Genomic DNA, 57,671 nt, shown 5'->3' with positions numbered 1-57,671 from the left:
AAGGGACATCCAGACCTCAAGGAAAGAATCATTGGCGGGAAGGATTTTACCAATACCGGGGATTATCAAGATGATAACGGACATGGGACACATGTTAGCGGTACGGTTGTAGCTGCCATTAATAATGCCGGTGTAGTGGGAGTGGCTCCGAAAGCAAGCATATTAGCGTTAAAGGCCCTAAATGGTCAAGGACAAGGCGATATAGATTGGATTAATGGGGCTCTAGAGTATGCAATCAATTGGCGGGGACCTAATGAAGAAAAGGTTTCGGTTATTTCACTTTCACTTGGCGGACCTCCGGATGAGACTGAACACAAACTCATTCAAAAGGCCCTTCAGAACGATATCCTTGTAGTTTGTGCAGCCGGAAATAGCGGTGATGGGCGTCATGAAACGGATGAATTGGATTATCCAGGAGCATATCCCGAGGTAGTGGAAGTCGGAGCTGTGGATTTAAGCAGAAATTTAGCGGATTTTTCAAATACAAATGATGAAATTGACTTGGTGGCGCCAGGGGTTGATATTCTCTCTACGTATCCAGGCAATAAATATGCGAGGTTGAGCGGAACGTCAATGGCTACGCCCCATGTAAGCGGTGCAGCAGCTCTCTTGAAAGTGATTGCTGAAAAGGAATTTGAGCGCAATTTAACTGAAGCGGAATTATATGCACAGCTGGTGAAAAGTACGGAAGATCTGGGAATAAGCAAAAAAGCACAGGGAAATGGATTGCTTAACTTAACGATAACGGACCAAAGAGCTGAAAAATCGATTAAGATTACGATAGAATCAGAGAACCTTAAGTTACCGAGTAAATCGGTTGTCATGGAATATTAGAAAAGAAAAAGGTGCCTCAAGAAATTGGGGCACCCTTCCAATGATTATTTTTTATTTTTCCTTAGAGCTGCTAAAAGCGCTACAATGGAAAGAATTAGTGATATGACAGCCAGGGTGATGATCAGCGTTTGGTTGCTATCATCTTCTGTTGTTGCTGACTCCTTTGAATTGTCAGTTGTCGTGGAATCATTAGTGTCAGCTTCATCTTTGTGACCATGGTCCGCTGGTTCTGCACTATCATTAGGCACAACCGTAATTTCCGTTACAGAATGCGGTAGGTCTGAGCCTTCTTCACCGCTCCATTCAACAATTTCACCATCTTCGTAATATTGAAATGCATCCCAGGCAACTTTCGTTTCTTCTTTAGGATTTTGTGCTACGAAAGAGAATTGCTGGAATTGTCCTGCTCCGATACCTTCATCAGTTGCTGCCCAAGTTACCGTTTTTACATGCCCATCTTTGTCACCTTCTGTAGTTACTTTCCATCCCGGTACAGGTTGATAGCTCTCAAAAGTAACCCCTTCAGGAACTTTTAAAGTCACCTTTGTAGTGGCAGCTTCTTTTTCGACGGGTACTTTAAGTGTATAGGTTTCCCACGCCTCAGGGGCAGATGAACTAGGCTTGACTGTAACATGAGCATACGCTGAACCGGAAAAAATGAATAGTGCAGTAAATGTAAAAATAAGAAGCTTTGAAATGCTTTTCATTAGTATTAATTCCTCCAGTTATGAATTTCCTATGAAAATTATAAAATCAGCATTGATTGAATCCAGGCTTTCAGTTAATCCGTGAACATGGATACTCCACTTTCCTGGCATGGTTAATATAGACTTTGATGTAAATGTACCTGTGTTTTTCTCCTTCATCTGCAGCTTTATTTCACCATTTGGCGTATCCAATGACTGCATTGTGATTGTAAGCTGCTCTATTTCAGCAATTGGCTTGCCTTCATTGGAAAGGTTTACTTGAATCAGGTTATCCCCTACTTCATTGGGGGTCACCATTAATGTAACCTCATTATTTTCTTCAGTCAGTAACGTCTTTTCAATGGGCCCGGGAGAAGACATGGCAGTTTGGACATTTGTCAATAGAGCTGCAACGACAAGTATGACGATCCCTAAACCAAACTCCATTCCCACACTATAACCAAGTTTTTTCGTTTGCTTTTTCCCTCGGAGAAAATGAAAGCCTCCTAAAACGATCATGACTAACATGAGACCGATTTTCGCTAGTAACAATTGGCCATATGTTGTGTTAAACAATGAATGGATAGTCGGTACATGCTGTAAACTGCTATATATCCCACTGACAATCAGTATGATTACAAACAGAAATGACCATTTGGAAAACCTGGAAATGATCGACCAGTAAAACGTTCTCTTATCTTCTTGGACTGCCTGACCATTGGCTAGCCCAGGCAAAATTACCAATAAGGCCATAATGCCGCCGAGCCATAAAGCCATGGACAATAAATGAAGGAAATCCATCAAAACGGCCAGGACCTGATTAGGAACGGCTGCTGTATGTCCAGTTAAAGCCTTACAAATCATCAAGCAGGCAATTATGATGAAAGAAAGGTAAGGTAGTGATTTATTCAGGGTGTTCTCGAGCATGAAATAAATCACTAAAAATAGAAGCAGCAATATTAGAATTTCAATGATCCAGACCGATCCAAAGTTTGTAGCATTCAATACTTCTTTTATATAACTAACTTTAAATGCATCAGTCCAACCTACGCCAGCATCAAGCGTAACTTTTAAAGGCAGACTGCAGAAGATGGAAAATGCTAAACCTGCATATGAACTCCAAAGGTATAGACGAGTTCTTCTGCTAGCTTCAAAAAGTCGAGAATCCTTCATTAACGATAATCTGAAAAAAAGGATTCCGGTTAGGGCAGCGAAGCATATGTATTGAAGACTTTGCAGGATTACATTGATGGAATTCGGAAAACTTGCATTCACTTCGGAATTTTCTTGGCCTGAAAGACCAGCTGAATCTCCGAATTGAAAGGGTATTGTTCCTTCGATGGGATGGCCATCACTCGAAACCACTCTCCATTTAATGTAGTAAATCCCTTCATCGATAGTGTCCTTCCACTTAGCTTCCAGTACTTTTTCACTTTGTTCCGAGATTGCACTGTCTTGGATTTGAATTTTGTCCCCATCTTGGCTGAATACCTCAAGCGAATGGAAAGCTGGCTGGATATTCTCACTGAATTGAATGCTGATTTTTTCAGGAAGAGCATCCATTGCTTCATTCGGGCTAGGATTAGAGCTTATTATTGTAGCATGACCAAAAGCCATTGCCGGGTTTAAAAGCAAAACGAACAGGCTGACTATCAGCCAAAAATATTTTTTCATCTTGGTGTGCCATCATCCTTTCATCAGATTATGTAAGTTTATTATAAAAGGAAAATGTGAAAAAACAGTGAAAATAAATTAGTTATCTAAAGGCAGTTTAAGAGGTTCGCTAGAAAGGTGATAACAATATGGTTAGATGACCTGCCTCCCTCCATCCATTATAACCATAGTATTGGTTGGGGATTCCGCTTTGCACCAAAGAATCAATAGGTATCCTCCGAAAAAATCCATTAAGAAATAATTAAGGTTCCTTTGGTAACCTGGCCCTATCATGTTTGCAGGAATTATAGGAGGGATAGGCTTTGCTAAAGAAGGGGTTAAAAGAAAAAAGCGTGAAGGTGATCTTGGTTGGTTCTCTTGTAGGGATGGGAACATCCACTTATATGCCCGAGGCATGGGCTGCGGAAGGCGCGTCTGTCATTCAGGAAGAGGCACAAACGGTAAATAGTCTTTCAAAGCTAGAAATAGAAGGGATAGAACTGGATCAAAAATTTTCGGAAGATGTACACGATTATAGTTCGGCAGTGGGGAATGATGTGGAAAAGATCACATTGCTTGCAGCAAGTCCTAACGAGAATGCAGGCATATACGTGAATGGTGTAAAAATGACAGATGGTAAAGTGAAGGATATAACTCTTCAAACTGGCATGAACACGTTTAAAATCACCGTCAGCGATGGGGAAAATGAAACGGTTGCGTATACTCTCAAGGTCGAAAAACTTGAAAGTGATGATAACCTTTTAACATCGATTGGATTATCAAAAGGCTCATTAACATTCGATTCTAAAGTGACAGCTTATAATGCTTCAGTTGAAAATGAAGTCCAGTCCGTTACGGTAACTCCAACATTGAGTGACAGTACCGCAATTGTAAAGGTGAATGGAAAGGATGCTACCAATGCCGGTGTAAAGGTCACACTTCCAGTCGGTAAGACAACGGTGAAGATTATCGTTACAGCTGAAAATGGAGATGAAAAAACCTATACGCTAACGACTACACGGGCTGCAGCCAAGGTAACCGAATCGAAAGATGCTCCTAAAGAGAGTGAAGTTCAAAAGGAGCCATCCACAGAAACAAGTAATGCTCAACCTTCCTCGGATAATGGGAATAAATCATCTTTAACATCAACAGAATCCTCGGATAAGGGGAATAAATCACCTTTAACATCCGAGGAATCCTCCAATAATCTAAAACTAAGCAGTGGTGTCAGCCAAGTGCCGAAAGCACAGCAAATTGAAAGTAATTCAACACAAAAACTGAAAACGGATTCTATAGAGAAGGCAGCGTCAGCAGATTCTTTAGGCGAGGAAGGCAATAATGCACCAGTGTTAAACAATCTGACAGTATCAACCGGAGTATGGAACAAAACTTTTGAATCTAATGAGCATACCTATCATATCGAGGTCGATAATGATATTTCTTCAGTCGAAATGGATGCAACGACAAATGCCAGCGGAGCAACGATTGAATATGACGGTGAGAGCAGTAAACAAGTGAAGATCAATGATAAAGCGAAGACGGCCATATCCGTTACCGTTTCAAAGGATGGGGAGCGCCGTACTTACGTCCTTGTTTTCGAAAAGGATATGGATGTGGAGATGGATGAGGAAGAAACCGTGGATGATGTCAAAACAAAAGAGGCGGAGGAAGTTGAGGCTGTACAAATGAGTACGGCTGGCAAGAATGTGAGCGATACATCGAAAGATACAGAAGGCCAGGTTAATGTGATACAGCCTGTCGAGACTGTGTCATTCTTTGGGAATATAAAGGATTTCTTCACCTCCCTGTTTAAATAGAATCGTTCTGAATCCTGCAAAAAAGGACAAGGTTTAGGCTTGTCCTCGGATTCAAAATTTTATGGGCAAAATGATTTGGATCTCGGTTCCATAGTTTAGTTCGCTGTTAAAGCGGACCTTTCCCCGATGCGCTTCGATGATTCGGCAACTGACTGTCAGTCCTAATCCGGTTCCTTTTTCTTTAGAAGAATAGAAAGGTTCTCCGAGATGCTTTATCCGGTTTTTTTCAATTCCGCTTCCATTATCTTTGATGGTGATGGAAAGGTTATTATCCATGCGTTCGAAATCAATCCAAATGTGATCGGCGGATGCCTCCATTGAATTTTTGAGCATGTTTATGAAAACTTGTTTTAATTGGTTTCCCTCACATAAAAGAAGCGGTATTTCGTTTTTAACAGATATTGATATTTGGGTGGGGTACGAGTCCGCCTCTGGTTTCAACAAGGTTTTGACATCATTCATCAGGTCGATGATTTGATGTTTGCTGAATGGAAGTTCCTGTGGTTTCGCCAGAACGAGTAACTCACTTACAATAAGATTGATTCGGTCCAACTCACTTAACATGATTGTGTAGTATTGTTCATAGGGATGGTCGCTCTTTTTAAGCAGCTGGACGAAACCTTTTAAAGAAGTCAACGGGTTTCGTACCTCGTGGGCCACACTTGCGGCAAGTTCGCCGACTATCGATAATTTTTCGGTTCTTCTTAAGCGGGCTTCGGTTTCCCGGATTTGAGTGACCTCTTTAGCATAAGTAATGATTCCGACTAAATCCTCGCCAACCATCATCGGGACAAACGTACAAGAAAGTAAGATGGAATTCCCGTACTTCGTCAGGAATTCTATATCTTTACCTTTTTTGATTCCCTTATGGTTTTCCATGACATATTGGCAAGATGTACGGATCAATTCCGCGTCTTCTGCTGAGAAGTTCAAATTAATGAATGAGGCTCCATGTATTTCTTCCTGTTGAAAGCCTGTTACCGTTTCAAATCTAGGATTCACCGTCGTGATCATTCCGTTTAAATCAAGCATCAGCATCGGATATGGGTTGTGTTCAAACAATGATTTATAGCGTTGTTCACTTTCGAATAATTGATTCTCCGCGACAACCCTTTCAGAAATATCCCTGCCAATGACGACTAAGCCTTTTCGTGAACCATCCTCATTGAACAGGGGAACTTTAATCGTATCAAAGGTCTTGTGATTGCCATCGGGAAGAGGGATGATTTCCTCACACCGTGTGATTTCCCCTTTTACCCACGTTTCTTCATCGGAAACTTCACAGTAGATCAACGACTCTTTATAAAATTCGGAGTATTCGGCGAGCTCACTGTCTCTTTTTCCTTTATAATCTACATGCTCCAATTGAAATAATTGCAGCCCGAAGGTATTGGATTCAAGCCATCGGCCATCACCATCCTTGAAGTTAACGAAATCAACCATCGAATTGATGAGTGTACGCCGACGTTGTTCCGCCTCTTTTAATCGTTTGAATTCTTCCCTTTTAGCTAAATAAAGATATAAGACCAAGCCTATTGATAAAAGGAAAACAAAGCCTTCCACTCTTTGCAGTTGAACGAAGACTTCCTTGTTTTGGATATTTGTAGTTAAAAAATAGTCGAATACGACTAATGTAAGAATCCCGGATAGGATATATATTGCTAAGATGGAGCGTTTGGACATGGAGATTCTCCCTGATTTTAGACATTTCAAAGGTAAAATTACATACACATTTTAACAAACTATCGAAAAAAAATATATGCAGAATCCTAAATAAAAAAACAGGGGCCAATGTGGTCACCTGTTTTTTCTGAAGAAGGTAAGTTTCTTTTTCTTTTTTGCACGCTTATAGATAATGAAAAATAGTAAGAAGAGGAGTGCGAGTGCAGCTAGCGTATATTGGTTCATTTCAACAGATAGCAGTCCATAGGGAATCAGCGATAGGAAGAAAAAGTATATAAGGTTGCCAAGCGCCGTCGCTAATAAAAAATCCTTGAACGTGACAGTGCTGACTCCAGCTGCCAAGTTAATTAAGCTTGTTGGGATAAGCGGGAAAATCCTTCCTGTAAAAACGTACATGAAGCCATGCTCCACAACGGTTTCCTGCCATTTTTCACCAATCTTCTTTAAGAGAAGCTCCTGAAACCAGTTTCTTGCTGCATAAAAAATGAATCCTGAGGCAACAACACTTGTAAACCAACTCCATAGATAGCCATATATGAATCCGAATATCGTGACATTGATAGTCAGGAGCAAAATTAAGGGGATGATTGTAAAAGAATTTTGTACAAACATCAATACGAATGTCACAATAAATGTAAGCAGAAGGTTTTCCTTCAATATACCAATAACAGAATCCAGGTCACTTTTCCAAACCAAAGTGAACAGCTCAGCATTAGAGTATATAAATATTGCGATTACAAGTAGACCTAATATGGTCAGGACTTTTTTCAAAGGGCCACCACCATTCTTACTAATAGTTTATCATTTTCGAGTTCATTGGTGAAAAAAAAGAGCTGCCGCATCATGCAGACAGCTCTTTTCCATTATAGTGGCCTAACGGCGCGAAGATTCCTTTTAAAGCCACTTTTCAAACTGAATTCTTTTGTTCATTCCATAAATGATTGGCGCTCCGATCAGGAGGACGACGAACTCACCGACAGCTGTAGTCATCCAGCTTAGCCAGAATGGCAAGCCAAAGGCAAGGTTCAGTTCAATTGCAATTAAAAACATTGTGAACGTGAAAAAGATAATCGTGGCGATCATCCGTCCTTTAATGCCTTTTATGAAACGAGAAATATAAATGACAAGCAATAAGGCGAGCAGGGATTGCCCCACCCCAAAAATCAAATCATATGGCACCATCGGCGAAAAGAGCAGATTCGATATGAAGACCCCGCCAACGATACCGTAGATATACTTTTTATTGAATACAATCAGATGATTCAACATTTCCGGTACACGGAATTGGAACATCTCAAAAGCTATTGGTTTAAACACCAATGAGACCGCCACATACAAGGCAGCCAATAACCCGTTTATCACGAGTGTACGAACATTCATTTTACTCTCTCCCTAGTTTTTTATCGTGGGATGGTTACGAACCACGTGTAGGCGTTTACCCGATTATTAATAGTATCCCATGTACGCTTGTTTCGTCAATTTGTAAAGAATGGTTTTAATTTATTAGTTTCCAAGCAGTAGAAGTGGCACAATAGGATTTTGATTTATTGCAATGAAGGATGATATTATTTCAATATGTACGTCAAAGGAGTGAATATAAAATGTCGATCGAGAGTGTTAAAAGCCATTTTAAACAATGGAATCGGGAAGGCGACGTAAAGGAGTTCGAAACATCGAGTGCTACGGTGATTGAGGCAGCGGAAACCATCGGTGTTATCCCAGCGCGGATTGCTAAGACTCTTTCCTTTAAAGGGGAAGGTGAACACGCGATTTTGGTAGTTGCCGCAGGGGACGCTAAAGTGGATAATAAGAAATTTCGTCAGTCATTCGGCTTCAAGGCACGAATGCTTTCGCCTGAAGAAGTGCTTGCACAGACCGGCCATGCAATCGGAGGCGTTTGCCCGTTTGGTCTGGCAAACGATTTAGCTGTTTTTCTTGATGTATCGATGAAGCGCTTCGAGTCATTGTTCCCGGCTTGCGGCAGTGCGAACTCTGCAATAGAACTTACACTCGCTGAATTGTTTGAATATTCAGGTGCGAAGGAGTGGGTGGATGTTTGTAAGGGTTGGGAAGAAAAGGAGAATGAGGAAACGGCGGTAGGCAATGCAGTTGATGTCATTTGATTAATGTGTCAAAAAATTAGATTCACATGATTGGGATTGAGTCCACTGCAGTGGACTTTATTTGTGGGGGCCGCATGCATTTCCATGATTAAAGCGGAAAACGGGCAGAAAGTGTTCCTGAGCGGAGGTTGAAAGATGTTAAATGGAAGCGAAAGAAAAAGCAATAGCAGCTATCTTAGTCTTAAAACTCTTTATGAAGAAAATATAACGGTTAAGAGCATTGCCCAGGAGCTTGAGTTTTGCCATAAAAATGATCAGGCGCTGGATATTCAGAAAGCATTGGAGAAAAAGAATTTTGATATATTGGCTGTCCAAGATCAAGGGGAAATCATCGGGTATATCGAAAGGGACGAACTAGGTGAAGGAAGTATTTCTGAATATATGAGAAACTTTTCACCAAGGGAAATGGTTTCGGATTCAACTCCTTTGATCCAGCTTCTCCATATTTTCAAGAATAAAACAAGGGTGTTCGTCTTGGAGAATAATTCAATTAAAATGCTGATTACCCATGCCGACCTTCAAAAGCCTCCGATCAGGATGCTGATATTCGGATATATTACCTTATTGGAAATGAGGATGAGCGATATCATCCTGGATAGATTCGGCGATGGCAGCTGGTATCCAATGATCAGCGAAGACCGTTTAGAAAAGGCAACCGAATTATATAGAAGGAGAATCGATAAAAATGAGGATATCAATATAATAGAGTGCCTGCAAATCAGTGATAAATTCGATATCATACATAAAGATAAGGAATTGAGGTGCTTCTTCCAAATCCCTTCGAAAAGTAAAGGGAAGAAGGATGCGAATGCCATCCGGAAATTACGGGATAAGATTTCCCATGCTAATGAACTGGGTCTGGACATGTCATGGATGGAAATCATCGAGGTTGTCGAGTCCTGCGGCCGACTGCTCGAAATCTCTGAATCCTATCCTTACGAAAAATAAGATCCGGCTAATCATGCTGGTTCTTTTTTAGCTCATCCAGACAGAAAAAAACTGCCCATATCAGGCAGTCTCCCCGAAATTTCAAAACTCCGGCAGTTGATCCAGGTTATTTTCCTTTATCCCATCGGGCTCACTCCGCAATATGTCACGTCCATATTTATGAAAGACGTCAACATTGGCCAGGTTGCCCGCCTTTGCTTCCGCAAGGGCTGTGGGGTAGTCGAGTTCGCGGCCGGAGTTCGTCTTGATGGCGATAATATTGTCCTCTTCATTTTTCCTTACGGCGATGATTTCTTCTTTTCCTGCTGAATCAGGTTGGTTTGCTTGCGGTGTTCCCTGCTGTTTATATGATTCATAGGCTTTTTCAAATTGGTCCATGTTTTAGACACCTCCTATTTATAGGGTGAGCCATTTTTTCTGCAATATACAAACCGGATTTCGTCCAACTTGAGCCGTTAATTCGTCCAAATGGGCCGATTTTTCGGCACTTTTTTTGTGATTGCTGTCTTATTGGCCTTTTTGCAGTGGCATGGCACTTGCATCTATTTTAAGTAGTGCAGTAGTGCAAGTTTAAGTAGTAGCAAGAAATAATATCCACTGAATTAAGGGAGGAATATGAATCATGAATGTAAAACAAGGGGCAAGCACTGTAAATGCAAAACAACAGGTCAAGACAATGAAAGCGGCGGTCGTCAATGAATTTAACCAAAAACTTGAGATTAAAGAAGTGCCCATTCCGGAATTGGAGTATGGTGAGATATTAGTGAAAATTAAAGCCTGTGGCGTGTGTCATACCGATCTACATGCGGTACATGGTGATTGGCCGGTAAAACCCAAGCTTCCGCTTATCCCCGGACATGAGGGTGTGGGCATTATAGAAAAGGTGGCAGAAGGCGTAACTTCCTTGAAAGTGGGTGACCGTGTTGGGATCCCTTGGCTTTATTCAGCCTGTGGCGATTGTGAATATTGTCTGACTGGCAGGGAGACGCTTTGCTTGGATCAATTGAATGCAGGCTATTCCGTGGACGGCGGGTATGCGGAATATTGTAAAGCACCTGCCAAATATGTGGTGAAGGTTCCTGAAGGGCTTGACTTTGCGGAGGTATCGCCGATTTTCTGTGCAGGTGTAACGACGTATAAAGCGCTTAAGGTATCAGAAGCAAAACCTGGTGATTGGGTAGCGGTTTATGGAATTGGCGGATTGGGACATGTTGCCCTGCAATACGCGAAAGCGATGGGCTTTAATGTCATTGCTGTCGATATTCAAGATGATAAGCTTGATCTGGCAACGGAACTGGGGGCGGATTACACGGTTAATGGGCTTAAGACAGATCCTGTACAGGCCATAAAGGATAAAGTTGGCGGTGTGCAGGCATCCATTTCTGTAGCGGTTACGAAAAAAGCATTCGAACAGGCTTACAGTTCTGTCAAGAGGGGAGGCACACTTGTCGTAGTCGGATTGCCGAATGATGAACTTCCAATCCCGATTTTTGATACAGTGTTAAATGGGGTAACTGTAAAAGGTTCCATCGTCGGGACGAGAAAAGATCTACAGGAAGCTGTTCAATTTGCGGCTGAGGGTAAAGTCAGAACGAATATTGAAACAAGAAAGCTTGATGAAATCAATGACGTGTTTTCAATGATGGAAAAGGGAGAAATCAACGGACGCATCGTATTGACGCTAGAATAGTAACAGAGGAGGAAGCCCTGGAACGGGGCACCCTCCTTTTTATTATGTCTGGCTCTTCTCATTTAATATATAGCGCAATTTCCTTATGGATATTTGCAAGCGTTTGGCAGCTTCATTCCGGTTGCCGTAGGTTTTTTGCAGTGCCTGCATGACGAGCTCCTTTCCAATTGTCGATTGAAGCTGTTTGATTTCCGTAAGGATTTCTTCAAGCATCAGTTCATCCTTCTCATTAAAATCGGCCACCAGTCTTTTTCGCCACTCTTCAAGAAGGTTTTCTGTTGACTGAATCTCATTAAGGGACACATTTTTGTCAGTGGTGATCTGGCTGTTGGATAGAGAGATATCATTGGCGGTTATTACCGACTTATTGTCTGCAAGAGTTAGCGTGCGCATGACCACATTAGAAAGTTCGCGTATGTTGCCTGGCCAGTTGTATTGCTGTAATTTTTCAATGGCTTCATTGGAAAATGAAATATCTCCATGACCATTTCTCTCAATCAAGTGACGGACAAGCAAGGGAATATCCTCTTTTCGGCTCCTTAATGGCGGGATATCCAGAGTCACGACGTTCAGTCGGTAAAATAGGTCTTCCCGAAATTTATTCTTATCCACGGCCTGCTGCAGATTTTCATTGGACGCCGCCACTAACCGGGCGTTCGTCCGTAATGTCCCGCTGCTGCCAACCCGCATGAATTCCCGTGTTTCCAAAACCCGAAGCAATTTGACTTGAATGGCGGGACACGCATCCGCAATTTCATCAAGGAAAAGCGTCCCGTTCCCTGCAATTTCGAAAAAACCCTTTCGCAGCTGGGTCGCTCCTGTGAAAGCGCCCTTTTCATGACCGAATAATTCGCTTTCCAGCAGGGATTCAGAAATCGCTCCGCAATTGATGCCGATAAAAGGTTCATGGTTCCGGGGGCTGGCAATGTGGATGAAGCGGGAAAGCACTTCTTTTCCGCTTCCGGTTTCTCCTTCAATTAATACATTGACGGATTTTTGGGCCACCTTGAAAGCCGTTTCAATCAAATTCTTCATTAAAGGACTTTCTCCGACAATGAGTCCTGAATCCTCGGCTAGCTTATGAATGAAATGCTGATTCAAAGCTTCATTTTCATTTAATAGGTTGTCAATCTGCCTTTCCAGTACTTCAATATCCACGAAGGGTTTTTCCATGTAATCACTCGCGCCGAGCTTCATTGCATCAACAGCGGTCTTGACGGTGCTGTATCCGGTCATGATCAGTACCTTGCAACGTGGCTGCAGTTGTTTTAGATGCTGCAGGAGGGAAAGTCCATCACAATCCGGAAGCTTCAAATCTATCATTGCGACATCAAAACGCTGCTGATTCCAATCGATCTCATGAAACTCCTTGCCGCTATTCACAACTTGTACGAGGTAACCTTTCATCGTAAAAAGGCGGGATAGAAAAGTCCCAACCTCTTTCTCATCGTCTACCACAAGTAAATGAACCACCTTATCATCCCCTTTCCTCTCCTTGTAAGGGAAGCCTCAGGAAAAAAGTGCTTCCTTGTCCTGGCGTGCTCAATACGTCGATCTTTCCGCCATGGTCTTTGGCGATGCCGAGGCTTACAGACAGCCCCAAACCTGTACCTTTTTCACGGTCCTTAGTCGTATGAAAGGGATGGAATATGAAGGGCAGGCGTTCTTTTTCAATCCCCGTTCCGTTATCAGTCACCTGAACCACCATGAACTTGTTTTCTGTATAGGTAGTGATCGCAATTGATTTTTCCGTTTGGGCGGACTCATCCAATGCGTCCTTGGCATTCAATAGCAAGTTGATGATGATCTGTTCTATCTGCGGCTGGCTGCCCTTTATGAAAGGAAGGTCTTCCTGAAGGGTAAGATGGAGGGAGATTTGCTTCTTCCCAAGTTGGAACTTCAATAGGTTCAGAACCTGGTGAATGGCTTCGTTAATAGAGTAATAGTGAAATCTATACTCATCCTGCCTTGAAAAGGTAAGCAGGCTTTTCACTATTTGCCTGCATCGGTCTCCGCAAATCTTGATATCGTCCAATAGCATATAATCCAGATTGTCCTGTGGGGTTTTCCGTAGTAAAATTTGCGAGTTACCAAGAATGGCCGTTAATGGGCTATTCAATTCATGGGCAATCCCTGCTGCCATTTCACCAATCGCCCCAAGTTTCCCGGCATGCAATAGCTGGACTTCCATCTGTCTTCTTTCGGTGACATTTTTATAATAAGCAATGACCCCATATACTTGATGCTCCTTATTCTGAATCGGGTAAGCATGCATTTCCAAGATGGTATCATGCTGAAGGAGAATTTCCTGAAACCCTGGCTTATTACACGTAAAGGTATCTTGAATCAAAGATTGGGATTTTACAATTAAAGCAAGCAGGTCGGAAAAGTCCCTGGCTGAATCATTGGATTGATAGACCGTTCCTTTGTGATCAAAGACGATGATCATATCCTCAACTGCCTTGAATGTATCCTCCCACTCCTGTTTGGAATGAAGAATTTCCTTATAAAGCTGGGCATTCTCCAAAGTTAACGCAAGCTGGTTGGATAGTTGCTCAAGAAATTCGAGTTCATCTTCATGCCATGTTTTCTTTTTCTTCCTGCCGAAAGTCCAAATTCCGATTTTTTTACTTTTTCCGTATAAAGGGACTAATAGAAGTGATTCGATTTCAAGGGATAATAGACGTTCCTTTTCTGGGAATTCGGGTAACCGTTTAACTTCCACCTGAATCGGCTGTTTGTCCTTCAGGGCTGATGAGAAATCCTGAAAAGGGTGTAACAAGTTTTTGGGATCCAGCTCAAGTTCGCAGTGACCATTAGGGCAGATGTGGAGCAGGGCAGGTTCTTCCTCATACAATATGACAAAATGACTGTCATCGAAGGTAATGAGCTGCTTAAGTTTTGCAATAACATTTCGGAGAATCTCTTGGATGTCGATGTCCATATTCATATTTTTAGTGATGTCATTCATGATTTCAAGCTGCATATTTTTTTTCTTCAGCTGATCCACGGTTTTCTTTAGTTCCGTGTAATACGTTTTCTTTGAAGATTTAACGCCTGTCATTAAATCTATCATTTCAAGTTTGTTCATGCTTTTCACCTCTTATAGGGCTGTAAGAAGCAGCTGATTTATCTGTTCTAATGACATATCACGAGGATTTGTGATCATGCAGGCATCCTCAAGAGCGGTCATCCCAATGGGATCTATCATTTCTTTCGTAATGCCGACATCACTTAAACTCTTGGGAGCCCCTATATCCTGTGATAATTCCCTTACAAAGCTAATGGCTGCCATTCCTGCTTGCTGCTCGGTCAATGCCCGTGTATCGATGCCCATGATGTCGGCAATCTCGCTGAATCGCCTTGGTGAGGCAATTCGATTGAAATCCATGACATGGGGAAGGAGTATCGCATTGATTTCACCATGTGGAAGGAGGTACTTGCCGCCTAGGGCATGTGAAATGGCATGGGCAGCTCCCAAAATGGCATTGGAAAAAGCCAGTCCAGCCTGCAGGCTCGCCATCGCCATCGCTTTTTTTGCTTCCTCATTATGCCTGGATGCAACAGAGGGGCGTAAGTGGCGGGAAACGATGGAAAGCGCGTTTTTAGCTTGTACATCTGTCAAAGGTGTCGCAGCGATTGAAACATAGGATTCAATGGCGTGTGTTAAAACATCCATTCCCGTAGCTGCTGTCAAATCCGGTCCCAAGGTGGTTAAGGTACCAGGATCGACTATTGCAATATCGGGAACGAGTGATTTTGAAATGATCGTCATTTTTTTCTCGCGGAATGAATCGACGATCACCGAAAACTGGGATACTTCCGAACCCGATCCTGCAGTGGTCATGATCATCACCATGGGCGGGAGGGGAGAGTGGACTTTATCAACACCTTCATAATCACTGATGATGCCGCCATTCGTTACTAAAAGGGCAACCCCTTTGGCAACATCCAAAGCACTGCCTCCACCCAACCCGATGATGGCATCACATTCTTGTTCTTTAAATGCCAAACAGCCGGCCTCGATCTCCCTGTCCTTCGGATTGGTCGTCATTTCAATGAAGGTAGCAAAAGCAAGTCCTGCATCTTGGCAGGATTCAATGACTTTATCTAACCAGCCAGCATTGGCCACCCCGGAATCGCTTACGATCAGCGCCTTTTTGGCACCCAGCCGCAAGCAGGCCTCGCCAGCTTGTTCAATCGAACCTTTTCCAAAAATCACTTCCGGCATCACGAATTTAGTTATCGACATCTTTGCGCCTTCTCCCTGTAGAAATTCTATCTCTTCTGTATTATTTTCCCGAAAAAGAGCGAAAATCCTGTTTGGATTACAGGTATTTTTATATAATATGACAAAATATCGATTGATATAGAACTTTCGGCACGAATCAAACCTCCTGTTAATTTCTTGAATTTGTAAATTAGGTACTTTAGACATGCATGAATAGGGATAAACCTACCTAGTTAGTATTTTCTATATATTGTAAAATTATGGAGGAATCTATTAAACTGGGAGGCAATCTATGAAAAAACAATTTCTGTCGGTAACCTTAATCGCAGCATTGACACTCGGGACAGCCGGGACAACAACCGCATTAGCAGCGCCACATTCATCGCCGGTGCTATCCGCGCCATCCACGGACAAGCAAGTCATTAAAAGAATCGATGCCGATAAAATCTACAAGAATATTGAATACCTCTCACAAACACCTCGGGTGGCCGGTTCGGATTCTGAGTATAAAGCCGTCCAATTCATCAAAAAGCAGTTCAAATCTTATGGCTATAAAGCCGATATTGAAGAGTTCAATTTTTTATCTTATACAGATCCAAATCTGGTCGAGCTATCCGTTGCTGGATTCGATGGGGAAATCCAAGCGAACAATTTAACCTATTCAGTTAATGGGGACCTATCCGGTGAAGTGGTATATGCCGGTTTAGGAACGAAAGAAGAGCTTGGGGAAACCGATGTTGCAGGGAAGATTGCCCTTATACAAAGAGGCAGCCTCACTTTTGCAGAGAAAGTATTGAATGCAGCAGAAAAAGGGGCAGCGGGAGTCATCCTATTCAATAATGCAGAAGGGGAATTAAACGGGACACTCGGAGAGGATAATGACAAGTATATTCCATCCGTCACGATAACCAAAAAGGATGGAGAAGCACTTCTGGAAAAACTGAATGCTGGAGTTAAATTGACAGCATCATTAAAAATTGAAGGAGCTTATTCCGGAGAAAAAACCTCTTATAATGTAGTGGCTACGAAAAAGGCAACAAAGAGCAATAAAGCAAAAAAGAACGATATCATTTATATTACTGGCCATCATGATTCCGTCGCAGGAGCACCCGGAGCGAATGATGATGCATCAGGAACATCCGTCACCCTTGAACTTGCACGTGTTCTGAAGAATCTTCCTACAGATACGGAAATTCGTTTCGTCACCTTTGGGGCAGAGGAAAATGGATTGCTGGGTTCACAGCATTATGTGAGCAATCTCCCTGATGATGATATCAAGCGGACCATTGCCAACTTCAATCTCGATATGGTGGGAAGCAAGGATGCCGGAGATTTGGTCATATTGACTAATGATGGAGAAATGAACCTTGTAACCGAGCTGGCCCAGGCATCAAGTACAAGATTGAATGGTGAGCCGACTCCATATGGACAAGGCGGGAGAAGTGACCATGTATCCTTTGCTGAGGCTGGGATACCCGCTGCTTTATTCATCCACAGTCCATCAGAGCCTTGGTATCATACCCCTGATGATACCATTGATAAAATCTCAAAAGAAAAGCTTCAGGATGTTGCTGAAATTGTCGGTACCGCTGTATATGACCAAGCTAAAATCGAAGCTAAAAAACCTGATCTCAATCATAAAAAAGGGAAAAAGGTGAAAGTTCCGCATTTATTTGACGAAAAGGAATTCAAATAATGCTGTAAATATTCAGAGGGTGCAGCCTGCACTCTCTTTTTATGTTTAAAAATGGAAAATCAGGGGTGAAAAGTCTAAGCTGTAATTGGTGCGTGTGGGATGAATTCCCTAAACACCTAGCATAAATAGCTTATTTATCCCTATTTAACTCTAAGACTATAATCCTTATAATAAAAATTATGAAAAATATGACAGTCTACATAATGAGAATAGTATGTTTGAGGTGATTTTTTAAGTGTATGCAAATTCATTGAGTGAAATACACTCAGCCCTTTCCAGTAAAATGTCCGATGTGAATGAAAAAATCAACCGTTTGGAGCATGCAAAAAGTCAAATCAAAGTAGAACAGAATGCTTGTCTTGGGGAAATCGCTAAAATTAAAAATCCGGACTTGGCAAAAAGCTGGACGGGAAACCGTGCAGAAGACTTTCAAGATGCCCGTATTGATGCATACAAGGCAATGTCAACGATCATTCATGATGATTATGACGACTATCAAGAGAAAATCGACGGTAAAATCATGATACTTAATATAGAGAAAAAGGCTCTGAGTGCAGCAGGTACGATAGCACATGAAGCGGATGTTCTTTTAGGCAAAGGAGAAGCCGTCATAGATCAATTGGAAAGCAAAATATCATATTTAAAAGGGTGGTTGTTTTAATGACGACAATCAAACTGAATCATCCTGCCGTAACGAAGCAAGTCGATCAGGTGAAGACGGCACTTGGTACAGTCACGCTTGGAAATTTGCCGGCAGGCGAGCTTGGCAATAATAAATTGGAATTCACCTCGAAATGGATCGACCGCGAAACGAACCTGGAGAAGGTCTTCGAGCAATATATCAAAATCGTCCAGAAAAATGTGGAAGATACCCGTGCCAACATTGACTTATTAAAAGAACAGGATGAAGCCATCGCCCATACGTCTTCACATGGGTATCAGCGATGAAGATATATGAAGCCGAGACATTGACGGCCGCAACCAAGTCGCGCGCCAAGCAATATGAAGAACTAAAGAAGGAAGTCACAGCCCTGAAAAAGGAATTTCAGGGCATCGTCGGCCTGGATAACGAGTTTCAGGGAGCCGGTGCTGCCGCCATCAAAAGCTTCTATGAAGCACAAATCGAGGTGGCGGACGCCTGGATGGAACTATTCACGACCCAAATCAGTTTTTTGGAAGGCATACCGGCCACCCTGGAAGAGGCGGACCTCTCCGGAAATACGGTGGTCGAGGTTCCCTTTTTAGACGGCGAAGTGTCAAACGGCATCAACCAAGCGAAATCGCTTGTCGATGAGCAAGCGAACGACCTCCAAAGAATCCTGAACAGCATTGACGATATCCTGCCTCTTGATATGTTCGATCAAAAGGACTTTAATGAAAAAATCACGCTGGCCGGACATAGACTGGATGACACCGTGACAAAGGTCGAGAATGTCGACCGGCAATTGGTCGAGGAATATGATGTGTCCGTTGGACAGGAAAACGTGGCCGTTGGCCTCTTCCGTGCCTTGCTTGATGCCACCAAACAGGACGGCAGCGTTTCGCCGATGACGTTCGATCAATCGGCATTCAAGAGCAGTGACGTCTATCAAGTGAAGGATGAAGTCGCCGGTCAGATGAAAGACTATCAAACCTTCAAAAAGCAGCAAGCCGAAGCCCGGAAAATCGAACAGGAAATGGAAGAACTCGAAAACCGCCCATGGTATGAAAAAGCCTGGGATACGACAAAAACCTTTACAGGGGAATTCACGGGATACTATGATTCTATCAGGGCCTCAACCGGAGTCGATCCAGTAACGGGCCGCAAGCTGTCCGATGCCGAACGAATCGCCGCCGGCGCCATGGCAGCCGCTGGATTCATCCCCGTCGTCGGCTGGGCCGGCAGGGCCATCAAGGGCGGCAGCGCCATCTACAAAACGGCCAAAGGGCTCAACGCAGCGGACCACGCGCTCGATGCCTATAAAACGACAAAAGGCTTTAGCCTCCTCCAGAAAACCGAATACGGGATATACGGACTCCTCGCAGCCAACGGCCTTGGTGAAGCGGCCACAGGTAAAGACATGTTCGGCAACCAGCTAACCGAGGAACAGCGCCAGAACGGGCTGTTGATGGCACTTGGCATCGGCGGTGTGGCAGGTGCGGCAAAGGTCGCTGATAAAGTAGCGAGTGGTACAAAGTTCGTCCCTTACAGCAAGGAATTTGCACAAAATCAGGTTCAGAAGGTTCAAGCCATCATCAGCGGTATGGGCAAAGCCACATATGAAAATGTGATAAAGGTGGGCAAAGCCACCGGGCAGGTTGCTAAAACAACCGGCCGCTTCATTGCCAATGAAACAAAAACCTTTAAGGATATTGCCGTTTCCCATGGGAAAGCGGCTGGCCGGGCTATAGGTGAAATCAAAATGCCTGTTCTCAGACCGTCCCTTCAACCTGCTGGGCATAATATGGTTGGACTTGAAACCGATTCAGTAAAAGTGAAGGAGCTCGTGCAGAAATTTAGTGTTAGAGGTGGGGCCAGTGAAGCAACCCCTACATTTAGTAATATACCCGAAGCTCATGAATGGGGAGAAGCGTACTACTCTAAGTGGTTAGATTCCTTGACCGAAAGAGAAAAGGTAGCTATTAAACAATACACAGGAAATGATTACCAATATATTAATAAATATTTGAGAGGAATTGAAAATTCTTTATATGGAATAGATAAGCAGGTTATTGATGATATTAAAAGTGGCCTGAATAAAGCAGCAGTTCCACATGATATGCAGGTCTTTAGAGGAACTGACCTCACGCCATTAGAAAGTATTTTAAAAATAGACGACCATGGTAATATAGATTTGGGTTCATTAATAGGAAAGACTTTTAAGGATGAAGCATTTGTGAGTACTGCGATTGTAAAAGAGTCATCATTTGATTATAAACAGGTTTCTTGGACTATAAATGTTCCAAAAGGAGCGAACGCTGCTTATGTTGGGAAAATTAGTGAATTTCCTGATGAGGCCGAGTTACTTTTAAATGCTGGTCAAGAATTACTTATCAAAGAAGCCAATGAGGATGCGTATGGTAAGCTGCATCTTGTATTAGACTTAAATAAAAAGTAGGTGTAAAGAATGACAGGCAGAAGAATGGTAGACAGATGGGAAGACGATAACAAGATTTTTATGAGTTTAGCCATTAAGAAAAGATTATTACCGAGTATGTATGGCGGTATTATCGGAGACATGCTGGGTGTTCCTGTTGAATTTAAAAAAAGAGGGACTTTCACTATTAATGATATATCGGGATATGGAACCTATAATCAGCCGCCAGGCACCTGGTCGGATGATACTTCGTTAACTTTATGTTTAATTGAAAACTTAATTGAAAAAAGCGATTCAGCGGAGCTCATGCAAAAATTCGTTCAGTATATGGAATCTGGTTATTGGACACCACATCATGAAATGTTCGATATTGGCAGAACGACCAGTGAAGCCATAATCAAGTTTAAAAATGGAGCCCCAGCGCCAGAATGTGGCGGAAATGCCATGTTTGATAATGGAAATGGGGCGTTGATGAGGATCGCTCCAGTAGCATTTATCCTTATTAATAACTTTAATTTCATTGAAAAAATTCAAACCATTAAAAAGTATACGGAAGTAACACATGCACATCCGCGTTCTGTGGTAGGTTCCATTATTTATGTCGAGTTTTTACTTAGACTTTATTATAATAATTCTCCTGAAGATGCAATAAGACAAACAAAAAAACTTTTTGATGAGAATTTTGAGAAAGATCATATATACCAAAAAGAGCTGCAATCCTATTCAAGGATTTTTGAGGAAGATTTCTTTTCATTACCACAAGAAGAAATTCAGTCAGATGGTTATGTCGTTCATACGTTGGAAGCAGCTATTTGGTGCTTAGGAACTTCAAATTCGTTTAGCGATGCCGTTTTAAAAGCAGTGAATCTAGGGGATGATACGGATACAGTAGGTGCCATTACAGGGACAATGGCAGGTATGTACTATAAAATGGACGACATTCCTAAAGAATGGCTTGAGAAAATCATCAGAAAAGAAGATATTGATGAATTAATCAACCAATTCCATAGTTTTTGTGCAGATAAAGCCATTAAAGAAAAGTATGGGGCTTGATGTAAATCCCCAATATAAACAAAAAAACTCCTATAAAATTCCTTTATAGGAGTTTTTTTATGTCCAGAGTCCAGTTTATGCGATGTTAAACGGAAAGCAAGCAGTTTGAATTGGGTGATGGGAAATTAAATAATGGAGTGAGTGGGAAAATGCTAAGAAAAGGTGAGTATACGATCTATAATGGTAAAGAGTATAGATTCATAGAATCTGATTTAGTAGAAGCTATTGAATTAATTAGTAATGATAAAAATGAAATGGACAATGGTTTTACTTATTATAAAAAAATATTTACACGAAAATAGTAGGTGTAAATGAAGTTAAAGACTTATATTCTATTAATCCCTATGCTGTATATAAGGGAGAGATCTTTCCAGCATCTGAAGAAAGAAAAACTGGAAAAGTATTGTTGGATACAACAAACACTGAACTTGCTAAAAGGATGGGTTTTGAACGGACAGATAAATATATGTACTCTAAATCTGTAAAATGGGATGAAGTTGAGATAATCGAGGAGAGGAAGCCTTATTCATTAGATTAATTTCTTCATTTCAAACGCGATTATATTTATTGTACTATCCCCCTAATGAGCTTTGGCACTGTTTTGTTAAAGGTCTCCTTTGTAGGCGAGTAGATAGGAAGATGAAATTAATGGATAAGAAAAAGCAGTTAATCGATCAAATAAAAGTTGTGATAAATAATCTTGAAAATGATTATTATAATGAAATTACAAGGGGCGTGTTACAACTTATATATAAAAGATATAAGGACGCATTGGATGTAATGGAAAATAATGGAGATATAAGAGAATTAAATATTATTGGCGGCGTAAGGGCTTATATGGATAGTTATAATGACTATCTAAATCCGTTATTAGGAGAATTACATAAAGCTGAAAAAATAAATAGAGAATTATTCAATGCTTGATAAAGTTTGAAAATGGAGGTACCTATGATAAGAAAAGGAAAGGAAAGTATGCAATACATAATGGTAGTGAGTATAGTTTTTATTCCACTGAAACATAAGTCTATAAGGTTAATAAGTAATAAATATGCTGATCTATCTCAAGGTTTCAGACATTTAGATGAAAATATTTATATAAAAAATGTTTCTGTAGAAGAGGTAGAAAATTTATTTAAGATAAATTCGAAGGCAATATATAAAGGCGAGATGTTTCCAGCATCTGAAGAAAGAAAAACTGGAAAAGTATTGTTGGATACAACAAACACTGAACTTGCCAAAAAGATGGGGTTTGAAAGAACAGATAAATATATGTACTCCAAATATGTGGAATGGGATGAAGTGGAGATAATCGAAGAGAGGAAGCCCTATTCGTTAGATTAATTTCCCCGTTAAAAAGCCCTTGAGGTTAAGGGCCTTTTTTATGAGGGTATAAACTAAAGGCAAGAGATCGCCCCAGTTGATTTAGTAATGACAGTATTCTTCCGTTACAATGTCGGCAAAGGTGCCTGGATTATAATAGCTTAAGCAGAGCCTGTGCACCTGTTAAGATAAGTCCTATTATAAAACCACAGACCGCTCCGTTCACACGAATCCATTGTAAATCTTTTCCTACACCATTTTCCATCATATCAATCAGCGTTTCGTTGTCTAGCTTATCTAAATTTTCTTGTACAAGATTGCCGATCTGCGTATGATTATTTTCAATGAGAACAGTAATTTGTTTCTGTATCCAATGATCGATGTGCGTGCTATTTTCTTTTATGTTGTCCAGTACGTGATGAATCATTGGAGTCAGATAAGCATCCATGAAATGTTCATCTTCGACGAAATCCAATGCTTCTTGTTGAATTTGTTGTAGAGTTCCCTTTATTGTCGCCTCAGGCTCCCATTTTGTCAGAAGTTGTTTTTTCCATTTTTCAACTCCTTCTAACAATTCCCGGTTATGGTTAATGCCTTGTATCTCTTTCCTGATATATAAGATTAAAGCCTCTCTATTTGGTTCTTTCTCGTTTTGTAAATTATTTACAACACTTAATAACAGGTTTTGTATGATATTCCCAAGTTTCTCTTCGTTAAGTAGACTTTGAATGGATTTAACGGCGAACTGAAGCATACCTTCCAGTTCAATCTTACTGAGTACATCCATGGAAACAGTGCCAAGTCGGTGACTGGTTTCTTTTTTTCCTAACCAATCTTCAGCTTTTTTCAAAACATGATCCAAAGCCTTTTTATCAAACTCTTCGTTAAGTAACTGTGAACTTACTAAATGTAGAATCTTGCTCATGTCTATGTTAGAAAGTGATATTTTAATTTTTTTAGCAACGAAAGGTGTAATCTTTTCTATATCTATATAACCAATCATTTGCTTGATTAATTTAATCAGGACTTTTCTAAAAGTCTCACTTTGAATCTCTTTTACTAAAATAGGGATCAATTTTTCAGTAAAAGGAATATGTTTTACTTTGTCCTGAATGCTTTCCTTAGAAAGCCAGTCGTTTTTTAACATCGAAACAAGTGCATTTGTCATTCTTTTACGATTGTTGGGCAAAAGCGCTGTATGGGGGATCGGTAATCCAAGCGGATGGCGGAATAATGCAGTGACTGCAAACCAATCTGCCAATCCGCCGACTAAACCAGCCTCAAACCCTCCATGTAATAAATCTAACGGCAATGAACCTTGAAATGGAGTGGTTGCAATATAACCTGCCCCCATGATAATTAGTGAATATCTAGCTATTTTTCTTGAAGATTTTATTTTTGGTGACATTATATTCCCTCATCCTTAAAATGATAGTCAATTACTATAACCCGAATCATTAGCAAATTTTATAACTTACTTTCATCTAGTAGTATAGCAGGTAGTTCAAAAAAATAACCACAACAAGGCAGTAAGTTCATTAATTTTGGGCATAGAATATTTGTCATTTTCCCTTGAATGTTCAATATTCAGATGATAAATGCACAAAAAAAAGCCGATTCACTCAATCGGCTTCTTTTATTCATCCAACAATATTATGATACTTCTGTTTTTATCGAATTATTTGTCCCTGTATTTTTTTTATCTTTCATGCGACTGAAAATAAAGGCTAGAACGGAACCTGATATATTATGCCAAACACTGAAAATGGCACTAGGTACAGCAGCCAAAGGCGAGAAGTGGGCTGTTGCTATGGCTACACCTAAACCAGAGTTCTGCATACCAACCTCCATTGCGACAGCTTTCTGTTTCGCTAAATCCATCCCGCATAAACGAGCAAAGAAAAAGCCGAGTAAAAAGCCAAGAACATTATGAAGAACGACTACTGCAAAAATCAGCAAACCTGTTTTAGCCAGCTGAGCTTGGCTGCCAGCCACTACGGCAGATACGATCAGAACGATGGAAATGACAGATACTAGAGGCAGAGCCTTTGCACCGGCCTCTGCCTGTTTGCCAAAAAACTTTTTGACGATGAATCCAAGCAGCAGTGGGATAATCACCACTTGAATGATCGAAATGAATAACGACCCAATACTGATATTGACCCATTTACTTGCAAAGAGCAGAATAAGCAGGGGCGTTACGATAGGCGCTAGAATAGTGGAAACAGAAGCAATGGCAACTGCAAGCGCAACATTTCCTCTCGCAAGAAACACCATGACATTTGAAGCTGTTCCACTAGGGCAACATCCTACCAAAATAACACCAACAGCCACTTCTTTGGGCAAATCGAACCCTATTGCTAATCCGAATGCCAATAAGGGCATAATGATAAAATGACCTGCTACCCCTAGTGCGACCTCTTTTGGCCGTCGGAATACTTCTTTAAAATCCGCTGCTGATAATGTAAGTCCCATGCCAAACATGACAATTCCTAGTAATGGAACAATATAGTCTCCAATCCATATAAACTGATTAGGTAAGATATACGCAATAACTGCAAATAAAATGACCCATAAGGTAAACGTTTTACCAGCAAATCCGCTGATTTTCTCTACTACTCCCATAGTGACCTCCTAGATGTTTTAAAATAAAACAATTATAGTTTATATTCAGAATATTTAAAACCCTTTTAGGAGAAAAAAATTCAATACGGCTGAACTAGTGTGAATATGACGATTTACTATAGGGAAAAAGCGGACAGGGTTTTAAGATTCTGTTCGTTTTTTTACTTATCTTTTAATAAAAAATTAGAGAGTGCTGTATATTAGTGGCAAACTAGTTTATAAGGAACCGGAAATTGAATTAGTATTTGTTGTTTTACAGGTTTAATTATTGCTATTGTATGTTTAGCCAGAGCCTATAAAAGAAGTGGAGATGTGGTTTCTTTGATACATATTTTAATTGCGGATGATGATCGGCATATTCGGGAGTTGCTTGAATTTCACTTGGAAAAGGAAGGGTACATGGTATTCGAAGCCAAGGACGGTAATGAAGCCTCCTTGCTACTGGAGAAGGAACGGGTCCATCTGGCTGTTGTCGATATTATGATGCCGTTTAAAAACGGACTGGATCTTTGTAAGGAAATCCGGGATCAATATGATCTGCCCGTCATTTTATTGACAGCTAAAGATCAACTTATCGATAAGGAAAAGGGGTACTTTGCAGGTACGGATGATTACCTCGTAAAGCCGTTTGAGCCACGGGAACTTCTATTTCGGATAAAAGCGCTATTGCGAAGGTACCGTATGGTGAATTCTGAATCCATCTCATTGAATCAAACGGTGATTGACCGTAGAAGTTACGAAGTGCGAATAAAGGGGAATACGCTGCTCCTGCCGCTTAAGGAATTTGAGCTGCTGGCTCAGCTTGGGAGTTTTCCAGATCAGGTCTTTACGCGTGAGCAGCTTATTGAACTGGTTTGGGGTGCTGATTTTGAAGGGGATGATCGAACGGTTGATGTTCATATTAAACGGTTGAGGGAACGTTTTGCCGGACGGACCGATGATTTTGTCATAACGACTGTCCGTGGCTTAGGTTATAAACTGGAGGTCAACAAGAAGTGAAAACACTTTATTTCAGGATAGTTATTCAAACCATTTTGATCATGGTGCTTGCAAGTGTCATCGCTTTTTTAATTTCCAATGTTTATTATCATCAGGTTCAAAAACCCAACAATGGTAAGAAGATAGGCAAAGTCGCAAGTGAGATAGTCTCCTTATATGAGGAGAATCCTGATCAGGATATTGATGCGTATTTAAACCATATTGCAGGTTTGCACTATCAAATGTATCTATTTAATGAGCAGGGTGAAGGAACTTTATATGGTGAGCCGTTTAGGGATACGAGTTTGGATCGTGACACGATTTCCGGAGTTTTGAATGGAAATACCTATCAAGGGATCGTCAATTATAATAATGGGTTATTTATTACCGGTTTTTTTGAAGATGTTTTAATTAATAGCATTGGGGTCCCGTTAAACGTGAATGGCGAAAAGCATGCATTGTTTGTAAGACCGAATATAGAGCTACAGTTTGGTGAATTTCGCTTTTTCCTTGCGGTTTTGCTCGTACTGACGCTACTTCTTAGTTTTTTATTTGTGATCATTAATACGCGTTTCATCGTTAAGCCGATTACGAAATTAACGGAAGCTACAAAAAGAATCGCCGATGGGGATTATAGTAGTGAATTGAATGTCACCCGAAGAGATGAAATAGGGGACTTGGCACAGCATTTCTCGAAAATGACTCAAAGCATACAGAAGTTGGATGATATGAGGCAGGAGTTCGTATCGAATGTATCTCATGAAATTCAATCTCCGCTTGCATCCATCCAAGGTTTTTCTCAAACCCTCCAATCGGAGGAATTAACAAAAGAACAAAGAAATCAGTACTTGTCCATCATTGAAAAAGAAAGCAGGCGCATGTCGTCGTTAAGCAAACAGCTGCTCATGCTTGCTTCGTTGGATAAAGAAGAAGATCCGCTACAACGGTCAAATTTTGATTTAGCGCAGCAAATCCGGCAGGTGTTGTTCATGCTGGAATGGAATTGGCGGGAAAAAGATATGGTGATCGAAATGGATTTGCCGTTAACCGTCATTTCTGCAGATGAGAAACTTTTAAATCAAGTTTGGACGAATTTGATAACCAATAGCATTAAATACTCGGAAAGCGGCAGTTCGATCAATATTCGGATTAAAAGTATAGGAAGTGCTGTTGAAGTGATGATCGCGGATACGGGCATGGGAATTCCAGAAGAAGACCTTCCTTATATCCTTGAACGCTTTTATAAAGTCGACAAAGTGAGGAATAGGAGTGAAACAGGCAGCGGGTTAGGACTTTCGATCACGAAGAAGACGGTTGATCTTCATGGAGGAACGATCGAAGTTCAAAGCGAACTTGGTAAAGGGACCACTTTTTATATACGGCTGCCCCTTATGTAATCAGTTGTTCATCTTCCATTCATATTGATTGTTTACAATCGAGTCATACCGATTGAAGCAGGACTCGATTGGTAAACAAAAGAAAAGGGAGATGAAATGATGTTTTTGGCAATACGTGAACTAAAGCATTCAAAGTTACGTTATCTGCTGATTGGACTGATCATGGTATTGGTCGCTTTGCTTGTTTTTATCATTTCAGGATTAGCTAATGGACTTTCATCAGATAATGCTTCATCCATACAAAACATGAAAGCCGACTATTTCGTTATGGAGCATGACTCTAAAAATAAATTGAATCGATCCATCATATCCATGGAAAAGCTTGATGACATCCAGGCTTTATCGGATGTTAAAGCAGCCGAAGGGCTGGGGCAAATGATGATCACATTGAATAAAACCGGATCATCGGAGAAAACGGATGTCACCATTTTTGCGACCGATGCCAGTGGGATACTAGCACCGAAGGTCATAGAAGGAACGAGCTATGACAATAAGAAGCAAGGTGAAGTAGTTGCAGATCGTTCTTTAAAAGAAGTGGGTTATAAATTGGGTGATTCACTTAAAGATGACCTATCAGGTAAGGTTTTCACCATTGTTGGTTTTACTGAAAAGCAGTCTTACAGCCATTCACCGGCAGTTTACATGAATGTTAAGGGGTGGCAGGAGATTAATCCTGGATTGAAAAATCAAGGAAAAGACTCAATCAGCGCAATAGCCGTGCAAATGGATTCGAAGGCAGAAGAGAATGTACGTGAATCATTGCCAGAAGGAGTAACGCTCATTTCGAAAGAAGAATCACTTCAGAGTATACCAGGGTTCAAAGAGGAACAGGGTACATTGACGATGATGATTGCCTTCTTGTTTGTCATTGCAGCATTCGTTTTGGCTGTATTCTTTTATGTGATTACCTTGCAGAAGACTAATCAATTTGGAGTCCTTAAAGCACTCGGGGCCAATACGGGTTACCTGGCAAAAAGTATTGTTGGTCAAGTAATGCTGCTTGCAGTGACATGCATAGCCATCAGTGTTGCACTGACATATGTCGTCACTTTAATCATGCCAGAGGGAATGCCATTCGTATTGAGTACCGATTTGGTCATTAAATATTCCGTGTTACTTTTGGTTGTATCCGTATTGGGTTCGCTGCTATCACTATACCGAGTAGCGAAGATAGATGCGATCGAAGCAATAGGGAGGGTATCATGATGAGGGATAAACTATTATTTGAAAACGTCAGTAAGATTTATGGGGAAGGCGTTAATAAGGTGACTGCCCTTGATAATATTTCCCTGAATGTGAAAGCGGGGGAATTCGTCGCGATCGTGGGTCCTTCAGGCTCAGGAAAAAGTACTTTTCTTTCAATAGCGGGTGCGTTACTATCTCCGAGCGAAGGTCGCTTACTGCTGAATGATGAAGATATAACAACACTATCACCAAAGGAATTGACTAGAGTTCGCCTCGAAAAGATCGGGTTTGTATTCCAATCATCGAACCTTGTGCCATATCTAACCGTACGAGATCAGCTTCTGCTACTTTCTGAACTGATTGGCAAGAGAGATAAAAAAACTGTGAAAAAAGCGGACGAATTGCTTAGCCACCTTGGACTTGGACATCGGGCAGATCACCTGCCAGAAGCACTGTCGGGCGGTGAGCGGCAGCGTGTAGCCATTGCCCGTTCGCTGATGAATGATCCAGAAATCATTTTAGCGGATGAACCAACCGCAAGTCTTGATTCCAAAAGAGGCAGGGATGTTGTTGAAATGCTTGCACATGAGGTGAAATCAAGAAATAAAGCGGCCATCATGGTAACGCACGATGAAAGAATGTTAGATTTATGTGATCGAGTGGTCAATATTACAGATGGCAAGGTATTTGGATGAAGTTATAGGTAAAAGGCCGCTGCCTCTCCAAAGGAATTAGGAGTGGCGGCGGCCTGAATTGCTTGAATGGGAACCTGGTAAGCGGTTGGTATACTAGTCGTTACTTTATCTAAACGATTTGCATTTATGTATAATATATTGCTAGTATCCCAGATGGTTATCTTCGGATTAATCATGTTTTTTCATTTTAAAGAACAAACAATGATAGGTTGCTTTTACACCTGATTCATCTCGGTATTCTGTGTCGTATATGTTGATTAACTCTCGAAAAAGGGAAGGGCGCTGGCAGTAGTTTTCTTTGTTGCTGTTAGCTGCACCAATCTTCTTAATTGAAGTGAAAAATTCACGTACTGTCTGAAAGTACTCCAGTTCAAGATTTTCCATTTTTGTTATCTCGATTGGAGATGCTGATGAAAAGGGGAGCGCTTCTTCACAAATTTGGGATAATTCTTCTAGTGTGTAAAACATTTGGCCTGGTGAACTATCAATGGAAAGCTGAAGCTTTTCTTTCGCCTGTTCATACGACATATGAAGCTCTTGAAATGTATCTATTCCGAACGTTGAAAATATCAGGCTTCCTTCAGCCGTTAATCGTGTACATAGTTTTTCTAGGGTTGCAGGAAGATCATTCAGCCATTGAAATGTTGCATTGGAAATAATCAAGTCGAAATTTTCATTTAGCGCCATTTCTTCGATGTCCGTACATAAAAATGTAACACGGTCCTCCTTTGTCATTCCTTTCGCCACTTCAACCATTCCGGGTGCAATATCAACAGCCGTAATGGCGGCATTAGGGAATGCTTTGACGAGTAACCTGGTTAAGTAACCAGTGCCGCAGCCGATTTCAAGAATATTGATTTTATGATTGGTGTTTTTTTGAAGAAGCAAATCCACTAATTTTCTTGCCATGTTTTTTTGAACATTGGCATACGCATCATATGTTTTCGCGTGTTCACTAAACCGCTTGCTTAACAATCGTTTATCAATCATGAACGTACTCCTTTTGAATAAATGTTTTTATATGCTCCATACATTTCTGTGGTTTTGTGAAAAATGGAATATGACCAGCACCTTCAATAATATGAAGCTCGGCTTGCCCACCCAGGTTTTCTTTAATGAAGGAGGAGGCTTCAAGTGGACAAATTTTGTCTTCCCTCCCATGAAGCAATATAAAGGGGGCTTCAATCCGGTCGAGTCTTGCTCTAGCATCTTTCTGAAGTAAATAATCCAAACCAATCAGAAGCGAAAACACATCATCTCCATGAAACTCGCGTTGAATTGTCTTGATGAATTGATCATAAAAACCTGCTTCTTTTTCAGTATCGGAAAACATTGCTTCATAGAAGGAAGTCAAAGTCTTCTCTTTATTGCGCTGCAGTTGTTTCTTCATGCGCTCGACCATTCGTGGATCCCAGCCAAATGTGTAATTTTCTCCGGTGGTGAACCGACTTGTTGCGCCAAAAAGGATAAAACCGTTTATTTTTTCTCGAAAGGAACTTGAAAGTTCAAGTGATACTATTGATCCTAATGACCAGCTCAGTAAATAAACAGGACCATCTATGGAAGTGATTGTTTCTATGACTCGTTCTTCAATGTCATTTAGTGCTTTCATATCTCTCCAGTCTATAAATGAAAGGTGAAATAGTTCTGACAGCGGTTGGATTAACAGTTGAAACGCATCTTTTTCCATTCCCCAGCCAGGAAGCATGATTAAATTCGGCTGTTTCATTTAATAACACCCATTTCTTTTCCAATAATCGAAACTCTTTCAACTGCCCAATCAAGATCTTTTTTATCGTGGAGAGCCGTAACGGTAAAACGGATTCTCGCTTCATTTTCAGGAACGGTCGGCGGCCTTACAGCAATAGCGGCAATTCCTTCTTTCTGCAAACGTGCAGCAAATTCCATCGCTTTTTCGTTTTCCCCGATGACGATAGGAACAATTTGTGATTGGCTTCCGCAAATATTAAACCCGTAATATGTGAGTTCTTGTCTAAAGTGTTCTGAGTGTGTTTGGAGCAGTGAGCGGCGTTCTGGTTCTTGCTGCACAAGTTCAATCGCTGTTTTTATAGCACCGAGTATGGCCGGGGGAAGTGCAGTTGAATATATGAATCCGCGCATGCGATTTTTTAAATAGTCAATGAGCCATTTTTTCCCGACGACATAGGCCCCGAATGAACCGAGCGCTTTACTGAATGTTCCCATTTGGATATCTATTTTATTTTGAAGATGGAGGTGACCGGCATAGCCTTCACCATGTTTACCGTAGATGCCGCTTCCGTGTGCTTCATCTGTCATTAACAGTGCGTTATAACGTTCCTTTAGCCGAACAAGTTCTTCGAGAAAAGCGAAGTCACCATCCATGCTGAAGACCGTATCCGTCACGATTAATTTCCGTGCTTCAATCGGTGATTTTTTCAAAAATGCTTCTAAATGATCTAAATCATTATGACGATAGCGTATATGCTTTGCTCTGCTTAAAAGAGCTCCATCGACAATGCTTGCATGATTTAATTTATCGCTATAAATAATATCGTTACGGGACAGCAGGGTGGAGATTATTCCAAGGTTTGCGTTATATCCACTATTGATGATGAGTCCTGCTTCGGCTTTCTTCCAATTGACAAGAGCTTGTTCCGCCTGCTCGTAAAGAGGATGATTGCCAACAATTAAACGTGAAGCCGTTGCTCCTGCACCATATGTATGTACTGCATCAACCATAGCCTTTTTCAGCCGCTCATCTCCGGCATACCCTAAATAGTTATTAGAAGCTAGATTAAGCATCCTGCACCCGTTGATTGTAAGCCAAGGCTGCTCGGCACATACGGTTGATACGAGTTCACGCTTTTGCGAAATCTCTTCTAAATGAGCCAGTTCTTTTTTTATTTTTTCTTCCCAACAAGGCAATTGTTTTTCACTGTGCATGGCCATTCTCCTTTTTATATGTCAACTAAAATTAATATAGGTTAACATATAAAACATTCTAATCATGACTCAATGAAACTGTCAAGCTTTGAAAAGGAGCATGAGAATAAACTAATAATCATTAATCTGGAGAAATCAAGGGTCAAAAAAAGCTGGTTGGTTATTTTGAATAAAGGAGAATCGGGCAGCGACTTTGTTAAGCTAATGTATAAAAAAGCTTAGTGAAAATAGTGACTTCTTATGTATTAAGCTCATTCATTGAAGATAATCTAACTTCAAAGGTAGTCTTTTTGTTAAACCTTCAAATCTTTGAAGGATTAAATGGAATTCCATGTTACTATAGAGCAGTGAAATTTAACAGAATTCACATTAACCATTACATAAAGGAAGGTATAAATATGAAAAAGATTTCTTTGGATGTTTTCTTTATATTAATAGGAGCTTTTATTTTCGCTTTGGCAATAAATCTTTTCGTCATTCCCAATGAGCTTGGTGAGGGGGGAGTCACGGGGATAACCATCATTCTGTTTTATCTTTTTGAATGGTCACCAGGGCTGTTAAGTTTGATCATTAACGCTGTCCTGCTCATTGTCGGTTATAAATTTTTGTCGAAAATGACAACGGTATATACAATCGTAGCCGTTGCCTTCAATTCACTTTTCCTTCATTTAACCGAAAGCTGGACGATATCTTCAGATGAATTGGTCATCAATGCGATATTTGGCGGGGTTTTTGCCGGTGCAGGAATTGGCATGATCATTCGTGTTGGGGGCACTACTGCCGGTACGACAATCCTTGCCCGAATTACTAATAAGTATTTGGGATGGAGCTTAAGCTATGGACTTCTGTTTTTCGATTTAATCGTTGCGTTCTCATCTTATTTCATCATTGGTGCAGAAGGTCTGATGCTCACTATCCTTATGCTTTATATTGGAACAAAAACGATGGAATTCATCATTGAGGGATTGAACCCGAAAAAAGCGATTACCATCATTTCAAAAGAAGCGGACCAGATTGCAAAGCAAGTAACCGAATTGATGGACCGGGGTGTCACTGTTTTTAGCGGCCATGGATACTATACAAAGGCATCCAAGGATATTTTATATATCGTTATAAGTAAGCAAGAGGTGCTAAAGTTAAAGAGAATAGTGCAGTCAACGGATAGCAATGCGTTTATAGCCATACATGACGTTCGGGACGTATTTGGTGAAGGATTCCTGGATATCTCGAAGTCCTGACGCGAATAAAGTATAAACGAAATGAAAAGGCCTTGATAGGCTTTTTTATTTTGCACTGCAAAAAATCTGTAAATTCATAATAATTTGTTATATTATGTAAGTAAGAAACCACACACCCTGAGGAGTGCAGCCATTAAATGTGGAGGTGTCCAAGATGATCCTTTTAAAAGTGGATGACAGAAAGTTTGGGAAAAGCAATATCAAGTACAGTGTCGTTGATAAAGAAACGAATGAATTGATCATTAGCGGTGTGTTTAAGGAATTTGGACAAGCAAGCGATAAATATTATGAATTGAAGGATGAATACGGTCCTTCCAATGTGAAGATGATATTGAAGTGATAAGAGGGAAACCGACGGGTTTCCCTTTTTTCGTATAATGCCAGGAATGAAAATGGCCCGTACAATAAATAATCGGATAAAGGAATAATCAAAGGTTTCCGAATCATATAATTAGATTAAGAGAGTTCTTAACATCCTTTTTTTACAATATACTACAATTTTATTGTAAAGTATGGAATTTGGTGGTAATATAAAGCGCATAAATGTAAACGTTTGCAACATTTTTTTGTGAGGAGGTGATGTAAAAGAAGTACGCTAGACTATGAATTTTATAGAATGAATGGCTTTTATTTTACTAATTTTATGCAAACGTTTTCTTAAAATTGCATGAATATTATGAGAAAAAGGGAGAGTGGGTAGGCATGAGGCGTAAAAAATGGTACGGGGGAATTCTTACTGTTTTATTAATTTTTAGTGTAATTTTGGCAGGATGCTCTTCTTCAACTGGCGGAAACAGCGACTCAAAGGATGTCGTGACGCTCGATATATTTCAATTCAAGGTAGAATTCAAGTCGCAATTCGAGACATTGGCAAAACAATATGAAAAAGAAAATCCAAATGTGAAGATCAAGGTATCGACAGTCGGCGGCGGTAATGATTATAAATCTGCCATAACGGCAAAGTTCGCTTCAGGTGAGGAGCCAGCGGTTTTTAACATTGGCGGACCGGTAGATGTCGCACAATATAAAGATAGATTAACAGATTTAAAGGACACTAAAGCTGCTGCTGCAGCGCTTGACGGTACTTTGGATGGCGTGGAAGAGGACGGGCAAGTCCTTGGACTTCCATTTAACCAGGAAGGATACGGCTTGATCTATAACAAACGAATATTTAAAGAAGCCGGAATTAATCCTGATGAAATTACAAGTTATGAAGCCTTAGAGGCGGCAGTTAAGAAAATCGATTCACAAAAAGACAAATTGAAGCTCGAAGCAGTTTTCGCATATCCGGTAAAAGAGAAGTGGGTGACAGGAAACCATTTATCCAATGTATTCTTATCACCGGAGTTTGATGGAAATGTGTTAGAAGCAAGTAAAGCACCTACGGTTAAATTCACGGATGGTGACAAGTTTAAACAATTGGTCGATATCCAAAATGAGTATTCCGTCCAGCCGACAGCAAGTCTTGATTATTCCCAACAAGTGGAGGAGCTGTTCTCGCTTGAAAAGGTTGCGATCATTCAGCAAGGTAACTGGGTTTATAACACAGTCTATGATATGGATCCTGAGTTAGCTGAAAAGGGAATTGGCATCATCCCGATTCCAAATGGAGACAATGCAGGCATGCCAGTCGGCGTACCGAACTATTGGGCAGTGAACAAGAAATCGGATGAAAAGGTACAGGAAGCGGCGAAGAAGTTCCTCGATTGGATGTATACATCCGAAGCAGGGAAGAAAGCCGTTTTGGAAGACTTTAAATTCATTCCTGCTTATGAAGGATATGATGTAGAAAAAATTGCCGATCCAATTTCAAAAGAAATTTATAAATACTCCCAAGAAGGAAATACGATTGGGTGGGTGTTTAATGGATATCCGGTCGGTTGGAATGATGATCTTGGTGCAAGTGTCCAAAAATACGTAACTGGTAAATTGACTTGGGAGGAACTTGTCCAACAGAACATTGAAAATTGGGAGAAGATTCATAGCAAATAAGCGTTGGGAAATGCAAGTGACCAATCGGCATGAAAAATGTGTCGATTGGTTGTTCCTTATTATAGAAAAGTCGCTGAGGGAATTTGCCTCAACAAGGGATTCATCAAATAACACAGTCATGATCTAAACCCATTAACTATTAAATCATTTGAAGGAGGTCGGTTTCGTTGAGAAATCGGGATGCTGCATATTGGCTGTTTTTGACACCTGTTCTTGCTGCACTCATTTTGGTTGTGATCGTGCCGCTCATCTACGGATTTTATTATTCCTTTACGAACTGGAACGGTTTAGGGACTCCGGATTTCATTGGTCTTAAGAATTATATAGACTTGTTTACGGACAAAGGGTTCCTTGATACATTTTGGTTCACCATTAAATTTTCCGTAGCGGCAATTGTGGTAATCAATATCATCGGATTAAGTTTGGCCCTCATCGTGACTTCGAAAATTAAATCAAGCAACATATTGCGGACAGTTTTCTTTATGCCCAATTTAATTGGCGGCTTGATACTCGGCTTTATTTGGCAGTTCATTTTTATTAAGGTCTTCGGTGCGATTGGTGATTTGACTGGGATCGAAGCATTTAATGGGTGGTTATCAACGACTGATACAGGTTTTTGGGGATTGATCATTTTAACGTCTTGGCAGATGGCCGGATATATCATGATCATTTATATTGCCTATCTGCAGGCTGTTCCTGAAGACTTGATAGAAGCGGCAAAAATTGACGGAGCGAACAGCTTCCAGCGTTTTCGCCATATAACTTTTCCGCTAGTGGCACCTGCTTTTACCGTCAGTTTGTTTTTGACGCTTTCCCACTCGTTCAAGATCTATGATCAAAACCTTTCCTTGACGAATGGAGCTCCCTATAATTCAACTGAAATGGTTGCGATGAACATTGTAAAATCCGCCTTCACCGAAAACGATATGGCATATGCACAGGCAAAAGCCGTTATCTTTTTCGTAATCGTGGCGGTCGTTTCGCTGACACAAGTCTATTTCAATAAAAAACGGGAGGTTGAGCTGTAATGAGGGGAAAATGGAAATTGTGGCTGATTGGATTCATCGGATTCATATTGGCCATATTATGGCTCACTCCGTTTTATTTAATGCTTGTCAATGCTTTTAAAATGAAACGGGATATATTTGCCGATACATTGGGACTGCCTGAAACCTGGACATTCGAAAACTTCACTCAAGCTTTCGAGCAATTGGATTTCCTCCGGACTTTATTCAATTCTTTATTGATATCGGGCGTCAGTGTAGTCATCATCATCATCTTTTCTGCGATGGCAGCATACGCTCTTTCCCGAAACAAAAGTAAAATAAGTTCCCTGCTTTTCTTTGTGTTTGTAGCAGCCATGCTGATCCCGTTTCAGTCTGTGATGATACCGCTCGTTGCCCAATTCGGACAGCTGGGGATGTTGAACAAGGCCGGACTGATTTTCATGTATTTAGGTTTTGGCTGCAGTCTTTCCATATTCCTTTATCATGGTACTTTAAAAGGGATTCCCCTCTCACTTGATGAGGCAGCAAAGATTGATGGTGCAAACCGCTTTCAAGTATTTTGGTATATCATATTTCCATTATTAAAACCGATGTCCATTACCGTTGGGATCTTAAATGTCATTTGGATATGGAACGACTATTTGCTGCCATCCCTTGTTATTGGCGGTGCAGGATCGGAGACCATCCCGCTTAAATTATTCTTCTTTTTCGGTCAATATACGAAGCAATGGCATCTTGCCTTGGCTGGACTTACTTTATCCATCATTCCAGTCATCATTGCGTACTTTTTTGCTCAGAGGCAAATTATCAAAGGAATTGCAGATGGAGCAGTTAAATAACTATTTAAATATAGGGAATATTAAGCCATGTGCGGTGAACGGGGAGTGTTGATGAATTTGTCTGTTACTATAAAAGACGTTGCAAAAAAAGCAAATGTCGCTCCATCAACGGTATCGCGTGTAATCCATAACAGCCCGACAATCAGTGAAAAGACAAAGCGTAAAGTACGCAAGGTATTAAAGGAAATGGGCTATCATATGAATGAAAATGCCCGGAACTTAGTCACGAAGTCAACTAAGGCCATTGGGATCGTCATGAAAAGTTCGGCAAGGGAATCACTTTATAATCCCTTTTTTCCAGAAGTGATCCGAGGCATCGGGGATTTCTGTAATAAAGAAGGGTACAGTCTTTCCCTGACAACCGGCGAGACGGAGGATGCAATATTTGAGGATGTCGTGAAAATGGTTCAGGGCAGAAGAGTGGATGGCATGATTGTTTTGTACTCTAAAAAGGACGATAAAGTGGTGCCGTATTTATTAAAGCAGGGCTTCCCGTTCGTTTTGATCGGGAAGCCAAGTACGAACATGAGCGGAATCACGTTCATTGATAACGATAATGTTCAAGCGGCCAGGGAAGTATCGGAGTTTGTAATAAGTCTTGGACATGAGCGAATCGCCTTTTTAGGGGGCAGTCCCGAGTTTGAGGTGATCCAGGACCGCTTGACAGGTTTTCAACAAGCGATGGAGCAGGCCGGGCTGGATGTGCGACAGGAATATATCAAATTGATTCCTTTAAATCGAACGGATGGAATAAAGGCCATTGATGAATTGCTGGAACTGAAAGAGGCACCAACCGCATTTTTGGTTATGGATCTTTTATTGGGTGTTCTCTTGCTTGGGGTGTTAGCTGAAAAGAACTTGAAAGTGCCAGAGCAAATAAGCGTCGTCTGTTTTAACCACTCAGAATTCATAGAATTTTTAAGTACGCCGCTGACAACGGTTGATATCCATACGTATCAGTTAGGGTTTGAGGCGGCAAAATGCGTGTTCGATCTAATTGCAAATCCGGAAATGATGGAAAAGAGTATCAGTATTCCTACCAAAATCATAAAGCGGGAGTCGCATTTTGTTGCTGAAAAGGAAATTAAATGAAAAATGTAGAAATGTTTTACCAATTAAAGCTTGATTTTTGCTAACATAAATTTACAATATAGATTATCACTATTATTTTTGAAAATTCATACTTACTGAAGTCAATAAGTATGTTCTTATATTTTGATCACACCTAACGCAAACGTTTGCGTTATGGATAAAGAGGTAATAGTTAAACATGAAAAGCAAGTTGCCGTGAAATGAATCTAGAATGGAGGAGGTTGTTCATGAGAGTCCTGGTATGGAATGAGTATCGCCACGAGAAAACAAAGCCTGAAGTGGCAAAAGTATATCCAGATGGTATCCATGGTGCAATTGCTAGCTTTTTACAAAGTGAGCAGGTCGAGGTGAGGACCGCTACTCTCGATGAAGAAGAGCATGGATTAACTGAAGAAGCGCTGGAACGAACCGATGTACTTCTTTGGTGGGGGCATGTTGCACATGATGAAGTTCAGGATGAAATCATTGCAAGGGTCCACAAGCGAGTACTCGAGGGTATGGGTCTCATCGTCCTCCATTCCGGTCATTTTTCAAAAATCTTCAAACGGCTTATGGGCACGACTTGCGATTTGAAATGGCGGGTCGCGGATGAAAAGGAACGGCTTTGGGTTGTCGATCCCAGTCATCCTATTGTTAATGGAATTGGAGAATATATAGAGCTTGAGAAGGAAGAGATGTACGGGGAACATTTTGATATTCCTGCACCAGATCAATTGATATTCGTCAGTTGGTTTGAAGGCGGGGAGATATTCAGAAGCGGCTGCACGTATCAGCGGGGAAAAGGGAAGATTTTCTATTTCCGTCCAGGTCATGAAACATATCCTACTTTCCATAATCCGGAGATTCAACGAGTAATTAAGAATGCCGTTGATTGGGTCAAGCCGGAATCTGGAGTCGTAACGAACTATGGGAAAGCCGAACCGTTGGAATCCATCTCAAAGAGATGAAGTGAAGGAGAGAACAAAATGGGCAAAGTGAAGGTAGGAGTCATTGGATGCGGGAGTATCGCAAAAAACAGGCATTTTCCGGAGTATGATGCACATCATGAAACGGAGATCATTGCTGTTTGTGATATTGTGCAGGACCGGGCGAATGCAGCAGCACAAAGGTATGGCGCCCAAGCATATACTGATTATATAGAACTTTTGAAGAATGAGGAGATTGAAGCGATCAGTGTATGTACACCGAATTACCTGCATGCACGCATCACGGTTGCGGCTTTGGAAGCTGGTAAGCATGTCCTTTGTGAGAAACCAATGGCTACTTCTTTGGTGGACGCTGAAAAAATGAATGCAGCAGCAGCGAAAAGCGGCAAAATACTAATGATTGGTCATAATCAGCGTTTTGTTCCTTCTCATCAAAAAGCAAAACAGCTTATTGAGAGCGGGGACCTAGGGAAGGTCTATAGCTTCCGGACGGCTTTTGGACATTCCGGGCCGGAAACCTGGAGCGTGGACGGACTGGAAAGCTGGTTTTTTAAGAAGGATCAGGCAGTCATTGGTGCAATGGGCGATTTAGGCGTTCATAAAGCTGATTTAATACGGTATATCCTTGGAGAAGAATTTGTTGAAGTGGGAGCCTTTGTGGAAACGACTGCCAAGAAAAATACAGACGTTGATGACAGTGCGGCCTGTATCCTCCGGACGGAGAGCGGTATCATCGGAACTCTTACCGCCAGCTGGTCTTATGCAAAAGAAGACAATGCTACGGTCATTTATGCGGAAAAAGCGGTATTGCGCCTTGAAGACGATCCGAAATACTCACTGATCATCCATCATGATAATGGAAAGACAGAAACCATCCAATTAGGAAGCATCCAGACTAATGACTCAGAAGGACAGCATGATTCCGAAGTGATCAGCCACTTTGTAAAATGTGTGGTGGACAATGAGGAGCCTCTTGTCTCAGGAGTTGAAGGGTTAAAATCATTAAAAGTCATTCTTGGCGCGATGGAATCAAATGCATCCCGAAAAATCATCCGCTTATAAAGGGGTTAAAAGTCATCATGTACAAATTAAAAATGGGTATTATCGGTGCTGGCGGAATTGCCCAAAAAAGGCATATCCCAGCTTTTCAAAAATTTCAAGATAAAGTGGTTTTATACGCCATTCAGGATATAGATGAAATGAAGGCGCGAGAAGTGGCGCGTGAATTTCATATCGAGAAGGTTTTCACCAATTATGAAGAAATGTTTGCTGAAGTGGATGCTGTTACGATTGCAACGCCTAATAAGTTCCATGCGGAGATTTCCATTGCTGCTCTGCAAGCGGGTGTTCATGTGTTATGTGAAAAGCCGATGGCCATTACAACTGAGGAATGTTTAGCAATAACCGAGGCTGCAAACATATCAGGTAAAGTGTTATCGACTGCTTATCATTACCGCTTCATGAAGGAAGCTCAGGCTGCCAAAAAAATGATTCAGGCCGGTGAGATCGGTGAACCGTATGTAGCGCGTGTACAGGCAATCAGACGACGCAAAGTCCCTGGCTGGGGTGTTTTTACAAGCAAGGAATTGCAAGGCGGAGGAAGCGTGATCGATTACGGCTGCCATTTGCTTGATTTGGCATTATGGCTGATGGATGACCCAGAACCGATTGAAATCGTAGGTTCCACATATAATTATGTCAGTAAGGGTGTCGATCAGGTCAATTTATGGGGGAATTTCGATGCCTCGGTATTTGAAGTGGATGACCATGCCACTGCATATATCAAATTTGCCAACGGAGCATCGCTATTATTCGAAACATCCTGGGCCGCGAATATCCGTGAAGAAGCAACTGTTTTGAGTTTATCCGGAACGCAGGGCGGACTTGATGTGTTCCCTCTAGTCTTGAATCAGGCTAAGCACGGCATGCTTTTAAATAGTGAAGCAGTATGGATGCCAGGGGAAGATACACCAGACCTGCAACAGGCAGAGAACTTTATTAATAGCTGCCTAGGATTGGCAGAACCATTGGTAAAACCATCGGAAGCCATGAAAGTTTCAAAAATAATCGAAGCCATTTATCAAAGCTCGGCAAGTGGGAAGGTCATGAGCATAAATTAATGAAAAAGGTGAGGTGGGGCATGTGAAATTAGGGATCTTTACAGTGCTATTTGCTCAAAAATCATTCGAGGATATGCTTGATTATGTCGCGGATTCCGGATTAAAAACAGTTGAAATCGGTACAGGCGGGTATCCAGGGAATATCCATTGTCCACTCGATGAACTGCTGGAAAGTGAAGAAAAGCGCCAAAAATACCTCGAATCCGTTCAAACAAGAGGGTTAACGATCAGTGCATTCAGCTGCCACGGCAATCCGATCTCTCCAGATGAAGCATTCGCTAAAGAAAGTGATGAAACACTGATTAAAACAATCAAGCTTGCATCCTTACTGAACGTCCCGGTCGTCAATACCTTTTCCGGTACAGCAGGTGATCACGAAGGAGCTAAATATCCAAACTGGCCCGTCGCCCCATGGCCGAATGAGTATACAGATGTGCTGAAATGGCAATGGGAAGAAAAATTGATCCCCTATTGGAAAAAGGCGGCCGCCATTGCCGATGAACACAATATAAAAATCGGCCTTGAACTGCATGGGGGCTTTCTTGTGCACACACCCTACACCTTGTTAAAACTTCGGGAAGCTACATCTGATGCAATAGGCGCCAACCTTGATCCAAGCCATCTTTGGTGGCAGGGCATCGAACCAGTCGGGGCCATCAAAATCCTCGGGAAAGCGGGAGCAATCTACCACTTCCACGCAAAAGACACATACTTGGATCAGGATAACATCAATATGTATGGGTTAACCGACATGCAGCCATATGGAAATATCCAGAGCCGTGCCTGGAACTTTCGCTCGGTAGGATGCGGCCACAGCCTGCAAGAGTGGTCCGACATCATGAGTGCCCTTCGCACATACGGTTACGATTACGTCGTCAGCATCGAACACGAAGATCCGCTAATGTCAGTTGAAGAAGGCTTCCAACGGGCCGTAACCAATCTGAAAACTGTACTCATAAACGAAAGCCCAACTGATTTATGGTGGGTATAATTTAGAATTGATAACGAGCAGCCTAACGCAGGTTGCTTTTTATGTTGTTCGTTGCTCATGAAAAAGTGGAATTCACGAGTAAAAGTGTAAAACTCACGTGTAAAAGTGTGAAATTCACGAGTAAAAGCGTGAAACTCACGAGTAAAAGTGCGAAACTCATGAGTAAAAGTGTGAAGTTCACGAGTAAAGGCGTGAATTTCACGAGTATAACAGTATAATTCACGAGTAAAAGTGTAAAACTTCACGAGTAAAGAGGAATTAATAATATGTTATCTTTTTCACATCAATTTGTGTTAGAGACAAACATATTATGTATGACCCTTTCCACCCTTACTTTTAAACGGGCTCTTGGAACTGTCAATATACCGAAATCTTTCGCCTTTCTTAATATACGTGTAAACAAGAAGCATAGGAGGAAGTAAAGGCTTCATAAAAGAAATCAGCTGTATCCAATGGAGATAGCTGGTTTTTAAAAAAAATTCAAGTTGACAGTCACCTACTACGTGTTACAGCATACTCTATAGTAAGTAACACTGGATACCGACAGCACTGAATAGTGAAGTTGCAAAAATGTTATTAAGAATAGGAGTTGACACCTCTGCTACTCGGTGTTACAGTTTAGTTGTAATAAGTAATACTAAATAGCGTGAATACATTACCAAAAAGCTATTCAGTAAAAATTCCCCTCAGAACTAAGTTACAAGTCACAAAATAGAGGAGGCTCTGAACATGGAAAATTTAACTGAAATGCTGAAAGGTTCGCTGGAAGGCTGCGTGCTGGAAATCATCAGCCGCCATGAAACCTATGGCTACGAGATTACCCGCCGCCTGAACGAGCTTGGGTTTACTGAAGTCGTGGAAGGGACGGTCTACACCATCCTCGTGCGATTAGAAAAGAAAAAACTGGTGAACATAGAGAAGAAACCGTCAGATATGGGGCCGCCCCGAAAGTTTTACTCACTTAATGAGGATGGCCGCCAGGAACTCGAATTGTTTTGGGAAAAATGGGATTTTGTATCATCAAAAATCAATGTCTTAAAGTCAGTCTAGCTTCATAAGATATTCCGTACGCTATTTTTGGAGTGTCTTGATCAGCTTTATCAATAAGGAGGAAAAATAACATGATGGAATTGTTCAAGAAAATGATTGGTGATAAAAAAGAGTATAAAATGATGATGGCACGGGTTGAAGCCTTGCCAGAGGACTACCAGTTTGTATTTAAGAAAATACAAAACTACATGTGGAATTTCTCAGCGGGCAACGGGATGGATATGCTGCACATGCAGTATGAATTAATCGAGTTGTTCGAAGCCGGTGCGGCGGAAGGCAGACAAGTGCTGGAAATCACTGGGGATGACGTCGCGTCCTTTGCCGACGAACTAGTGGCAAATGCTAAAACCTATTTCGCCAAGTATCGTGAAGATTTGAATGATAGCATCTTGAAGCGACTGGGAAAAAATAAATTCAATAAATAATGCCGACTGAATAGCTGGTTACAAATGTGAATTGCCACCTTCGCTATTCAGTTATATTTTTAACACGGTAGTAAGTAATACAGAATATCAGTCAGACTAAATAGAGGAGAATAGGCAATCTAGTTCTGCTATGCGCTCGAACGGATAATTACAAAACTTACAAGCGGCCTTGCCGCGCTATTAAAAGGAGGAAAAAAGTATGAGCAATGCAGCGATTTCTGTTAAAGGGTTAAAAAAATCCTTTAAAGACAATGAAGTCTTAAAGGGGGTGGATTTTGAGGTGCGGCGTGGCGAAATTTTCGCACTGCTGGGCTCAAATGGAGCAGGCAAGACGACGACGGTCAATATCCTCTCGACTCTGATGAAGGCCGATGGCGGCGCAGTAGGTATTTGCGGCTTTGACGTCCAGAGTCAACCGGATCATGTTCGCCAGAGCATCAGCCTGACAGGGCAGTTTGCAGCTTTAGACGGTATGCTCACCGGGCGGGAAAACCTGATGATGATCGCCAAGTTGCGGGGAGTTTCCAATCCTGCTCAAGTCGCCGACAATCTGCTTGCGAGATTCAGCCTGACCGATGCGGCCAACCGCCGGGCGGATAAATATTCCGGCGGGATGAAGCGCCGGCTTGACATCGCCATGAGCCTGATCGGGACGCCAGAAGTCATTTTTCTCGACGAACCGACGACAGGGCTTGACCCCGAAGCGCGGATTGAAGTCTGGGATACCGTCAAGGAGCTTGCCGGCGGAGGCACGACCATCTTGCTGACGACCCAGTACCTGGAGGAAGCCGAACATCTGGCGGATCGTATTGCCATCCTGCATGGCGGAAAAATCATCTCGACCGGGACACTTACCGAACTCAAGGAGATGTTCCCGCCAGCGAAAGTGGAGTACATCGAGAAGCAGCCGACATTGGAGGAAATTTTCCTCGCAATCATCGGCAAAAAGGAGGAAATTTAAATGAAAAGTAAAACAGGGGTATTACTAGGACGTTTAATGCGCAACATCATGCGCAGCCCAGATACAATTATCACGGTGGCGATTACGCCGATTATGATGCTGCTGCTGTTTGTCTACGTATTTGGCGGCGCTATAGATGCAGGCACAGACAACTACGTCAATTATTTATTGCCGGGAATCTTGCTGATGGCTATCGCATCCGGCGTCGCTTACACTTCCGTGCGGCTGTTTACGGATGTAAAGAGCGGACTGATGGCACGTTTCATTACCATGCCCATCAAGCGCTCGTCGGTATTGTGGGCTCACGTGTTGACCTCGCTTGTTTCCAATGCGCTTACTGTCGTGGTGGTTATCCTTGTCGCGCTCTTGATGGGCTTCCGTTCCAACGCTGATATCCTGGATTGGCTCGCGGTAGCTGGGATACTCGGGCTGTTTACGCTAGCGCTGACATGGCTGGCGGTCATTCCCGGATTGACAGCGGGGTCTATGGAAGGGGCGACAGCCTACTCATACCCGCTGATTTTCCTGCCGTTTATCAGTTCAGCCTTTGTTCCCACGGAAACCATGCCTAAAATTGTCCGTGCGTTCGCTGAGAACCAGCCCGTGACTTCAATCGTGAATGCGATTCGTGCCCTCTTGTATGAAGGGTCTGTTGGCAACGATATTTGGATCGCGCTTGCCTGGTGCGTCGGCATCATGGTCATCGCTTACTTCTTCGCCAGTAAAGCATTTAAACGCCAGTTAGGGTAAGTACACCATAAAGGGATTGGCCAAATCAATGGTCAGCCGATGCCATGAAAGCATTGCTATCACATGGAAGGCTGCTTGAATGCCGGGGCAACCATCACATGGAAACCCTCAAAATTGCTGTGATTAGTGGCGGCTCGATCAGTTATCCCAACGCGAGGTTTGCATGCATGTTCCGAGTAAAAGTGGAAAACTCACGAGTAAAGTAGAATTCACGAGTAAATCGGCAAAATTCACAAGTAAAAGTGCAAAATTCACGAGTAAAGTAGAATTCACGAGTAAAACAGCAGCATTCACGAGTAAAAGCGTAAAACTCACGAGTAAAGTAGAATTCACGAGTAAAAAAACAGCAAAACTCACGAGAATATCCGCAATACTAAAAAGCAAATGATTGCTGAAAATTCTTCTGAAATTAAAAAAGCGATGCCCCCGGAATTCTGGGGGCATCTTCATTATCATCTTTGCCTTGGGGTGTAATCCAATTCCTTAAATAGTTCCTTCAATTCATCCTCGGTCAGGTCGCGCCATTGTCCGTTCGCCAGTCCGTCCAGATGGATGTTCATGATCCGGATTCGATGTAAATCACGGACTTCATAGCCCAGTGCGGAGCACATACGGCGGATTTGTCTGTTCAGTCCTTGCATCAAAGTGATGTTAAATGTATATTTGGTCAACTGCTCAACTTTGCAAGGAAGTGTTTTCGTATCCAAAATCTCCACTCCGGAGGACATATCTTTAATGAAGGACGCGGTAATTGGCTTATCCACGGTTACGATGTATTCTTTTTCATGCTTGTTTTCTGCACGAAGGATTTCATTTACGATGTCTCCGTCATTTGTAAGAAGGATCAGACCGCTTGAGTCCTTGTCCAGCCGTCCGATATGAAAAATGCGAAGCGGATGATTTACAAAATCAACGATATTCCCTTTTATGTGTTTTTCGGTCGTACTTGTAATCCCTATCGGTTTATTCAGTGCAATATAGACATTTTGCTGTTCGACTTTTATCGGCTTGCCGTCGACACGGACATCATCGCCGGGTTCAGCTTGACTGCCAAGCTCAGCTACCATGCCATTAATCGTCACACGGCCATCGGCTATCCATTTGTCTGCGCCTCGTCTCGAGGTAATTCCGGATTCACTGATAAATTTATTGATCCTCAACTAAAGCACACCTTTACATTCAGATTTTCTTCTTTAAAGGATAACGTAAATCATGGTGCATAGACAAGGGGAAAAGACAGAAAGCGTTCGTTGGTTAGAATTACTGGATGTTCTTTACATGTTCCTCGTGACAGCTGCCGGATATGCCTTTTTCTTTTTGCTTGTCAGGTAGACACCTATAAAGACCAGGATGCCACCGAGGATTTGGATGAGCGAAATCGCATGACCTAAAACCAGGCTAAGGATGGCGGTAAATACAGCAATCAGATTCAGGTAAATTCCAGCCTGGCCGGCATTGATATGACGAAGGGAAACATTCCAGAAAATAAATGAGCCGACAGACGGGAAGATTCCAATATATAAGAGACCTGTGATGGCTTTACTGCTTAATTCAAGGTTCATTCCCGAACCAATGGCAAATGGAGCGACGAGAATCAATCCGAGAAATACGGAAACGGCAGTAGCAGAGATGATCGGAATGTTTTTCAGTTTTTTACCGATTATTGAATAGAAGGTCCAAACGAGAATCGCCAGGATCATCAATAGGTCACCTTTATTATAGCTGAGCTGGAAAATATCCAGAAGGTGTCCTTTTGTCAAAACCAATAAAACGCCGAATAAAGAAATGATAAGTCCGAGTGCATGGAGGGATGAAATTTTCTCCTTTAATAGCAAAGCGGAAAAAAGAACAATTAAGGCAGGGTTCATGGAATTGACAAGAGCGGCATTCATGGAAGTTGTATAGGTTAAAGCCCAATAAAGAAAAAAATTATAACTGATGATCCCGAGCACACCCAAGACTAATAGTAATTTCCAGGCTTTCCATACAGTCTTCCAGTGTGGCTTTTCAATCCACTGCGCTAAAGGAAACAATAAGAAAACGGCAATTAGCCATCGCGTAAATGTTAGCTGGATCGGGGAAAGTTCTGTCACAACGTATTTTCCGAAAATGTAATTACCGGCCCAGAACAAATTTGCCAAGATAAGAAATAAAATAACAATAGATTTTTTCATAAGACTGCCTCTTCCTTAATTTATGGAATATTCACTAAATATAACAAAGTAGAGGTACCTAAGCAATATAGAGAGCCTACGGTTAATTTAAGTACAAGGATGAACCGCAGAGCAGGATAAAAAGGCCGTTCAGCTTAAACTGAACAGCCTTTTTCACATCTATAATTAAGCGAAAATGGCACTGATTTCGGCAATTTCGTCCATGGTTAAATCGACATCCAATGCTTGTAAGTTGCGTGTGACCTGTTCTGGCTTTTTCGCTCCGGGAATGAGTACATCAATCGAGTGCCGAGTTAAATACCAAGCTAGGACGACATCGGCAACTTCGGTATGCTTCCTGTTGGCTATCGCCCGTACTTCTTCCACTTTTTGCAGGTTGCTTACAAAGGCTTGTCCTTGGAAAAGCGGACTTTTTGCCCGGCCGTCATCGAATGTTGATTCCTGATTATATTTGCCGCCGAGCAGACCGGACGCAAGCGGGAAATAAGGAATGAAGGAAATATCATTTTCGGCTGTATATGGCAGCAGGTCTTGTTCTGCCTCACGTTTGAATAGATTGTACTCGGATTGCAGGACATCGACATAGCCGTCTTTATTCGCTTCCTTCAATTGTTCGAACGAAAAGTTCGAGACGCCGATTGACTTGATTTTACCTGCATCCTTCAATTCCTTTAAGGCACCTACTGCTTCATCTTTAGGGGTATCGCGATCAGGGAAATGGATATAAAATAAGTCGATGTAGTCTGTTTGGAGCCTTTTTAGACTCGAGTCCACGGCATCTTTCAGAAAAGCCGGAGAGTTATCAAATACGATGTTGCCATCGACAAATTTATGTGCCCCTTTAGTGGCAAGGACTATGTCATCGCGTCTGCGACTCTCTTTAAGGATTTCACCGATAAGTTCTTCTGAACGCTCAGGACCGTAAATGTAAGCTGTATCCCAAAAGTTGATTCCCTCTTCCAACGCCGTTCTCAAAACATCCCTTCCTGTATCCTCACTTAGATTAGGGAAAAGGTTATGTCCGCCAATTGCATTCGTGCCAAGGCCAATCGGATTTACATATAGATCTGTTTTACCAATACGGGTTTGCTTAGACATATTACTTATCATCTCCTTTGACCCCATCATAACAAAAAGTGGATGTCGATTTCCAAAATAAAGCAATGCAGGCGTGCACAAAATAAGCAGATGATCTGTAAAATCACCTGCTTACTTCATTATTATAGTGTTTCGATTTCCAACTCCTCAGCTGGCGCTGTTTGTCCGATTTGACTGAGCAGAACGCCAAGGGCTGTACCGACGAGAGCAGGGATGATCCACTCCATGCCGTAGGCGGAAAGGGGAAGGACATCACTCAAGGTTTGCACCGGTCCTAATTGTAGGCCGAAAGCATTCAGTCCATCCATCAAGGCGAAAACTCCTGTGAAAGTCATTGCACTGCGATAAACCTTCTTCGGGTTTTTGAAATGACGGCTGAAGAATGTCAGGACAATCAGGACGATCGTTAACGGATAAGCCATCACAAGGAATGGTACCGATACTTTCAGAATTTGATTCAGACCCATATTTGAAAGGATGAAACCGACGATTGTTACAATCAGAATGACGGTTTTATAGTTCAGTTTGGGGAAAAGTTTCGAGAAATACTGTCCGCAAGCAGTCGTCAATCCGACAACGGTGGTGAAGCATGCTAAAGTGAAAATGATGCCGAGAAGGACCTTTCCGCCAGTTCCAAGTAAAAGGGTCGATGCGACAGTGAGGATATCCGTTCCGTTTTCGAATGAACCATCTGCTGCCATGCGTGCTCCGATTACTCCTAAGGAGATATAAACTAAAGAAAGCAAAACACCAGCGATGAGACCCGCTTTTACTGTATATCTCGTCAATTGCTTTCGTTCTGAAATCCCCCTTTGCTGGATTGAAGTAAGGATGACGATCCCAAAAGCCAGGGAAGCTAGAGCATCCATCGTGTTGTAGCCTTCAATGAACCCTTTCGAAAATGCTCCTGCAGCATATTCTTCGGTTGGAGCTTGGAATGGAGCATCAAGCTTTACGAACCCAACGACACAGAGAATGACCATGGATAAAAGAAGAACGGGTGTAATCCAGCGTCCCATGAAGGTTTCCATTTTTTCTGGATTCAATGAAATGGCATAAACGATGATGAAAAATACGGTTGTGAACATGAATAGAAATAGTGATTGATTCATTGAGTCTCCAAGATACGGCTTGAAGCCCATTTCATAGGCAACATTCGCATTCCGTGGAATGGCGAGGAACGGCCCGATGCTTAAATAGATGATAACCATGAACAACGTGCTGAATAGTGGATGTACACGGGCACCGATGGTTTGTGCCCCGCCCTTAACAAGTGAGACTGCAAGAAGCACCAAAATTGGCAGGCCGACTCCGGTGGCGACAAAACCGGCAATGGCCGGCCAGAATGAAGTTCCTGAAGATGCTCCTAAAAATGGAGGGAATATAAGATTCCCCGCTCCGAAGAACATTGAGAAAAGCATAAGGCCGATAAATAATGTGTCTGTTTTTTTCATGGTGATTTCTCCTTTTTTTTAAAATGATAACTCTCGCCGACTGGCCTGAAAAAGGCTAATTAAAGTGTTTTGTGCAAATAAAAAACTCGCCCCTGAAAATCAGGGACGAGTTTGTGCTCGCGATACCACCCATATTCCGCACTACAAAGAAGCTGCGGCACTCAGTCAACGTACGAATTCATACGTGATCCATTGTAACGGCGGAAACCCGTCAAAGCCTACTGCATTTTCAGCTTTGCATCTCAGAGATGATTTTCGGATAGGCCTTGGACATCGACTTCCACCACATGTCGACTCTCTGTGGAACAGGGTTCCCATCTTACTCTTTCTCTTCATAGATTTTATAATATAAAGACAATTTAGCAAATTCTGATTATGAAGTCAACATAATTTATCATAAATCCTTTAAAAGGAGCAGGAAATTAGTCCCTCGTTAGCGAAACTTCCTTTATCCAGAGGATTTTTTGAACAAGAATAGGCTATAACTCCCTATTATCTTTCTAATCCCAACTATATTATAATAGAAGGCAGAACACTAAAGGAGACAACAGTATGTCTGAAAATAAAAAATTAAGCCTGGCGGATGCAGTCAAACAAAAACTGGCTCAAAAGCAAGCGGGATCAAGTAAAGATAAACTGGAAACAGGCGTTGTGAAAAAAACGAAACAGCTTAAAAGCCAGTTGACCAAAAAGCCGAATAACCAACGTAAGCGTACAGGGGTATAATCCTAATTTGTCAAAGGACAAGTACTGTTCGGAGCTTATCAGAGAGCAGTTACCTTTTATGAATGAGGGTACTGCTTTTTTATATGGAAGAGGCAGGGGGATTTTGCTTTTTACCGTTTATAGGTAAGTTGAAGGGTGGGCTTCTGGTAATTTAGAGGGATAAAGAATGGTTCGCTCACCTCTAGAAAAAACATATTTTCTCGAATATGGAAATGACATCTCTGTATCGGTTTATTAAAAACATTACAGTTCCAGTTGTTTCTGTTTTAAAATTGTAAGAGTGGTGACATGTTGTTACCATATTGTTTTGCTAAAATAACATTTTAAGGTTTTGTAAATGATTTTTTAACTAAAGGAACCTATAGATTGAATGTTAGGTCTACTAGAAGGCTTATAGAATCAGTGATTATCCTTTAATTGAAAATATGAAATATATCGGGGGAATAAAGATGGACGAACGTCTGATCGGAAAAAAATATTATGAAACGATGATTGAGGATACAAGGAAGCACCCCATTCAAGCTTTGGGTGAAATGTTTCTCGTGGAACAAAAAAAGGAAAGATCCGATTTAACCGCAATTAGATTTGCTCAAGGAGAGGTATATTTCCAGCACCATGACTATGAAGCAGCCATTTTTAAATGGGAAAACATAGAAGGGGAACTTGGTTCATGGGCGAAGAAAAACATCGCTGATGCGTATTTTGAATTGGAAATGTATTCAACCTCAGAGGATATCTATAAATCCGTCGATACGGATGAAGCTGTCTTGAAAACAGAAGTTCTTTTGCAGCTGTTTTCCCTGTACATAGTGGAATCGAGAAATGATTTGGCTTCCAAAGTCGTGAAAGAAGCAGTCGAGTTTCAACCGGACTACCCGAATGTCACGGAAATTGCACGTGCCTTTTTTGAAGAACAAAAGGATTGGAACAGTGCGGTGGTATTAGCGGCGAATGAAAGTATCCGTACAGAGTCAATGGGCTGGTTCGATGTGCTGAAAACGTATATCCAGCAGGGTGTTGCCCAATCGATGGAGCCGGATTATTTCTCAACTGTCCTTGGTTCGTTATACACACTCGACCAGGAACGTTTCGAGAAAATGACGGTTGCCCTTTGGAAAAATTATAAATATACGGATTCTTATTTCGAATGGTTAAGAGTGATTAATAATTTGATAGATACCATCGAATTGAACCATGCGGATGTATGGGATGAGCTTTCCGTCTATTACAGGGATGCATATGCAGGTCTGTTAGAAGGAACGCATCTAATCAAAGAATTAAGTCCTGTCGTGCCAAGGTTGCTGGAAAACTGGCTCAAAATCGCAGACGGGGAGCTTTCGCTGTTTGCGGCGGCGTCCACGTTGTCCTGGAATGAAATCTTCCCGGATACGGTCAATGCGCTGGTCATTCAGGATGCAGAGAGCCTGCTTTCGAAATCGCCTAAATTGGGAGGCGGACTGGAAGCGGGAGAGAAACTGTTCAATTCCATTATCCAGTGGGCTGAAGATAATGATTTAAGGGTTGGCAATAAGCTTAAATGGATGGTGGAGGGGCTTAAGGATACCAGGAATTTCAATCTCCTTCTTGCAGGAAGTACAGGAAATGGCAAGACATCCTTTATTCAGTCAATCGTTGGCGAGAGCATTGCTGCTGAGGACCATTCTTCCCTAGTCAGTGTCAAAGATGGGGATGATTTGGAAATCCTTGAAATTACCGATACAGATAGCAAAGTTGTCGAGGAGCTAACTGATTTGGATGAAACACGCCGTCAGCGCGGGACTATTGTCGATGTGACAATCATCAGTGACTACCTAAGAAATAATCATCTGCGGTTATTGGATACACCGGGGTTCAATGGGGAACAAAGCGTGGAATCCGATTTCCAAGGCTATTTACATGGCAGTGATGGCCTGATGTTCGTTCTTGACGCCCGGGCTCCTTTCACCGGCAGCGAAAGGGATCTGTTATTGGAAATTCAAATGATGGCTCCGAAACTGCCGATCCATTTCCTATTAAATAAAATGGATACGATATACAGTGATCAGGTCGCAGTCCGGATGGAAGACGAAACATGGGATAAAGTGAATGCATATTTCCCGAATGCGAAAGTGTTCGCTTTCTCCAAACATTATGACAGCAGGCAGCAATTGAAGGACCTTTCAGCCTTCCTTCAATCGAATTATCAAGATGATAATTGGAAGGAAAGAAGATCTGAAAAAATCCTGGCATTCATTCGTAAAACTTTATCTTATCTATTAGAAAAACGGGCAGCCAATGAGCGGAAATGCGAGCATTCCATCTCTTGGAATGAGCAGATGGAAGTCAAACTGAATGGAGCGGTCAATCAACTGGCTGATCTGGAAAAAGAAAAAAGTGAAAATATCATAAGGTCGTATCGTTCGCTTAAGGACGAAGTGAAAAGTCAGCTTTATTCAAAAATTCCTGAATTACTGAGGGATTGCTCTAAATCGTTAACGGAAAGCAGTGATTTCAGTCAGGTCCATGTACAGTTAAACCAGGAAATGAATGAGCGGATTCAAAACTTCATTTCTGACAAGATCATGCCTCAATATTACCGTTCTCTTCAAGACTGGATTGCCAGTTCCCAAATGGAGTTCTCACAAAGCCAGCAGTTCATGGATGAGATGAGTGCCGGATTCAATGAATTATACAAAGAAGAACGGATTACACTGGCAGGTGACTTCAGAGTATTGGATGACTGGCGCCGTGATGCCGACCGGATGACAAGCAGTATCCGCATCGAAAACGTTAATATCCTTTTGCGCAGGACTCCATCTCAATTACTGCTTAAAGGGGCAGGGAAGCTGTTTGGGGCGATACCGCAAAATAAAGCCAATATGTACAATCGTTATAAGAAATACCTGGAAAGTGAAGATTACCTGGATGTTGCGGAAATGATCACGGAGCGTTTCCTTACCCAATTTGGATTGTTTGAAAAATCTTTGGATCGTGACATCTCCCTTTTCTATCGCGGTTCATTTGCATTACTTCAAAAAACGATAGAGCAAACGCAGACTGAAATAAAAGACTACCAGGCTGCATTGGAGCATATGAAACAAAATCCGGAAGTTTACCGTGACCCTATCACTTTGTTCGAAGTGAAATTAAGGCAGTTGGAGCGGCTTGAAAAGATTGAGAAAAAGCGTCTAGCCCAGCTTCAAAGAAAATAAAAAATAACGGGGAACATTTCAAATATTCAAAAATCTATTGACTTTACGACTATATCCCTATAAAGTGATAATTACGAAAACGTAACACGATATATCTCTTATCAAGAGTGGCGGAGGGACTGGCCCTAAGATGCCCAGCAACCGTTCCATTAGGAATTGGTGCTAAATCCTGCAAAACAGAAATGTTTTGACAGATAAGAGAGGGACAAGTCTGCAAAACAGCCGATTAAACCTCTCTATATTAGAGAGGTTTTTATTTTGGGATTTACACCAACTTAACTGATGAGACTAATAAGAAAAAATGGAGGGAAACAAGATGAAAAGGTCTATTAAAGGTATATTCATTTCAGCCATCGCTTCGGCTTTGCTTTTAACGGGGTGCTCTACAGGTCAGAGTTCCACAGAGTCGAAGAAAGAAGAAAAAGTATCATTTGAAAATGTTCCGGAAAGATTCGCTGATGGAGATGGAGCCAGAATCAAAGTGATCCGTAAAATTGGCGGTGATGATCATACGGCCCAATACCTGGCAGGGGCGAAGGAAGAAGGAGAAGCACTGGGGTTTCAAGTGGATACGTACACAGCCAATGGTGATACGGCTAAATTCCATGATGCGATAGCGCAGGCTTTGGAGGAAGATTATGACGGCTATATCATTTCACATGGTGATGATGCAGCAACTGTGAATGACGTTCAAAAGTTGGTTGATGCAGGTAAAAGCGTTGTCACATTCGATTCAATAAGCGATCTATCTAAAATAGAAGGCGTGACATTAACTTCACAAGATGATGAAGAGTTGGCAACACTGGCTTTTGATAAGCTGATAAAAGAACAGAAAGGTAAAGCGGCAATTGCATACCTTTGGGTGGACGGTTTTCCTCCAATGGTAAGAAGAAATGCAGTCTATCAGGAAAAATTAAAAGAAAATCCTGGGATCAAAGAAGTCGAAAGATTCGGAGTGGCATCTGCTGATACATCGGTTCAGACACAAAATGCTGTAGCCGCAATGCTGAATAAATACCCTAAAGGTAAATTGGATGCCATTTTCGCAACATGGGATGCCTTTGCTATCGGTGCAGCCCGGGCGATTAAAGAGGCGGGCCGCGATGAAGTGAAGATATATGGAATAGATGTCTCGAATGCAGATCTCCAGGAAATCCAATCGGCTGATAGCTCATGGTCCTACACGGCAGCAGTAGATCCCAAGTTGATCGGTGCAGTGAATATGAGGATATTGGCTAAAAAATTAGCGGGCGAAGAAACGCCGCAAACCTATGACTTGGAGGCTTCACTTATTTCACAAAAGCAAATCCAAGCGTCTAAAGAAGCAGTGAACATGGCAAATCTGTCTGGTATTGTCGATGGCTGGGGTGTATCGACGGAATTTGAAGAAGATTGGATGAAAGTTTTGAAAGATCATTATAAAAATTAAAAAGAGACACTCTCTTTCAAGTAGAAGGGAGTGTCTGTTCAATAAGGGGGAATGGACATGGGCACGCAACTAGAAATGAAGAAGATTTCGATTGAATTTCCGGGGGTGAAGGCGCTGAGTGATGTTGATTTTTCCGTAAAATCGGGGACAGCCCACGCATTGGTCGGTGCAAACGGAGCAGGGAAATCGACGTTAATGAAAGTTTTATCGGGAGCCCATGTTCATTATTCAGGTGACATTTATATTGATGGGGTGAAGAGGGATATCCGCTCGCCAAAAGCGGCTCAAGAACAAGGCATTCAAATTGTTTATCAGGAAGTGGATACCGCCCTCATCCCTTATTTAACGGTTGGGGAAAATGTAATGTTGAATGATATGGTCCAAAACATGGGAAAAAAACAGATGGTCCAATGGAAAGAGCTGCATAACCAAGCGGCTTCTATTCTTGAAGATATGAAAATTCGTGTCCCTTCGAAAAAGCTGGTAAGAGACCTTACCTTGGCTGAAAAACAGATGGTCCTGATAGCAAGAGCCGTTTCGACAGAATGCAAATTCCTGATTCTCGACGAGCCAACTGCTCCGTTAAGTCATACGGAGACGACAGAACTTTTTCGAATTGTAAATGAATTAAAGCAAAAAGGCGTGGGAATCATTTTCATTTCACATCGTCTGACCGAAATTTTTGAAATCTGTGAGGAAATTACAATCATGAGGAATGGGGAGCGTGTCACAAGTCGAAAGAAGGAAGATATAACCCGTACCGAAGTCGTAGAGAACATGCTTGGAAAAACCATGGATGAACAGTTTCCTGAAGTGAATGCTTCGATTGGCGACGTTATTCTGGAAGTGAACGGATTGTCAGATGCAGAGAAAGTTAAAAATGTCAGTTTGAATATTAAAGCAGGCGAGATAATCGGCTTGGCAGGGTTGGTCGGGGCTGGGAAAACGGAGCTGTGTAAAACCCTTTTCGGCCATACGTCCATCACAGCGGGGGAAGTCATCCTGAATGGTCGAAAGCTTTCCTTGAAATCACCGCACGAAGCAGTAAAAAGCGGTCTGGCACTTGTACCTGAGGAACGCAGGAAAGAAGGGGTCCTTGTTCAGGAATCAGTCTCGGCGAACTTGACGGCAGCCAGTCTTGGCAAATTCTCCAAGACATTCAGCTTCGTGAATCGCAAGGCGGAAAAGGAAAGAGCGAAGGAAATGATCGCAAGCCTCGGCATTAAAACTCCTTCAGGGGATGTGAATGTCGAAAACCTTTCAGGTGGCAATCAGCAAAAAGTTGCCATCGGGAAATGGCTTATGGCCGATGCGGATGTATACATATTCGATGAACCAACGAAAGGGGTCGATGTTGGAGCCAAGAAGGATATATTCGAATTGATTGCAGAGCTTGCAAGGAATGGGAAGGCGATCATTTATGCATCATCCGAGCTTTCCGAAATCATTGGCATTACCAACCGGACATATGTGTTATATGACGGGAGCACTGTCATCGAATTAGAAACAAGTAAAACGAATGAAGAAGAACTACTATTCTATTCAACGGGAGGAAAATAGAATGAGCATACCCAATCCTGTTACACAGACAG

At 41.7% G+C, this 57,671-nt stretch carries 54 protein-coding genes, 2 riboswitches and 1 other annotated feature (2 of these 57 running past the window's edge); of the genes, 36 read left to right on the top strand and 18 right to left on the bottom strand.

Annotated features, from left to right (window positions below):
* Positions 1-834, top strand: partial view of a S8 family peptidase gene (locus LQ188_RS19975; RefSeq protein WP_101224991.1) — the 3' portion only. The gene continues 165 nt to the left of window position 1, outside the view; the window shows 834 of its 999 coding nt (coding positions 166-999); the start codon falls outside the window, past its left edge; its stop codon occupies positions 832-834.
* 44 nt (positions 835-878) lie between these two features.
* On the opposite strand, the gene LQ188_RS19970 is transcribed toward LQ188_RS19975, so the two are convergent.
* Together LQ188_RS19970 and LQ188_RS19965 are read right to left on the bottom strand one after the other, a co-directional pair.
* Entirely contained in the window at positions 879-1,541 is a 663-nt protein-coding gene (locus LQ188_RS19970) for a DUF1775 domain-containing protein (RefSeq protein ID WP_101224990.1), read from the bottom strand.
* A gap of 18 nt (positions 1,542-1,559) precedes the next feature.
* A complete protein-coding gene (locus LQ188_RS19965; protein WP_230177939.1) occupies positions 1,560-3,194 on the bottom strand; it encodes a copper resistance protein CopC in 1,635 nt (544 codons plus the stop codon).
* A 302-nt stretch (positions 3,195-3,496) separates the two neighbouring features.
* On the opposite strand from LQ188_RS19965, the gene LQ188_RS19960 reads away from it, so the two are divergent.
* The gene (locus LQ188_RS19960; protein ID WP_230177937.1) at positions 3,497-4,990 is read left to right on the top strand and encodes a cadherin-like beta sandwich domain-containing protein; all 1,494 of its coding nucleotides are present in this window, start codon (positions 3,497-3,499) and stop codon (positions 4,988-4,990) included.
* Positions 4,991-5,041: 51 nt separating this feature from the next.
* Here the strand turns inward: LQ188_RS19960 and LQ188_RS19955 are convergent, their stop codons facing one another.
* From LQ188_RS19955 to LQ188_RS19945, 3 genes are all read right to left on the bottom strand, one after another.
* A complete protein-coding gene (locus tag LQ188_RS19955; RefSeq protein ID WP_230177935.1) occupies positions 5,042-6,673 on the bottom strand; it encodes a PAS domain-containing sensor histidine kinase in 1,632 nt (543 codons plus the stop codon).
* 114 nt (positions 6,674-6,787) lie between these two features.
* On the bottom strand, positions 6,788-7,444 hold the full coding sequence (locus LQ188_RS19950) for a VTT domain-containing protein (protein WP_230177933.1): 657 nt from the start codon (positions 7,442-7,444) through the stop codon (positions 6,788-6,790).
* Between the two features lie 123 nt (positions 7,445-7,567).
* Positions 7,568-8,053, bottom strand: a complete 486-nt coding sequence (locus LQ188_RS19945) for a QueT transporter family protein (RefSeq protein ID WP_101224985.1) — start codon at positions 8,051-8,053, stop codon at positions 7,568-7,570.
* Positions 8,054-8,059: 6 nt separating this feature from the next.
* Positions 8,060-8,104, bottom strand: a riboswitch (PreQ1 riboswitch).
* A 170-nt stretch (positions 8,105-8,274) separates the two neighbouring features.
* Between LQ188_RS19945 and LQ188_RS19940 the strand changes: the two genes are divergently transcribed.
* Entirely contained in the window at positions 8,275-8,796 is a 522-nt protein-coding gene (locus LQ188_RS19940) for a YbaK/EbsC family protein (protein WP_230177932.1), read from the top strand.
* A 135-nt stretch (positions 8,797-8,931) separates the two neighbouring features.
* The gene (locus LQ188_RS19935; protein ID WP_230177931.1) at positions 8,932-9,744 is read left to right on the top strand and encodes a hypothetical protein; all 813 of its coding nucleotides are present in this window, start codon (positions 8,932-8,934) and stop codon (positions 9,742-9,744) included.
* Positions 9,745-9,825: 81 nt separating this feature from the next.
* Here LQ188_RS19935 and LQ188_RS19930 read toward each other — a convergent pair whose 3' ends face one another.
* Positions 9,826-10,122: a DUF3892 domain-containing protein gene (locus LQ188_RS19930; protein ID WP_101224982.1), complete on the bottom strand. Its 297-nt coding sequence runs from the start codon at positions 10,120-10,122 to the stop codon at positions 9,826-9,828.
* A gap of 298 nt (positions 10,123-10,420) precedes the next feature.
* Between LQ188_RS19930 and adhP the strand changes: the two genes are divergently transcribed.
* Positions 10,421-11,434 carry an alcohol dehydrogenase AdhP gene (gene adhP, locus LQ188_RS19925; protein ID WP_063235775.1) on the top strand — a complete coding sequence of 338 codons (1,014 nt, stop codon included), beginning with the start codon at positions 10,421-10,423 and terminating at the stop codon, positions 11,432-11,434.
* Positions 11,435-11,476: 42 nt separating this feature from the next.
* On the opposite strand, the gene LQ188_RS19920 is transcribed toward adhP, so the two are convergent.
* The 3 genes from LQ188_RS19920 to LQ188_RS19910 are packed head-to-tail and all read right to left on the bottom strand — an operon-like array spanning position 11,477 to position 15,686.
* Complete coding sequence (locus LQ188_RS19920; RefSeq protein ID WP_230177930.1) at positions 11,477-12,907, bottom strand: sigma-54 dependent transcriptional regulator; 1,431 nt, start codon at positions 12,905-12,907, stop codon at positions 11,477-11,479.
* 4 nt (positions 12,908-12,911) lie between these two features.
* On the bottom strand, positions 12,912-14,525 hold the full coding sequence (locus LQ188_RS19915) for a sensor histidine kinase (RefSeq protein WP_230177929.1): 1,614 nt from the start codon (positions 14,523-14,525) through the stop codon (positions 12,912-12,914).
* A gap of 12 nt (positions 14,526-14,537) precedes the next feature.
* Positions 14,538-15,686, bottom strand: coding sequence for an iron-containing alcohol dehydrogenase (locus LQ188_RS19910; RefSeq protein WP_230177928.1), 1,149 nt, complete (start codon positions 15,684-15,686; stop codon positions 14,538-14,540).
* Between the two features lie 271 nt (positions 15,687-15,957).
* Between LQ188_RS19910 and LQ188_RS19905 the strand changes: the two genes are divergently transcribed.
* From LQ188_RS19905 to LQ188_RS19870, 8 genes are all read left to right on the top strand, one after another.
* Positions 15,958-17,361: a M28 family peptidase gene (locus LQ188_RS19905; RefSeq protein ID WP_101224978.1), complete on the top strand. Its 1,404-nt coding sequence runs from the start codon at positions 15,958-15,960 to the stop codon at positions 17,359-17,361.
* Between the two features lie 235 nt (positions 17,362-17,596).
* Complete coding sequence (locus tag LQ188_RS19900) at positions 17,597-18,022, top strand: DUF5082 family protein (protein WP_230177927.1); 426 nt, start codon at positions 17,597-17,599, stop codon at positions 18,020-18,022.
* Positions 18,022-18,309, top strand: coding sequence for a YwqI/YxiC family protein (locus LQ188_RS19895; RefSeq protein ID WP_034306007.1), 288 nt, complete (start codon positions 18,022-18,024; stop codon positions 18,307-18,309). The genes LQ188_RS19900 and LQ188_RS19895 overlap by 1 nt, the downstream gene beginning before the upstream one ends.
* Positions 18,306-20,459, top strand: a complete 2,154-nt coding sequence (locus tag LQ188_RS19890) for an ADP-ribosyltransferase (protein ID WP_230177926.1) — start codon at positions 18,306-18,308, stop codon at positions 20,457-20,459. Before LQ188_RS19895 ends, LQ188_RS19890 begins: the two co-directional genes overlap by 4 nt.
* A 9-nt stretch (positions 20,460-20,468) precedes the next feature.
* A complete protein-coding gene (locus tag LQ188_RS19885) occupies positions 20,469-21,491 on the top strand; it encodes an ADP-ribosylglycohydrolase family protein (RefSeq protein WP_230177925.1) in 1,023 nt (340 codons plus the stop codon).
* A 110-nt stretch (positions 21,492-21,601) separates the two neighbouring features.
* Entirely contained in the window at positions 21,602-21,793 is a 192-nt protein-coding gene (locus LQ188_RS19880) for a hypothetical protein (RefSeq protein ID WP_230177924.1), read from the top strand.
* Between the two features lie 346 nt (positions 21,794-22,139).
* Entirely contained in the window at positions 22,140-22,415 is a 276-nt protein-coding gene (locus LQ188_RS19875; RefSeq protein WP_230177922.1) for a hypothetical protein, read from the top strand.
* A gap of 24 nt (positions 22,416-22,439) precedes the next feature.
* Entirely contained in the window at positions 22,440-22,832 is a 393-nt protein-coding gene (locus LQ188_RS19870; protein ID WP_230177920.1) for a hypothetical protein, read from the top strand.
* Positions 22,833-22,962: 130 nt separating this feature from the next.
* On the opposite strand, the gene LQ188_RS19865 is transcribed toward LQ188_RS19870, so the two are convergent.
* Positions 22,963-24,219 carry a DUF445 domain-containing protein gene (locus LQ188_RS19865; protein ID WP_230177918.1) on the bottom strand — a complete coding sequence of 419 codons (1,257 nt, stop codon included), beginning with the start codon at positions 24,217-24,219 and terminating at the stop codon, positions 22,963-22,965.
* A 245-nt stretch (positions 24,220-24,464) separates the two neighbouring features.
* The gene (locus LQ188_RS19860; protein WP_230177916.1) at positions 24,465-25,436 is read right to left on the bottom strand and encodes a bile acid:sodium symporter family protein; all 972 of its coding nucleotides are present in this window, start codon (positions 25,434-25,436) and stop codon (positions 24,465-24,467) included.
* 321 nt (positions 25,437-25,757) lie between these two features.
* On the opposite strand from LQ188_RS19860, the gene LQ188_RS19855 reads away from it, so the two are divergent.
* From LQ188_RS19855 to LQ188_RS19840, 4 genes are all read left to right on the top strand, one after another.
* Positions 25,758-26,435 (top strand): response regulator transcription factor, encoded by a 678-nt coding sequence (locus LQ188_RS19855; RefSeq protein ID WP_230177914.1) that lies wholly within the window; start codon positions 25,758-25,760, stop codon positions 26,433-26,435.
* Positions 26,432-27,811 carry a HAMP domain-containing sensor histidine kinase gene (locus tag LQ188_RS19850; protein ID WP_101224970.1) on the top strand — a complete coding sequence of 460 codons (1,380 nt, stop codon included), beginning with the start codon at positions 26,432-26,434 and terminating at the stop codon, positions 27,809-27,811. The genes LQ188_RS19855 and LQ188_RS19850 overlap by 4 nt, the downstream gene beginning before the upstream one ends.
* A 99-nt stretch (positions 27,812-27,910) precedes the next feature.
* Positions 27,911-29,017: an ABC transporter permease gene (locus tag LQ188_RS19845; RefSeq protein ID WP_101224969.1), complete on the top strand. Its 1,107-nt coding sequence runs from the start codon at positions 27,911-27,913 to the stop codon at positions 29,015-29,017.
* Positions 29,014-29,691 carry an ABC transporter ATP-binding protein gene (locus LQ188_RS19840; RefSeq protein WP_101224968.1) on the top strand — a complete coding sequence of 226 codons (678 nt, stop codon included), beginning with the start codon at positions 29,014-29,016 and terminating at the stop codon, positions 29,689-29,691. Before LQ188_RS19845 ends, LQ188_RS19840 begins: the two co-directional genes overlap by 4 nt.
* A 168-nt stretch (positions 29,692-29,859) precedes the next feature.
* Here LQ188_RS19840 and bioC read toward each other — a convergent pair whose 3' ends face one another.
* From bioC to bioF, 3 genes are read right to left on the bottom strand one after another with little or no spacing between them, the layout of a single operon-like run.
* Positions 29,860-30,681 (bottom strand): malonyl-ACP O-methyltransferase BioC, encoded by an 822-nt coding sequence (gene bioC, locus LQ188_RS19835; RefSeq protein WP_230177913.1) that lies wholly within the window; start codon positions 30,679-30,681, stop codon positions 29,860-29,862.
* The gene (locus LQ188_RS19830) at positions 30,674-31,420 is read right to left on the bottom strand and encodes an alpha/beta hydrolase (protein ID WP_230177912.1); all 747 of its coding nucleotides are present in this window, start codon (positions 31,418-31,420) and stop codon (positions 30,674-30,676) included. Before LQ188_RS19830 ends, bioC begins: the two co-directional genes overlap by 8 nt.
* The gene (gene bioF / locus LQ188_RS19825; RefSeq protein WP_230177911.1) at positions 31,417-32,616 is read right to left on the bottom strand and encodes an 8-amino-7-oxononanoate synthase; all 1,200 of its coding nucleotides are present in this window, start codon (positions 32,614-32,616) and stop codon (positions 31,417-31,419) included. The genes LQ188_RS19830 and bioF overlap by 4 nt, the downstream gene beginning before the upstream one ends.
* 398 nt (positions 32,617-33,014) lie before the next feature.
* On the opposite strand from bioF, the gene LQ188_RS19820 reads away from it, so the two are divergent.
* The 14 genes from LQ188_RS19820 (at position 33,015) to LQ188_RS19755 (ending at position 46,007) form a co-directional block, all read left to right on the top strand.
* Positions 33,015-33,854 carry a YitT family protein gene (locus LQ188_RS19820; protein ID WP_095390405.1) on the top strand — a complete coding sequence of 280 codons (840 nt, stop codon included), beginning with the start codon at positions 33,015-33,017 and terminating at the stop codon, positions 33,852-33,854.
* A gap of 154 nt (positions 33,855-34,008) precedes the next feature.
* Positions 34,009-34,194 (top strand): hypothetical protein, encoded by a 186-nt coding sequence (locus tag LQ188_RS19815; protein WP_034305959.1) that lies wholly within the window; start codon positions 34,009-34,011, stop codon positions 34,192-34,194.
* Between the two features lie 362 nt (positions 34,195-34,556).
* Positions 34,557-35,846 carry an ABC transporter substrate-binding protein gene (locus LQ188_RS19810; RefSeq protein ID WP_101224963.1) on the top strand — a complete coding sequence of 430 codons (1,290 nt, stop codon included), beginning with the start codon at positions 34,557-34,559 and terminating at the stop codon, positions 35,844-35,846.
* A 167-nt stretch (positions 35,847-36,013) separates the two neighbouring features.
* Positions 36,014-36,874 carry a sugar ABC transporter permease gene (locus LQ188_RS19805; protein WP_098370419.1) on the top strand — a complete coding sequence of 287 codons (861 nt, stop codon included), beginning with the start codon at positions 36,014-36,016 and terminating at the stop codon, positions 36,872-36,874.
* On the top strand, positions 36,874-37,692 hold the full coding sequence (locus LQ188_RS19800; protein WP_101224962.1) for a carbohydrate ABC transporter permease: 819 nt from the start codon (positions 36,874-36,876) through the stop codon (positions 37,690-37,692). Before LQ188_RS19805 ends, LQ188_RS19800 begins: the two co-directional genes overlap by 1 nt.
* Positions 37,693-37,749: 57 nt before the next feature.
* Positions 37,750-38,784 (top strand): LacI family DNA-binding transcriptional regulator, encoded by a 1,035-nt coding sequence (locus tag LQ188_RS19795; RefSeq protein WP_101225045.1) that lies wholly within the window; start codon positions 37,750-37,752, stop codon positions 38,782-38,784.
* 227 nt (positions 38,785-39,011) lie between these two features.
* A complete protein-coding gene (locus LQ188_RS19790) occupies positions 39,012-39,731 on the top strand; it encodes a ThuA domain-containing protein (RefSeq protein WP_101224961.1) in 720 nt (239 codons plus the stop codon).
* Positions 39,732-39,749: 18 nt separating this feature from the next.
* Positions 39,750-40,772 carry a Gfo/Idh/MocA family oxidoreductase gene (locus LQ188_RS19785; protein WP_230177910.1) on the top strand — a complete coding sequence of 341 codons (1,023 nt, stop codon included), beginning with the start codon at positions 39,750-39,752 and terminating at the stop codon, positions 40,770-40,772.
* A gap of 17 nt (positions 40,773-40,789) precedes the next feature.
* The gene (locus LQ188_RS19780) at positions 40,790-41,830 is read left to right on the top strand and encodes a Gfo/Idh/MocA family oxidoreductase (protein ID WP_034305944.1); all 1,041 of its coding nucleotides are present in this window, start codon (positions 40,790-40,792) and stop codon (positions 41,828-41,830) included.
* A gap of 22 nt (positions 41,831-41,852) precedes the next feature.
* Positions 41,853-42,821 carry a sugar phosphate isomerase/epimerase gene (locus LQ188_RS19775; RefSeq protein ID WP_101224959.1) on the top strand — a complete coding sequence of 323 codons (969 nt, stop codon included), beginning with the start codon at positions 41,853-41,855 and terminating at the stop codon, positions 42,819-42,821.
* Positions 42,822-43,550: 729 nt separating this feature from the next.
* Complete coding sequence (locus tag LQ188_RS19770; RefSeq protein ID WP_230177909.1) at positions 43,551-43,871, top strand: PadR family transcriptional regulator; 321 nt, start codon at positions 43,551-43,553, stop codon at positions 43,869-43,871.
* A gap of 71 nt (positions 43,872-43,942) precedes the next feature.
* Positions 43,943-44,296, top strand: coding sequence for a DUF1048 domain-containing protein (locus LQ188_RS19765; RefSeq protein WP_101224957.1), 354 nt, complete (start codon positions 43,943-43,945; stop codon positions 44,294-44,296).
* Between the two features lie 199 nt (positions 44,297-44,495).
* Positions 44,496-45,257: an ATP-binding cassette domain-containing protein gene (locus LQ188_RS19760; RefSeq protein ID WP_230177908.1), complete on the top strand. Its 762-nt coding sequence runs from the start codon at positions 44,496-44,498 to the stop codon at positions 45,255-45,257.
* Positions 45,258-46,007, top strand: a complete 750-nt coding sequence (locus tag LQ188_RS19755) for an ABC transporter permease (RefSeq protein ID WP_101224955.1) — start codon at positions 45,258-45,260, stop codon at positions 46,005-46,007.
* Positions 46,008-46,459: 452 nt separating this feature from the next.
* Here the strand turns inward: LQ188_RS19755 and rluF are convergent, their stop codons facing one another.
* From rluF to brnQ, 4 genes are all read right to left on the bottom strand, one after another.
* Entirely contained in the window at positions 46,460-47,167 is a 708-nt protein-coding gene (gene rluF / locus LQ188_RS19750; RefSeq protein WP_101224954.1) for a 23S rRNA pseudouridine(2604) synthase RluF, read from the bottom strand.
* A 114-nt stretch (positions 47,168-47,281) separates the two neighbouring features.
* Positions 47,282-48,181, bottom strand: a complete 900-nt coding sequence (locus tag LQ188_RS19745; protein WP_230177907.1) for a DMT family transporter — start codon at positions 48,179-48,181, stop codon at positions 47,282-47,284.
* Positions 48,182-48,346: 165 nt separating this feature from the next.
* On the bottom strand, positions 48,347-49,279 hold the full coding sequence (locus LQ188_RS19740) for an aldo/keto reductase (protein ID WP_101224952.1): 933 nt from the start codon (positions 49,277-49,279) through the stop codon (positions 48,347-48,349).
* Between the two features lie 122 nt (positions 49,280-49,401).
* Entirely contained in the window at positions 49,402-50,733 is a 1,332-nt protein-coding gene (brnQ, locus tag LQ188_RS19735; RefSeq protein WP_230177905.1) for a branched-chain amino acid transport system II carrier protein, read from the bottom strand.
* A 98-nt stretch (positions 50,734-50,831) separates the two neighbouring features.
* Positions 50,832-51,078: a binding site (T-box leader), on the bottom strand.
* 207 nt (positions 51,079-51,285) lie between these two features.
* Here brnQ and LQ188_RS19730 point away from each other — a divergent pair.
* From LQ188_RS19730 to LQ188_RS19710, 5 genes are all read left to right on the top strand, one after another.
* Positions 51,286-51,459 carry a hypothetical protein gene (locus tag LQ188_RS19730; protein WP_164468807.1) on the top strand — a complete coding sequence of 58 codons (174 nt, stop codon included), beginning with the start codon at positions 51,286-51,288 and terminating at the stop codon, positions 51,457-51,459.
* Positions 51,460-51,908: 449 nt separating this feature from the next.
* Positions 51,909-54,650 (top strand): GTPase domain-containing protein, encoded by a 2,742-nt coding sequence (locus LQ188_RS19725; RefSeq protein WP_230177903.1) that lies wholly within the window; start codon positions 51,909-51,911, stop codon positions 54,648-54,650.
* 95 nt (positions 54,651-54,745) lie between these two features.
* Positions 54,746-54,851: riboswitch (SAM riboswitch) on the top strand.
* Positions 54,852-54,966: 115 nt separating this feature from the next.
* Positions 54,967-56,079, top strand: a complete 1,113-nt coding sequence (locus LQ188_RS19720; protein WP_230177901.1) for a sugar ABC transporter substrate-binding protein — start codon at positions 54,967-54,969, stop codon at positions 56,077-56,079.
* A gap of 57 nt (positions 56,080-56,136) precedes the next feature.
* On the top strand, positions 56,137-57,639 hold the full coding sequence (locus LQ188_RS19715; RefSeq protein WP_230177899.1) for a sugar ABC transporter ATP-binding protein: 1,503 nt from the start codon (positions 56,137-56,139) through the stop codon (positions 57,637-57,639).
* Between the two features lies 1 nt (position 57,640).
* Positions 57,641-57,671: the 5' end (the start) of an ABC transporter permease gene (locus LQ188_RS19710; protein WP_101224948.1), read on the top strand. It continues 974 nt past the right edge of the window; the window shows 31 of its 1,005 coding nt (coding positions 1-31); its start codon is at positions 57,641-57,643; the stop codon falls past the right edge of the window.

Source organism: Peribacillus sp. Bi134, from assembly GCF_918698065.1.
GTDB lineage: Bacteria > Bacillota > Bacilli > Bacillales > DSM-1321 > Peribacillus.
The sequence above is the reverse complement of the archived record's forward strand: the minus strand, read 5'-3'. Positions and strand labels throughout refer to the sequence as shown.

What these genes read in the sequence shown, in the direction of transcription:
- LQ188_RS19970 (WP_101224990.1), bottom strand. Translation starts at nt 1,541, where the DNA reads ATGAAAAGCATTTCAAAGCTTCTTATTTTTACATTTACTGCACTATTC.
- LQ188_RS19965 (WP_230177939.1), bottom strand. Translation starts at nt 3,194, where the DNA reads ATGAAAAAATATTTTTGGCTGATAGTCAGCCTGTTCGTTTTGCTTTTA.
- LQ188_RS19955 (WP_230177935.1), bottom strand. Translation starts at nt 6,673, where the DNA reads ATGTCCAAACGCTCCATCTTAGCAATATATATCCTATCCGGGATTCTT.
- LQ188_RS19945 (WP_101224985.1), bottom strand. Translation starts at nt 8,053, where the DNA reads ATGAATGTTCGTACACTCGTGATAAACGGGTTATTGGCTGCCTTGTAT.
- LQ188_RS19940 (WP_230177932.1), top strand. Translation starts at nt 8,275, where the DNA reads ATGTCGATCGAGAGTGTTAAAAGCCATTTTAAACAATGGAATCGGGAA.
- LQ188_RS19935 (WP_230177931.1), top strand. Translation starts at nt 8,932, where the DNA reads ATGTTAAATGGAAGCGAAAGAAAAAGCAATAGCAGCTATCTTAGTCTT.
- LQ188_RS19930 (WP_101224982.1), bottom strand. Translation starts at nt 10,122, where the DNA reads ATGGACCAATTTGAAAAAGCCTATGAATCATATAAACAGCAGGGAACA.
- adhP (WP_063235775.1), top strand. Translation starts at nt 10,421, where the DNA reads ATGAAAGCGGCGGTCGTCAATGAATTTAACCAAAAACTTGAGATTAAA.
- LQ188_RS19915 (WP_230177929.1), bottom strand. Translation starts at nt 14,525, where the DNA reads ATGAACAAACTTGAAATGATAGATTTAATGACAGGCGTTAAATCTTCA.
- LQ188_RS19910 (WP_230177928.1), bottom strand. Translation starts at nt 15,686, where the DNA reads ATGTCGATAACTAAATTCGTGATGCCGGAAGTGATTTTTGGAAAAGGT.
- LQ188_RS19905 (WP_101224978.1), top strand. Translation starts at nt 15,958, where the DNA reads ATGAAAAAACAATTTCTGTCGGTAACCTTAATCGCAGCATTGACACTC.
- LQ188_RS19895 (WP_034306007.1), top strand. Translation starts at nt 18,022, where the DNA reads ATGACGACAATCAAACTGAATCATCCTGCCGTAACGAAGCAAGTCGAT.
- LQ188_RS19890 (WP_230177926.1), top strand. Translation starts at nt 18,306, where the DNA reads ATGAAGATATATGAAGCCGAGACATTGACGGCCGCAACCAAGTCGCGC.
- LQ188_RS19885 (WP_230177925.1), top strand. Translation starts at nt 20,469, where the DNA reads ATGACAGGCAGAAGAATGGTAGACAGATGGGAAGACGATAACAAGATT.
- LQ188_RS19875 (WP_230177922.1), top strand. Translation starts at nt 22,140, where the DNA reads ATGGATAAGAAAAAGCAGTTAATCGATCAAATAAAAGTTGTGATAAAT.
- LQ188_RS19870 (WP_230177920.1), top strand. Translation starts at nt 22,440, where the DNA reads ATGATAAGAAAAGGAAAGGAAAGTATGCAATACATAATGGTAGTGAGT.
- LQ188_RS19865 (WP_230177918.1), bottom strand. Translation starts at nt 24,219, where the DNA reads ATGTCACCAAAAATAAAATCTTCAAGAAAAATAGCTAGATATTCACTA.
- LQ188_RS19860 (WP_230177916.1), bottom strand. Translation starts at nt 25,436, where the DNA reads ATGGGAGTAGTAGAGAAAATCAGCGGATTTGCTGGTAAAACGTTTACC.
- LQ188_RS19845 (WP_101224969.1), top strand. Translation starts at nt 27,911, where the DNA reads ATGTTTTTGGCAATACGTGAACTAAAGCATTCAAAGTTACGTTATCTG.
- LQ188_RS19840 (WP_101224968.1), top strand. Translation starts at nt 29,014, where the DNA reads ATGATGAGGGATAAACTATTATTTGAAAACGTCAGTAAGATTTATGGG.
- bioC (WP_230177913.1), bottom strand. Translation starts at nt 30,681, where the DNA reads ATGATTGATAAACGATTGTTAAGCAAGCGGTTTAGTGAACACGCGAAA.
- LQ188_RS19830 (WP_230177912.1), bottom strand. Translation starts at nt 31,420, where the DNA reads ATGAAACAGCCGAATTTAATCATGCTTCCTGGCTGGGGAATGGAAAAA.
- bioF (WP_230177911.1), bottom strand. Translation starts at nt 32,616, where the DNA reads ATGCACAGTGAAAAACAATTGCCTTGTTGGGAAGAAAAAATAAAAAAA.
- LQ188_RS19820 (WP_095390405.1), top strand. Translation starts at nt 33,015, where the DNA reads ATGAAAAAGATTTCTTTGGATGTTTTCTTTATATTAATAGGAGCTTTT.
- LQ188_RS19815 (WP_034305959.1), top strand. Translation starts at nt 34,009, where the DNA reads ATGATCCTTTTAAAAGTGGATGACAGAAAGTTTGGGAAAAGCAATATC.
- LQ188_RS19810 (WP_101224963.1), top strand. Translation starts at nt 34,557, where the DNA reads ATGAGGCGTAAAAAATGGTACGGGGGAATTCTTACTGTTTTATTAATT.
- LQ188_RS19800 (WP_101224962.1), top strand. Translation starts at nt 36,874, where the DNA reads ATGAGGGGAAAATGGAAATTGTGGCTGATTGGATTCATCGGATTCATA.
- LQ188_RS19790 (WP_101224961.1), top strand. Translation starts at nt 39,012, where the DNA reads ATGAGAGTCCTGGTATGGAATGAGTATCGCCACGAGAAAACAAAGCCT.
- LQ188_RS19785 (WP_230177910.1), top strand. Translation starts at nt 39,750, where the DNA reads ATGGGCAAAGTGAAGGTAGGAGTCATTGGATGCGGGAGTATCGCAAAA.
- LQ188_RS19780 (WP_034305944.1), top strand. Translation starts at nt 40,790, where the DNA reads ATGTACAAATTAAAAATGGGTATTATCGGTGCTGGCGGAATTGCCCAA.
- LQ188_RS19770 (WP_230177909.1), top strand. Translation starts at nt 43,551, where the DNA reads ATGGAAAATTTAACTGAAATGCTGAAAGGTTCGCTGGAAGGCTGCGTG.
- LQ188_RS19765 (WP_101224957.1), top strand. Translation starts at nt 43,943, where the DNA reads ATGATGGAATTGTTCAAGAAAATGATTGGTGATAAAAAAGAGTATAAA.
- LQ188_RS19760 (WP_230177908.1), top strand. Translation starts at nt 44,496, where the DNA reads ATGAGCAATGCAGCGATTTCTGTTAAAGGGTTAAAAAAATCCTTTAAA.
- LQ188_RS19755 (WP_101224955.1), top strand. Translation starts at nt 45,258, where the DNA reads ATGAAAAGTAAAACAGGGGTATTACTAGGACGTTTAATGCGCAACATC.
- LQ188_RS19745 (WP_230177907.1), bottom strand. Translation starts at nt 48,181, where the DNA reads ATGAAAAAATCTATTGTTATTTTATTTCTTATCTTGGCAAATTTGTTC.
- LQ188_RS19740 (WP_101224952.1), bottom strand. Translation starts at nt 49,279, where the DNA reads ATGTCTAAGCAAACCCGTATTGGTAAAACAGATCTATATGTAAATCCG.
- brnQ (WP_230177905.1), bottom strand. Translation starts at nt 50,733, where the DNA reads ATGAAAAAAACAGACACATTATTTATCGGCCTTATGCTTTTCTCAATG.
- LQ188_RS19730 (WP_164468807.1), top strand. Translation starts at nt 51,286, where the DNA reads ATGTCTGAAAATAAAAAATTAAGCCTGGCGGATGCAGTCAAACAAAAA.
- LQ188_RS19725 (WP_230177903.1), top strand. Translation starts at nt 51,909, where the DNA reads ATGGACGAACGTCTGATCGGAAAAAAATATTATGAAACGATGATTGAG.
- LQ188_RS19720 (WP_230177901.1), top strand. Translation starts at nt 54,967, where the DNA reads ATGAAAAGGTCTATTAAAGGTATATTCATTTCAGCCATCGCTTCGGCT.
- LQ188_RS19715 (WP_230177899.1), top strand. Translation starts at nt 56,137, where the DNA reads ATGGGCACGCAACTAGAAATGAAGAAGATTTCGATTGAATTTCCGGGG.